At 64.9% G+C, this 57,671-nt stretch carries 38 protein-coding genes and 1 pseudogene (2 of these 39 only partly in view); 19 read left to right on the top strand and 20 right to left on the bottom strand.

Annotation, left to right across the window (positions count from 1 at the left end; genetic code table 11):
• From AC15MQ_RS17340 to AC15MQ_RS17350, 3 genes are all read left to right on the top strand, one after another.
• Positions 1 to 273: the 3' portion of a hypothetical protein gene (locus AC15MQ_RS17340; RefSeq protein WP_287653573.1), read on the top strand. It extends 165 nt beyond the left edge of the window; 273 of the gene's 438 nt are visible here — the last part of the coding sequence; the start codon falls outside the window, past its left edge; the stop codon is at positions 271 to 273.
• Entirely contained in the window at positions 270 to 1,265 is a 996-nt protein-coding gene (locus tag AC15MQ_RS17345) for a CapA family protein (protein ID WP_483080794.1), read from the top strand. The genes AC15MQ_RS17340 and AC15MQ_RS17345 overlap by 4 nt, the downstream gene beginning before the upstream one ends.
• Before the next feature lie 160 nt (positions 1,266 to 1,425).
• A complete protein-coding gene (locus tag AC15MQ_RS17350) occupies positions 1,426 to 2,628 on the top strand; it encodes a patatin-like phospholipase family protein (RefSeq protein ID WP_287669980.1) in 1,203 nt (400 codons plus the stop codon).
• A gap of 57 nt (positions 2,629 to 2,685) precedes the next feature.
• Here AC15MQ_RS17350 and AC15MQ_RS17355 read toward each other — a convergent pair whose 3' ends face one another.
• Entirely contained in the window at positions 2,686 to 5,037 is a 2,352-nt protein-coding gene (locus AC15MQ_RS17355) for a heavy metal translocating P-type ATPase (protein ID WP_287653571.1), read from the bottom strand.
• 82 nt (positions 5,038 to 5,119) lie between these two features.
• On the opposite strand from AC15MQ_RS17355, the gene AC15MQ_RS17360 reads away from it, so the two are divergent.
• Positions 5,120 to 5,557, top strand: a complete 438-nt coding sequence (locus tag AC15MQ_RS17360) for a Cd(II)/Pb(II)-responsive transcriptional regulator (protein WP_287653570.1) — start codon at positions 5,120 to 5,122, stop codon at positions 5,555 to 5,557.
• A 13-nt stretch (positions 5,558 to 5,570) separates the two neighbouring features.
• Positions 5,571 to 5,840: a metal-sensing transcriptional repressor gene (locus tag AC15MQ_RS17365; protein WP_287653569.1), complete on the top strand. Its 270-nt coding sequence runs from the start codon at positions 5,571 to 5,573 to the stop codon at positions 5,838 to 5,840.
• Positions 5,841 to 5,891: 51 nt separating this feature from the next.
• Here AC15MQ_RS17365 and AC15MQ_RS17370 read toward each other — a convergent pair whose 3' ends face one another.
• Both AC15MQ_RS17370 and AC15MQ_RS17375 read right to left on the bottom strand, forming a co-directional pair.
• Positions 5,892 to 6,764 carry a DUF4824 family protein gene (locus AC15MQ_RS17370; protein WP_287653568.1) on the bottom strand — a complete coding sequence of 291 codons (873 nt, stop codon included), beginning with the start codon at positions 6,762 to 6,764 and terminating at the stop codon, positions 5,892 to 5,894.
• A complete protein-coding gene (locus tag AC15MQ_RS17375; RefSeq protein ID WP_483080795.1) occupies positions 6,761 to 7,855 on the bottom strand; it encodes a DUF2157 domain-containing protein in 1,095 nt (364 codons plus the stop codon). The genes AC15MQ_RS17370 and AC15MQ_RS17375 overlap by 4 nt, the downstream gene beginning before the upstream one ends.
• A 283-nt stretch (positions 7,856 to 8,138) precedes the next feature.
• On the opposite strand from AC15MQ_RS17375, the gene AC15MQ_RS17380 reads away from it, so the two are divergent.
• The 4 genes from AC15MQ_RS17380 (at position 8,139) to AC15MQ_RS17395 (ending at position 11,601) form a co-directional block, all read left to right on the top strand.
• Positions 8,139 to 9,266 carry a toxic anion resistance protein gene (locus AC15MQ_RS17380; protein WP_287653565.1) on the top strand — a complete coding sequence of 376 codons (1,128 nt, stop codon included), beginning with the start codon at positions 8,139 to 8,141 and terminating at the stop codon, positions 9,264 to 9,266.
• 12 nt (positions 9,267 to 9,278) lie between these two features.
• Entirely contained in the window at positions 9,279 to 9,986 is a 708-nt protein-coding gene (locus AC15MQ_RS17385; protein WP_332336670.1) for a VWA domain-containing protein, read from the top strand.
• Positions 9,987 to 10,064: 78 nt separating this feature from the next.
• The gene (locus AC15MQ_RS17390) at positions 10,065 to 10,646 is read left to right on the top strand and encodes a TerD family protein (RefSeq protein WP_287653563.1); all 582 of its coding nucleotides are present in this window, start codon (positions 10,065 to 10,067) and stop codon (positions 10,644 to 10,646) included.
• Entirely contained in the window at positions 10,630 to 11,601 is a 972-nt protein-coding gene (locus AC15MQ_RS17395; protein ID WP_483080796.1) for a hypothetical protein, read from the top strand. The genes AC15MQ_RS17390 and AC15MQ_RS17395 overlap by 17 nt, the downstream gene beginning before the upstream one ends.
• Positions 11,602 to 11,633: 32 nt before the next feature.
• Here the strand turns inward: AC15MQ_RS17395 and AC15MQ_RS17400 are convergent, their stop codons facing one another.
• From AC15MQ_RS17400 to AC15MQ_RS17410, 3 genes are all read right to left on the bottom strand, one after another.
• Positions 11,634 to 13,517, bottom strand: coding sequence for a methyl-accepting chemotaxis protein (locus tag AC15MQ_RS17400; RefSeq protein WP_483080797.1), 1,884 nt, complete (start codon positions 13,515 to 13,517; stop codon positions 11,634 to 11,636).
• Between the two features lie 222 nt (positions 13,518 to 13,739).
• Positions 13,740 to 14,351, bottom strand: coding sequence for a putative metalloprotease CJM1_0395 family protein (locus tag AC15MQ_RS17405; protein ID WP_483080798.1), 612 nt, complete (start codon positions 14,349 to 14,351; stop codon positions 13,740 to 13,742).
• Positions 14,352 to 14,436: 85 nt separating this feature from the next.
• Entirely contained in the window at positions 14,437 to 14,841 is a 405-nt protein-coding gene (locus tag AC15MQ_RS17410) for a hypothetical protein (protein ID WP_287653559.1), read from the bottom strand.
• A gap of 274 nt (positions 14,842 to 15,115) precedes the next feature.
• Between AC15MQ_RS17410 and AC15MQ_RS17415 the strand changes: the two genes are divergently transcribed.
• Together AC15MQ_RS17415 and AC15MQ_RS17420 are read left to right on the top strand one after the other, a co-directional pair.
• On the top strand, positions 15,116 to 15,901 hold the full coding sequence (locus tag AC15MQ_RS17415; protein ID WP_287669967.1) for a substrate-binding periplasmic protein: 786 nt from the start codon (positions 15,116 to 15,118) through the stop codon (positions 15,899 to 15,901).
• A gap of 8 nt (positions 15,902 to 15,909) precedes the next feature.
• A complete protein-coding gene (locus AC15MQ_RS17420; protein WP_483080799.1) occupies positions 15,910 to 17,457 on the top strand; it encodes a CHASE domain-containing protein in 1,548 nt (515 codons plus the stop codon).
• Positions 17,458 to 17,527: 70 nt separating this feature from the next.
• On the opposite strand, the gene AC15MQ_RS17425 is transcribed toward AC15MQ_RS17420, so the two are convergent.
• From AC15MQ_RS17425 to AC15MQ_RS17435, 3 genes are all read right to left on the bottom strand, one after another.
• The gene (locus AC15MQ_RS17425) at positions 17,528 to 18,094 is read right to left on the bottom strand and encodes an HXXEE domain-containing protein (protein WP_483080800.1); all 567 of its coding nucleotides are present in this window, start codon (positions 18,092 to 18,094) and stop codon (positions 17,528 to 17,530) included.
• 225 nt (positions 18,095 to 18,319) lie between these two features.
• The gene (locus tag AC15MQ_RS17430) at positions 18,320 to 19,021 is read right to left on the bottom strand and encodes a VIT1/CCC1 transporter family protein (RefSeq protein ID WP_287653555.1); all 702 of its coding nucleotides are present in this window, start codon (positions 19,019 to 19,021) and stop codon (positions 18,320 to 18,322) included.
• Positions 19,022 to 19,051: 30 nt separating this feature from the next.
• Positions 19,052 to 19,600 (bottom strand): cytochrome b, encoded by a 549-nt coding sequence (locus AC15MQ_RS17435; protein ID WP_287653553.1) that lies wholly within the window; start codon positions 19,598 to 19,600, stop codon positions 19,052 to 19,054.
• 219 nt (positions 19,601 to 19,819) lie between these two features.
• On the opposite strand from AC15MQ_RS17435, the gene AC15MQ_RS17440 reads away from it, so the two are divergent.
• The 4 genes from AC15MQ_RS17440 (at position 19,820) to AC15MQ_RS17455 (ending at position 26,115) form a co-directional block, all read left to right on the top strand.
• Positions 19,820 to 21,508 carry an AMP-binding protein gene (locus AC15MQ_RS17440; RefSeq protein ID WP_483080801.1) on the top strand — a complete coding sequence of 563 codons (1,689 nt, stop codon included), beginning with the start codon at positions 19,820 to 19,822 and terminating at the stop codon, positions 21,506 to 21,508.
• Between the two features lie 43 nt (positions 21,509 to 21,551).
• Positions 21,552 to 23,348: a SulP family inorganic anion transporter gene (locus tag AC15MQ_RS17445; protein ID WP_483080802.1), complete on the top strand. Its 1,797-nt coding sequence runs from the start codon at positions 21,552 to 21,554 to the stop codon at positions 23,346 to 23,348.
• A 1,513-nt stretch (positions 23,349 to 24,861) separates the two neighbouring features.
• Positions 24,862 to 25,032, top strand: coding sequence for a hypothetical protein (locus tag AC15MQ_RS17450; protein ID WP_483080837.1), 171 nt, complete (start codon positions 24,862 to 24,864; stop codon positions 25,030 to 25,032).
• 615 nt (positions 25,033 to 25,647) lie between these two features.
• The gene (locus AC15MQ_RS17455) at positions 25,648 to 26,115 is read left to right on the top strand and encodes a hypothetical protein (RefSeq protein ID WP_287653548.1); all 468 of its coding nucleotides are present in this window, start codon (positions 25,648 to 25,650) and stop codon (positions 26,113 to 26,115) included.
• Between the two features lie 432 nt (positions 26,116 to 26,547).
• Here the strand turns inward: AC15MQ_RS17455 and AC15MQ_RS17460 are convergent, their stop codons facing one another.
• The 6 genes from AC15MQ_RS17460 to AC15MQ_RS17485 form a co-directional block, all read right to left on the bottom strand.
• Complete coding sequence (locus AC15MQ_RS17460) at positions 26,548 to 26,682, bottom strand: hypothetical protein (protein WP_287653546.1); 135 nt, start codon at positions 26,680 to 26,682, stop codon at positions 26,548 to 26,550.
• A 115-nt stretch (positions 26,683 to 26,797) separates the two neighbouring features.
• On the bottom strand, positions 26,798 to 27,241 hold the full coding sequence (locus AC15MQ_RS17465; protein ID WP_483080803.1) for an ion channel: 444 nt from the start codon (positions 27,239 to 27,241) through the stop codon (positions 26,798 to 26,800).
• A 14-nt stretch (positions 27,242 to 27,255) separates the two neighbouring features.
• Entirely contained in the window at positions 27,256 to 28,287 is a 1,032-nt protein-coding gene (locus tag AC15MQ_RS17470; RefSeq protein WP_483080804.1) for a DUF2955 domain-containing protein, read from the bottom strand.
• Positions 28,288 to 28,294: 7 nt separating this feature from the next.
• Positions 28,295 to 29,437 (bottom strand): HlyD family secretion protein, encoded by a 1,143-nt coding sequence (locus AC15MQ_RS17475; RefSeq protein WP_483080805.1) that lies wholly within the window; start codon positions 29,435 to 29,437, stop codon positions 28,295 to 28,297.
• Entirely contained in the window at positions 29,430 to 31,001 is a 1,572-nt protein-coding gene (locus AC15MQ_RS17480) for an efflux transporter outer membrane subunit (RefSeq protein ID WP_483080806.1), read from the bottom strand. The genes AC15MQ_RS17475 and AC15MQ_RS17480 overlap by 8 nt, the downstream gene beginning before the upstream one ends.
• A gap of 4 nt (positions 31,002 to 31,005) precedes the next feature.
• Positions 31,006 to 32,139 (bottom strand): AI-2E family transporter, encoded by a 1,134-nt coding sequence (locus tag AC15MQ_RS17485; RefSeq protein ID WP_483080834.1) that lies wholly within the window; start codon positions 32,137 to 32,139, stop codon positions 31,006 to 31,008.
• A gap of 424 nt (positions 32,140 to 32,563) precedes the next feature.
• On the opposite strand from AC15MQ_RS17485, the gene AC15MQ_RS17490 reads away from it, so the two are divergent.
• From AC15MQ_RS17490 to AC15MQ_RS17505, 4 genes and pseudogenes are all read left to right on the top strand, one after another.
• Positions 32,564 to 33,013, top strand: a complete 450-nt coding sequence (locus AC15MQ_RS17490; protein WP_483080807.1) for an ATP-binding protein — start codon at positions 32,564 to 32,566, stop codon at positions 33,011 to 33,013.
• 134 nt (positions 33,014 to 33,147) lie between these two features.
• Complete coding sequence (locus AC15MQ_RS17495) at positions 33,148 to 33,375, top strand: hypothetical protein (protein ID WP_483080808.1); 228 nt, start codon at positions 33,148 to 33,150, stop codon at positions 33,373 to 33,375.
• 56 nt (positions 33,376 to 33,431) lie between these two features.
• A pseudogene (locus AC15MQ_RS17500) lies at positions 33,432 to 33,677 on the top strand (M48 metallopeptidase family protein); the annotation flags it as partial.
• Between the two features lie 63 nt (positions 33,678 to 33,740).
• Entirely contained in the window at positions 33,741 to 36,725 is a 2,985-nt protein-coding gene (locus AC15MQ_RS17505) for a PAS domain S-box protein (RefSeq protein WP_483080809.1), read from the top strand.
• Positions 36,726 to 36,848: 123 nt separating this feature from the next.
• On the opposite strand, the gene AC15MQ_RS17510 is transcribed toward AC15MQ_RS17505, so the two are convergent.
• The 5 genes in view from AC15MQ_RS17510 to AC15MQ_RS17530 are tightly spaced (at most 38 nt apart) and all read right to left on the bottom strand, a layout consistent with a single transcriptional unit that may run on beyond the window.
• Positions 36,849 to 38,939 (bottom strand): site-2 protease family protein, encoded by a 2,091-nt coding sequence (locus AC15MQ_RS17510; RefSeq protein ID WP_483080810.1) that lies wholly within the window; start codon positions 38,937 to 38,939, stop codon positions 36,849 to 36,851.
• Between the two features lie 8 nt (positions 38,940 to 38,947).
• Positions 38,948 to 40,297, bottom strand: coding sequence for an efflux RND transporter periplasmic adaptor subunit (locus AC15MQ_RS17515; protein ID WP_483080811.1), 1,350 nt, complete (start codon positions 40,295 to 40,297; stop codon positions 38,948 to 38,950).
• A 13-nt stretch (positions 40,298 to 40,310) separates the two neighbouring features.
• Positions 40,311 to 41,102: an efflux RND transporter periplasmic adaptor subunit gene (locus AC15MQ_RS17520; RefSeq protein WP_287653534.1), complete on the bottom strand. Its 792-nt coding sequence runs from the start codon at positions 41,100 to 41,102 to the stop codon at positions 40,311 to 40,313.
• A complete protein-coding gene (locus tag AC15MQ_RS17525) occupies positions 41,095 to 42,633 on the bottom strand; it encodes a TolC family protein (protein WP_483080812.1) in 1,539 nt (512 codons plus the stop codon). Before AC15MQ_RS17525 ends, AC15MQ_RS17520 begins: the two co-directional genes overlap by 8 nt.
• A 38-nt stretch (positions 42,634 to 42,671) precedes the next feature.
• On the bottom strand, positions 42,672 to 57,671 hold the 3' portion of the coding sequence (locus tag AC15MQ_RS17530) for an Ig-like domain-containing protein (protein ID WP_483080813.1). 15 nt of this gene lie beyond the right edge of the window; 15,000 of the gene's 15,015 nt are visible here — the last part of the coding sequence; its start codon lies beyond the right edge, outside the window; the stop codon is at positions 42,672 to 42,674.

Below are 57,671 nucleotides of genomic sequence, written 5' to 3' on the forward strand. Positions count from 1 at the left end.
TCGGTGCCGGTACAGGCCGTCGGCTCGTACTTCCTGTTCCGCATGGTTTTTCAGAAGGAACCTGCGGATCTGGCCGCGATCAGGCTCTACGTTTTCGCCGACCGGAGTACCGGGCCGGTGCCGATCCAGCAGGCCACACATCCTTATCCGCCACCGTCGCACGCTGGCGCAACCTACGGCTTCACCGGTCTCAATCGAGTCTATGAGCCGATCCGCGATGGTGAACTGCAGTACTGGTGCGCGTTGTCTTCCGCCAGGGGGCTGCGCCAATGAACCGGGTAGCCGTTTTGCGCTTGTTGCTCAGCGTCGTCGGCATGCTCGGCATGCTTGTGGCGGCCTCCGCCTGCGCCACCGGACCGGCCGCCGTCCACCTGGTTTTTGTCGGGGACATCATGCTCGACGACGGGCCGGGTCGCCTGATCAGTCGCGGCGGTGATCCCCTGGCTCCCTTTGCCGCGCAGTTGCAGAATGCCGACTATCGCATCGGCAACCTGGAATGTCCGATCGCTACCGTGGGGCAGCCCCTTGACAACAAGATTTTCAGCTTTCGCGCCGATCCAGCCGTGCTGCGCGTTCTGCGTGGGCGATTCGATGCGCTCGCGGTAGCCAACAACCACTCCGGCGACTACGGTCAGGCGGCGTTTCTGGGAACTCTGGAGCATCTCGCCGGCCAGGGCATTGCCGCCATCGGCGGGGGGCGCCAGCTTGCCGAGGCGCATCGTCCGCTGTGGATCGAACGTCGCGGCGTGCGCATCGCGGTCCTGGCCTACAACGAATTCAAGCCGCGCTCGTTCGAAGCGGGTGCAGACTGGCCGGGAATCGCCTGGAGCGAGGACAGCGAGGTGATCTCCGACATCCGTGCCGCGCGCGTCGCCGGTGCCGACGTGGTCATCCCCTTCATGCACTGGGGCTGGGAGCGTGAACGCCGAGCCAGCGAACGCCAGCGGCAACTGGCCCACCTGATGATCGACGCCGGGGCCGACCTGGTCGTCGGCGGGCATCCGCACGTGACGCAGGACGTCGAGTATTACCAGGGCAAGCTGATTGTCTACAGTCTCGGCAACTTCGTCTTTGACGGTTTTGATCTCCCGGCTGCCCGAACCGGCTGGCTGCTGCGTCTGACCCTCGACAAGAGCGGCCTCGTGGCCTGGGATATCCTCGCCGCGCAGATCGACGAGGAGGGGACGCCACACCCCCAGCAAGGCACCGCGACACCCTGTGGCCGCGCCGGGGACAGCCTGGTCAGGGAGTGTGTCGGGCCCTGAGGTCTGGCGCGACCGCCGCAAGACTTGCTGTCCCTGCCGTTCGCACGCTTCCCCAAGGCCTCGGATCATGCCCGTGCGGGAGGGCCTCGGCACGGGATGGCTGGTGTTCAAGGGGGTGCAGGCATTGCCATGGCCTGCGGCATCCGTGCACAATGCGTGCATGACCATCGCCACCATCATCCACGCCGGTTTGCGCCACTCGGACCGGTCGACTGTCGCACTGGTATTGATGGGCGGTGGCGCGCGCACGGCCTATCAGGTCGGTGTGCTGCGTACCGTAGCTTCGCTGCTGCAGGAACAGCCCGGTGGATCCCGGCGATTTCCGTTCCGGGTTCTGGTCGGTACCTCGGCCGGAGCGATCAACGCCGCTTTTCTTGCCGCGCGTGCGATGCACGGTTTGCAGGCCTTCGAAGAACTGGAGGAGTTCTGGAGCCGCCTGCGCTCGACCGACGTCTACCGGCTCAACATCCCGTCCTGGGTGCGTTTCAACCGTTGGGTGGCGGCCCTCAGCCTGTCGCGCCATGTGCGCACGCATGGGGCGATCCTCGACAACATGCCCTTGGCGGGGATGCTGCGCCAGGGCATTCCGGCGGCGGGCATCGAAGCGGCACTGCGATCGAGAACCCTCGACGCACTGGCGGTCAGCGCGTCCAGTTATACCAGCGGTGTTCACTGGACCTTCTGCCAGACCGCGAATCGCGACGCCTTTCAGGCCTGGGCGCGTCCCGGGCGCCGCGGCGAATTCCAGCAGATGACGGTCGAGCACTTGATGGCTTCCAGCGCGATCCCGTTCCTGTTCCCGTCGACTGCGTTGCGCGTCGATGGGCGGCAGGAATTCTTCGGCGATGGCTCGATGCGTCAGATCGCGCCGTTGTCGCCGGCGATGCACCTGGGCGCAAAGAAAATCCTGGTGATCGGTGTCGGGCAGCCGGAAAGACCGGGAATGGTCGCCGCTGCGCTGCCCGCGGACAGCCGTGGCCCGACGCTCGGGAGCATGGCCGGACACGTCATGGCCAGCGTATTTCACGATACCCTGCAGGCCGACGTGGAGCAGACCAAGCGGGTAACCGAGACCATCAACCAGCTCGCGAATGCGGCGTCGGCGATGCGTTACCAGGCGGTCGATGTCCTGGCGATTGCGCCAACGGACTCGCTCGACGCGCTGGCGCAGCAATACACCAATGACTTGCCGCCGGCAGTCCGCCAGGCCCTGGCCGCACTGGGCATGCTCAAGGGCAGTGGCGGCGCGCTGGCCAGTTACCTGTTGTTCGAGCCGGCCTTCGTGCGCTCGTTGATTGCGATGGGTGCAAGCGACGCCGTGGCCCGCAAGGAAGAACTGCTGGCCCTGCTCCTGGATGAATGAGCCGCGGCGCACCGGCGGTTTGCATTGAGCCGGTACGGACTGCTGGCTGAGCGCTGCTTACTTCCGTAACAGCCTCAGTCCGTTGCCGACCACCAGCAGGCTTGCTCCCATGTCGGCGAATACCGCCATCCACAGCGTCGCGTGACCGGCCAAAGCCAGCGCGAAGAATACGATCTTTATCCCCAGAGCCAGCGCGATGTTCTGTTTCAGGATCGATCCCACGCGCCGGCTGAGGCGGATGAAATCGGCGATCTTGCGCGGATCGTCATCCATGATCGCCACATCGGCGATTTCCAGCGCCGTGGCGGTGCCGGCGGCGCCCATCGCGAAGCCGATGTCGGCGCGCGCCAACGCCGGTGCATCGTTCACGCCATCGCCGACCATTCCCACCGTACCGTGACGGTCTTTAAGCTCGGCGACGGCGGCCTGTTTGTCTTCCGGCATCAGGTTGCCGCGGGCGTCCTGGATACCCAGTTGATCGGCGATGGCGCGTGCGGTCGCCGGGTTGTCGCCGGTCAGCATCACCGGCTCGACGTGCAGCGCCCTGAGGGCGGTCACGGCGGCAAGGCTCTCCGGCCGCAGCGTGTCGGCGACGGCAAAAACGGCCACCGGTCCGGTGGGTGCGCAGAGGATCACGGTGGTCTTGCCGGCGTTTTCCAGGATCGCCAGGCGTGCCTCGAGTTCCGGCGAGCAGACGCCCAGTTCCTCGACCAGGCGATGATTCCCCAGATGCCACACTTGACCCGCGATGCGGCCCTTGACGCCATGGCCATGGAGGACCGCGAATTCCTCGACCGGCAGCATCGTCGCGTCGGGTTGCTGCCTTCGCCATCCCGCTACCAGCGCCTGCGCCACCGGGTGGGTGCTGTGCTCATCGAGGCTGGCGGCGACCAACAAAGCCTCGGCGAGCGGCAGGTCGCCAAACGGCGCGGCATCAGTCAGGGCGGGCTTGCCCTGGGTCAGCGTGCCGGTCTTGTCGAGCGCGACGGCCTTCAACAGGCGGCCGCCTTCGAGGTGAGCCCCGCCCTTGATCAGGATGCCGTGCCTGGCCGCCGCCGCCAGGCCGCTGACGACGGTGATCGGGGTGGATACCACCAGCGCACAGGGGCAGGCGATGACCAGCAGGACCAGCGCCTGGTAAAGCCATTCCCCCCAGGTGCCAGCGAACAGCACCGGGCCGAGCACGGCCAGGAGAACGGCCAGGGCGACCACGGCCGGGGTGTAGACCTGGGCGAAACGATCGACGAAGCGCTGGGTTGGCGCGCGCTGGGCTTGTGCTTCCTGGATGGCGGCAGCGATGCGCGCCAGGGTGCTGTCACCGGCGACAGCCGTTACGGTCGCCTCCAACACCCCGTCGGTGACGATGCTGCCGGCGTAGAGGACGTCGCCGACCTGTTTGTCCACCGGCAGGCTCTCGCCGGTGATCGGCGCCTGATCGAGGGCGGCGCGGCCGGACTCGACGCGCGCATCGAGCGGTACCCGTGCGCCGGTCCGGATGCGGATGCGGCTGCCGATGGCTACCCTGGCCACCGCTTGTTCCTGCCAGCCATCCGCGACCCTGACCTCGGCGGTGTCCGGTGCCAGTGCCGTCAGCGATCTGATCGCCCGTCGTGCCCGTTCCAGCGACAGCGCTTCGATGGCCTCGGCGACCGCAAACAGAAACACCACCATCGCGGCTTCGGGCCACTTGCCGATGCTGACCGCACCGACGACGGCCAGCGACATCAGGAAGTAGATATTCAGTGTCAGGTTCCTGAGGGCGATCCAGCCTTTCTTGAGTATCGGCAGGCCGGCGCTCAGGATCGACATTACAGCCAGGGCGACAACCAGCCAGGAGCTTTCTTCGCCGCCTGTCCAGGTGCTGACTTCGGCAGCGACCGCTGCCAGGCCGCTGAGGGTCAACAGGATTTTCAGCCTGGTGCTCAACACCGGCGGCACCGGTGCCACCGGCGTACCCGCTTCCAGCAGGCGGGGAGCCATGTCCAGGGCCTGCAGCGCGATGGCGATCGGTTGCGCATCGGCCAAGCGGTGGTGGACCGTCAGCTCCCGATCGAGCAGTCTGAAGTCAAGCCGAACGATCCCCGGCATCGTCTCCAGGCGATTGCGGATCAGCCTTTCCTCGGTGGGGCAGTCCATCTTGTCGATACGGTAGCGCACCTGGCTGGTGCCTGTGGGCGGCGGGTCGTGCCTGGCCGGGGTGCTCCCGCTGGCCTCGCCGGGTGAGCAGCAGGCATCGGCGTGCGCGTGCGCGTGCGCATGCGCATGCGCGTGGTGGCCGTGGTGGTGATCGTCTGCGGCGCTGCTTGCTGGAGACGGCCGGTGCCGATGTTCATGCCCTGACGTGCAGCACGCGTCCTTCTCCTGTACGTGCAGATGAAACACGCGTTTGCGCTGGTTGTGCGGATTCATGGTGGCATATCTCCGGGAACGGTGCCATCATTGAACAGTCTTTAGTTGGTACAGGGTCAAGAACTTTCTGGAGCAGGGAGCAATGAGGATCGGCGAACTGGCACAACGCAGCGACTGCGACGTGGAAACGGTGCGCTTCTACGAGCGTGAAGGACTGCTCGACCTGCCTGCGCGCGAGGCCAACGGCTACCGCCTCTACAACGAAGCGCACCTGGTACAGCTCAAGTTCGTTCGTCACTGCCGCTCGCTCGGGATGGGGCTGCCGGACGTGCGCATCCTGCGCAGCTTCCAGGCCAACCCGGATCTGGCCTGTGAAGAAATCAACCAGTTGATCGACAGCCAGATCGAGCGCATCCACCAGCAGCTGGATTCACTTCACCTGCTCGAACGGCAATTGCACAAACTGCGTGACACTTGCCACGCCAATCGGAAAGCCGGTCAGTGTGGCATCATGCGCAATCTGGCGCGGGCGGCCGAGGGCGGGAATTGCTCGTGCCATCCGCCCGCGGGGACGAACTGAGCAGGAGCAAGGCATGAGTACGCACGCTTCCCATCCGGAAATCATCAAGCGTCTGAAACGGGCCGAAGGCCACCTCAAGAGCATCATCGCCATGCTCGAGGACAGCCGCAATTGCCTGGAGATCGCCCAGCAACTGCAGGCCGTCGAGAGCGCGGTGGGCAACGCCAAGAAAACACTGGTGCACGACCATATCGATCATTGCCTCGAACAAGCGGTGCGCAACGGTTCCCGGGACGCGGACGAGACCATCCGCGAGTTCAAGGCGATCACCAAATACCTGTGATGGACCTGCCGAGGGGCAGGCCCAGGTTGCGGCAGCGGTTGATGGGCGGCCTCAAGGCTTCGCTGCCGGCGTCGTCAGCGTTTCTATCCACGGTTCCAGGCGTTGGCCGACGGTCAATTGCACCTCGTAACGCGGCGTGCTCGCGTCGGGCAGCGGCTGCGGCGCGTTGCGCAGCGGTTCGAGTAGCGGACGCAGCGCGAAGGGCACGTTGATGTGGTCGATGGCGACCCCGCTGATATAGCCGCCGAGCTGGTATTGCCGGTCGTGGCGGCGTAGCGTCGGCCGGATGGTGCCGCGCAGGATCAGGTAGCGGCTGCGGTCCGGGTAGCGGGAACGCAGCGTTGCCGCATCGAGGCCAGCGTCGATCGCGAAGAGCCGGCTGTAGTGGTTTTCCTCGATCGCGACGCGTTCCTGGCCGGCTCTGGCCTGCTTGGCGAACGCCTCGCTGCCGGGATTGGCCGCCGCCGCTGCCGCCTGGCGGGCAGCACCGGCGCGTGCACGCTCCACGGACTGTCGCCACGCCGGGCCGGCGTTCTCGAAAACCACCAGGACCTGCCGCGGCAACTGCCGGGCCAGGCGTTCGCGTGCTTCCTGGGTGGCGTTCCCGGCGCTGGTTTCGAATCCGAGGGTGGCGAGGTGGGCGGCATCCAGCCAGGTCGGCTGTACGCCGTAGTTCGAGGAACCGTAGTCGGAACCTTCTTCGTCCGCATCGAGCACGCGCCAAGTCAGCGTCAGCGCCAGGCCGCTGTTTTCCGCCTGGCGATAGCTGCGGTAGGGCAGGGACAGTTCGCGCTCGCTGAGCATGAGGCGACTCTCGGGTTCGCCTGACCGGTTGATGAAGACGCCGGACAGGGCGACGGCGTTGGTGAGCAGGATCAGTGCCGCCCCGGCTGCCAGGGTGCGTCCGCGGGTCCAGGCGATCATGCGCTGCTGCCCCGGTCGGCGCGACCCACTGCGCCGCGCAAGCGCTTGAGGAGCAGCAGAATCAGCACCGCGGTGAGGCCCAGTACCAGGAAGAACAGATACTTGGGCATCACCTCCCACCACCAGTCATAGAACTTGGTGTACAGGAAGAGGACGAAAAAGGTGATGCCGGTGTTGACCGTTTCGGGCCATTCGCGGCGCGTACCGATCCAGATGGCGACGGCGCTGCCGGCAAAGCCGGCGACCTGATAGCCGCCCTCGATCAGCTTCGGATCCAGGTCGAGGTAACTGATCTGGCCCCAGTGGCCGAGGATCAGCATCGGGACCAGCGCGGTCAGCAGGCCGAAGACCCGGTAGATGGCCTCGAAGCCGGGATAGTGGCGATGCACCGCAAGTCGCGGCATGGCGAGCAGCAGGGCCGCGACGACGAAGAAATTCTCCGGCCGTTCGCCGGCGTGCAGCCAGTAGACCCCGCTCCAGGTCCCGACGCGTGCCGCAACGAAGGCGATCACGCAGGCAATGCCGGCCGCCAGCAAGAGCCGCAGGTCGCAAGCGTAGGCGAGCAGGAAGGCCATTGCCGCCCAGGGCAACAATGCCTTGTCCGACGGTGTGATGTTGAAGATCTGGCCGATCATCGAGACGTTGAGCACGAAGCAGGCAAAGGCCACCAGCGCGGCCAGTCTGGTGAAGTACCCGGTGGCGTCGCGACCCTGTATCCAGACCGTCAGGCCGAGGCTGCCGAGCGCGCTGGTGATCAGGATGGCCACCTGCGCCGCTTCCGAAAAACGCCCCCAGAACTGGTAGAAGAGGAAGAATACGCTCGCTGCCAGCGCCATGGCGCCAAGGAACGAGGCGATGCGCATGCCGAGCGAGAGTTGCTTGGCGCGGCTGTCGCGATCGATGTCGTAGGCGTGCGCATAGTTTGCCAGCAACGACGCGTGGTGGGTGGCAAGCGCCTGCCGCTGCGATTCTTCGAGGGCGAGCACACCTTCCGCTTCCAGGCGCGCCAGTTCGGTCAGGAAGACGCGGATTTCGTCGGCCCGTTGCTGCGCCTGGCGGCGCGCCGGAATATCGTTGGCGGTGTTGCGCATGGTCGTCGGCGATTATGCCCGGTTTGCGCCGATTCGACCACGTTTCGCCCGCACGCGAGCGCTCCGGAACCGGCTCGCCGTTGCCGACCGGCCGCGGGCGGCGTTGGCCGTGGTCGACGCGGGAGGGCCGGCAAGAGCCGGCAGGATCTGCAGCCCTCTTTCCGCGACGCTGACGGCACCTTATACTGCAGCATGCCGGGGGGCTTGACGGCGTCGCAGGGCGGGGCGCGAGACGCTCGGGCAAGCGTCCCTTTCTCTGACACCGCTACTTCCGGGAGTCGCCATGAAACCACTTTTCGCCGATGCCACCCCTGCCCACAAGACCCCTTCGGTCAATGCTCCCGCAGTCGAGGGGGGGGCTGCCGCCGTTGCGCTCGCCGGCCAGGCGTTGGTCGCCGTTCAGGCGCGACCAACGCTGCCCCTTGCGCCGAGCCTGAACGCGCCGACACCGAAGGTGACGGTCAGCGAAACCGACCTCACAACTCTCGGCGACAAGTCCACCAGGCGGGTCGCCGCCATCTCGGAGCAACTGCTCGGGATGGTGCGCGGCAGCGGCAGCGACCAGTTCGGCGTCGCTCTCACCCAGTTGCTCAGCACTGCCCAGCAGCTCGATCCGAAGCTGCTCTTCGACAAGTCACTGATCGGCAAGCTCAAGGGATTTTTCGTGTCCGCCAAGGAACAGGTGAAATCCCAGTTCCGTTCGGTCTCTGGTCAGCTCGACGCGCTCGTCGGCGAACTCGAACGGTCGGCGCGCACCTACGAGCAGCGGATTCGTGAACTCGAAGACATGTACCTTGCCAACGGCGACGAGTACAACGCCCTCGGCGAAGCCGTGCGCAAGGGCCAGGAGCTGCTGGCTGCGCTGAACGATGAGATTGCCCACACGCCGGCAGCGACCGATCCCATGGCCGCGCAGGCGATCGGGGACCGGCGCCAGCTCGCCGTGCGGCTCGAAAAGCGCATCGACGACCTGAAGCGGGCGCAGATGATCGCCATGCAGACGGCTCCGGAGATCCGGCTGCTGCAGAACAACTCGCGGATGCTGATCGGGAAGTTCCAGGACATCGTCGCCGTCACCATTCCCGCCTGGAAAAAGCAGTTCTCGCTGCACATCCTGATGGAGGAACAGGCGAAATCAGCGGAGTTGGTGACGGCTATCGACGATGCGACCAACGCCGCGCTACGCAAGAACGCGGATCTCCTGCGGCAGAACACCACCGCCATCACGCGAGCCAACCAGAGGGCGCTGGTCGAGATGGAAACGCTTGAACACGTCCAGAAGCAGTTGCTCGGTGCTTTCGAGGACATGCAGAAGATCAACGACGAGGCCGCGGCGGCGCGTGCCCAGACCGATACCAAGCTCGCTTTGCTGCGCGACGAGTTGATCGACCGTTTTCAGAAGAACGCCTAGAAAGGAGTCGCCATGGCACTGATCGACCTCAAGAAGAAGACCCGCATCGTCCTTGACAAGCGCGCCCTGCCGCAACCACCACACTGTCGGGTCGGGTTGTGCATCGACATCTCCGGTTCGATGCACAACGAATATCAGGACGGGCTGGTGCAGGAAACCGTGGACCGCCTGCTGGCCATCGCCGGCACTTTCGACGATAACGGCGAGATGGAGGTGTGGACCTTCAACCAGGGCTATTCGACACCGCCGGTGGCCAGAGCCGCCGATTTCGGGAGTTATGTCAAGAAGGAGATCCTCGACAACCCGAAGGTGGACAAGTGGGGGGGGACCAACTACGCGCCGGTGATGAATGCGGTCCTCGACACTTATTTCCGTGGCGCGTCGGTCGTGACCTCGGGCGGCCTGTTCGGGCTGTTCAAGAAGACCGAGCAGCAGGCGCCGAAAGACACGCACATTCCGGCGTTGTGCCTGTTCATCACAGATGGCGACAACAGCGATGCCGCCGAAGCCGAGAGGATTCTCCGCCAGGCCCAGAAGTATCAGATTTACTGGCAGCTCATCGGCATCGGCAACGACACCGACTTCCGTTTCATCAAGAAGATGGCCGACGATCTCCCGAATGCCGGTTTCTGCCACCTCCCGAACCTGCGGGTCAGCGACGACGCGATCTACGAGGCGCTGCTGACCACCGAACTTTGCGACTGGCTGCGCAAGTTCTGATTTGCCGACTGCGGCTACCGCGACACACAAGGTAGCCAGTGATTGTTTACACCATTTTTTCGAGCAAGGGACTACGCCATGGCGATCAATCTCAAGAAGGGGCAGGGGATCAACCTGACCAAAGCCGCCCCAAGACTGCGCATCATCCGCGTCGGCATCGGCTGGGACATTACCAGAGTGGTCGCGCCCTGCGACCTCGACGTCAGTGCCTTTGTCCTCAAGACCGTCGGTGGCAACCCGGTCTGCCTGTCCGACGAGCACTTCGTCTTCTTCAACAACCTGCAGAGTCCCGAGGGCTTCGTGACCCACACCGGCGACAATCGCACCGGTGCCGGCGAGGGGGATGACGAGACTCTGAAGGTCGATCTCGGTGCCGCGCCGCTCGATGCCGTAGAGGTCTCGTTCATCGTCACGATGCACGAAGCGGCGGCGCGTCGTCAGCACTTCGGCATGGTTCAGAACGCCTATCTGAAGGTCTACAACGACGAAACCGGTGAGTTGCTTGCCGACTATGACCTCGACGAGGAATTCGCCGGCCAGACCGCAGTGCAGATCGGTTCCCTGTTCCGCACCGACAACGAATGGCAGTTCCAGGCCGTGGGCGCCGGCTACCAGCGCGAGTTGTTCGACTTCGTGCGGGGTTATGGCCTCGACGCCTGAGTTACAACCCCGGCCACTTTTCGAGGATGCCGCGGCGGCACGCGCGCGTCCTCCTGCCGCCGATACGCAGCCGCATACCGAGCCCGCTGGAGCCTCCCGAACGATTGATCCTGCGCCGCAGCATCGGGTGCGGCCGCTGGATCTGCCAGCGGCGCCGCCCCGGCCGCCGGTGGTGGCACGCATTCACCCGCTGTCGCTGCCCGCCAGCGCCAGCGAGCCGCCTGCAACACCGCCGCCGGTGCAGCCTTTGGTGCTGCCGGTGGCGCCAGCGCCACCGACCGACCGATATGCGCCGGCGTCGCTGCTCTTCGACGAGGGTCAGGGGTCGGCCATCGAACGACTCCGGCGCAGTGCGGTGGAAGCGTTTCCGACGATTGCCGCGCCTCGGCTCGCAGCGCTGGACGAGGCGATTCGCGAACTGCTGCCGATCGAGGTCACGAATCTCGCCGCCTGGGGCAATACGCTGCTACGGCGCACCGAGTCCCTGAGCGGCGAACTGCAGCGACTGACGGCCGCCGTGGCGAGTTGGCAGGCCGGCGAGCTGATAGAGAAGTGCCATCTGTCCATGAACGCCTCCGGAGTGTGGAAGATCTTCCGAAGGAACTCGCCGGCCTCGCTGAAACCGGCCCTCGAACTGATGCTCTCGCAGGCGCCGCAGACGCTCGCCGCCCTTGACGAACTGGCCCGGCGCCTGGTCCCGTGCCGTGAGGCTTTTGCCGCTTCGCTGCTGCTGCTCAAGGTTGCGCCGCAGGTGCTGTCGTTCCGGGATATCGAAGCCGAGGCCCTGGCGCGCCGCGGCCACTTGCTGAGCCTCTCGGCCCAACACTTCGAACTGCTCGAACCGCAGCTCGATCAGTTGCGTCGTCAGGTGCTCACCTGGCAAGGCGAGATCGAGCAACTCGCCCGCGTCAGTATTCCGCTGTGGGAACTCGCCAATCGCAAGGCGCCCGGCTGATCCGGCCATGGCGACCGCCTTGCCGGGTTGCGCTAGACCTGGAAGCGCGCCAGTAGTTGCTGCGTATTGCGCGCGTTGCGAGAGAGTCCGGACAGCGTGTTCCTGGCCTGCTGAATGGCGTCGTCTTCCGCCTGCACACGGTTGTTGATTCGATTGCTGGCCTCGGCCATCGCGTTGGTCGCCGCGCGCTGCTCGCGCGTCGATAGCGCGATGCCACTGACTCGCGCCACGGCCTCGTGCATCCGCTGCTGCATTTCCTGGATGCGGGTTGCCGCGACCTGCGACAGCTCGACGCTGCGGCGGACGGCGCTGACCGACGAGCGGACGGTGGCCCCGGCCAGAGCGGTTTCGCTGCGTACGGCGGCGATCATTTCGGCGATCTCGATGGTCGCTTTTGCCGTACTCTCGGCGAGCTTGCGCACCTCATCGGCGACGACCGCGAAGCCGCGGCCCTGTTCGCCGGCGCGCGCGGCTTCGATCGCCGCGTTCAGTGCCAGCAGATTGGTCTGATCGGCAATACCCTTGATGACGTTGACGATGCCGCTGATTTCCTGCGAACGATTGTCGAGACTGGCCATCACTTCTGCCAGCTTCTCGACGTCGCTGACTGATTGCTCGGCGTCGATGGCGATCGAACCGACGTCGCGCGCGCCCGCTTCCGAGAGATCGCCAGTTTGACGGATCAGCTTGTCGGCCTCGTCCGCATTGTCCGCGATGCGCGACACCGCCGCGGTGATTTCCTCGATCGACGCGGCGTTGGCCGTCGAACTGTCGGACACCTGTATCGCCTGCCGCGCCAGCAGAGCCATCCCGCCGTCGAGGGCGTTCACGCCGTCCGCGAGGCGGGCGGCCTCTTCCTTGAGCGATCCGAACATGGCTTGCAACTGCTCCAGAAACTTGTTGAACGCGGCGGCGGTTGCGCCGATTTCGTCGCTTCCCGACACCTGCAGGCGAGCCGACAGATCGCCGCCGCCGAGCGAGATGTCGATCATCTTGTCGCGCACCTGATGCAGGCGTTTCAACAGCCGCCCGAGCACCGTGCTGGCCACCAGCGCGGCGATGCCGCCCACCGCCAGCAGCACCACCAGCAGGGTGATCAGCAAGGGTTGCAGCGGCGCCAGCACCACTGACTTGGCCAGGGAAATGCCGAGTACCCAGTCGCTGCCCTTGATCGGCGAGAGATACAGGTAGCGGTTGCCGTCCGGTTGCGGCACTTCAAACATCCTGCCTTCGGCGGTGGCCTTCTCGATGCGGTCGCGCGTCAGTTCGGGGAGGCGTTCGCTGATCGGCTTCAACACCGCCTCCTGAAGCGGGTGTGCCAGAACGGTTCCATCCTTGTGCAGCAGGAACGCAAAGCCGTCGCCACCCAGACGGACACCCAGGATCTCCTTGACGATGCGGTCGATCTTGATGTCTGCCGCAGCCACCCCGACGGTTTTTCCGTCCTTGACCATCACCGACGCAAAAGAGATCACCAGCAGTTTCGAGGCCGCGTCTTCGTACGGCTTGGTGACAATGACGCTGGCTTCGCCAGCGGCGAGCGCGTCGTGATACCAGGGGCGAGTTGTCGGGTCATAACCGGGAGGCAGCGACTGCGCTTCGGAGAAAACCGTTCGCTTGTCGGGATAGCCGGCATAGACCAGGTCGAAACCGCCACCCTGGGCCAGCAGTCTGAACTGATGCTCGGCGTCCGCGGCCGCGATTGCCGTTTTCGCGGCGCGGATCATTTGCGATTTGGCGCCGATCCAGTCGGCGATGGCGAAGGCGTAGCCGGTTGCGGCACTGCGCGTCTCGGCAGCCACGGACTCGAGCAACTGGCCGCGCAGTTGCTGGTAAAAGAGCGCTCCCTGGAGAAGGACCGACGTGGCGATCAGGCCGACGACGAAGGCCACGAGTTTTCCTTGCAGGCTGCGCATCCGCGAGCTCCAACAGTCATGGTGGTGAACGAGGCTGCCGCAAAGCGCCGGCAGTCCGCGCCCAGGCGGCAGTCGCGCGGGCCCGTCATCATCGCATACGCGGAAAGGCAGAGCAAAAGCCGCGTGGCTCCAGTGTGTTGCCGGATCTTGCTCGTCAGTCTCGGCTTGTTGTCGTTTTTCGCTCGCCGCCGGTCGGGAAAAACATCGCGCGAGGCCCGGCGCTCAGGCGAAAACGTTGACCTTCGAGCCGCTCGGCGCCTTCGCGGCCGCCGCGCTGCCGGCATAAGCGGCCAGCATGGGCGCGAGTTCCGGGGTGGTGGATGCGGGTGTTCCGTTGCCGGCTACGCCACCGGCGCCGCCGGCCTGGATCGCCTGTTCCATGCTGGCCTGCATCGCCATGCGCGTGGCCAGCGCGGCGACCTGCCGGTCCTGCGCCGACGGGTCCGCCGGCGCCAGCGCGGCGGACTTGACGCGTTCAGCCTTGCTGCGCGTCTCCTCCGGGGTGCGACCCGGAGAACTGTCGATCGAGACCTCACCACCGATGGCATAACGCTGACCGTCCGGGCCGGTTTCGTAGCTGAAGCTGGCGCCGCTCCGAACCAGGCTGCCGCCGGCGGCGACGTGGGCCATTTCGTGGGCGCGTACTTCACGGTCGCGCTGCTGCAGGTCGCGGACCTTCTGCTGGTCGGCCTCGGATAACTGGCTGCCGGTTTGCTGCGCGCGCGCAGCACCGCCGCCGACTTTTGCCGCCGCGTCACCTGTGGCTTGCGCGGCTTCAGGGCGGGCCTGGAATGAGGGAGTGAATGCGCTGGTCGGCGACAGTTGGTCAATCATTTCAGGATGACTGCGCTCGGGTCAGAACCTCCTTCGGCGAGAACAAACAGGCGCCGCCGACGCGGCGCTCGAAAAAAGCAGCCGCTCAGGCCGAAGCGCGCAGCGGCGAGGGTTTGGCCTGCGCGACACCGCTGCCGGCGTTGTCGCTGAACAACTGCAGCGCCTGGCGGACCTGTGCCGACTGGGCGCTGGCGGCGTTGCTGCTGCTGGTGTCCGTCGCGGTATCAGAGCCGGCATCGGCGGCGGCGGGAGGACGCGGCGGCGGGGGCGGGGTCGGCGTGGTGTTATTGTCCTGCGCCGCCGAGGCCCCCTCGCGGGCAGCGACCTCGCGCGCCGCGGAACTGATCTGCACCGTGACACTGGGCGGCGCCTCGGCCTGGCGTTCGGGCGCGCCGGCCGGCTTCGGTGTTTCGACGCGGTTCTGGGGGGAAGTCAGTTCAGCCGGAGTACTGACCCGCGCTGAGGACAAGGCGTTGACGGCTTCCATCATGGTGATCTCCTGGCCGGACACTGCAGGGGTGTCCGGAAAACTCCGAGTCCGACTGGTCATCAGCGATGCTGGTCCGGATTCCCTGCAAGGGGTCTATTTTCCCGCCGGAACCTTGACTATACGCTTCGGAAGCCGAATGCGCGCGCCGACATCATCCCGACCGTGACATATGTCGCTATTCATCGCTCACGCTGGTGTAGCGAGCGTATGCTGTTCACCGAGCCGCGAGAAGCCTGTCCTGAACTTGCGGCACTCCTGTTGCCGGGTCATATCGATGAATCGTCGCTTTTTCATTGCCTTGTTGATCACCCTGGGCACTTTCCGCCCGCTCGACGCGGCTGCCGGCCCCGACTGCTCGCGGCCATTCACGCTGGCACTGCACGAGCATGGACTGCTCTATTCCTCCGACACGGACAGCGGGATCGACAAGGACGTCGCCGACGAGCTGATTCGCCGTAGCGGTTGCAAGGTCACCACCAGCCTGCTCGCCCGTGCCCGGATCTGGCAACTGATTGAATCCGGCGCCCTCGATTTCACCCTCTCCGGGATCAGCAACGCCGAGCGCGACAAATTTGCCGGATTCGCCTGGTACTTCAGCAACAAGTACTACCTGTTGGTACGCAAGGATGCCGGCGTGCGCAATCAGGCCGATTTCGAGCAGAACGACAAGTTGCAGCTCGGTGTGATCCGTGGCTTCCGTTACAGCCCGTCCGCCAATCGGCTGGTGGACAAGTTGCACGCCGCCAGTCGCGTCAGCCAGGCGGGGGGCCTCGCGCCGTTGTACCAGACCCTGCTGCTGGGACACATCCACGGCATGATCATCGAGCCTTTCGACTACCCGACACTCGAAGAAAAGCGGATTCGCGACGTCACCAGCATCATCGAGTTCAGCGACGCGTCGGTTCCGCACGGTCTGGTCATGTCGAAGACGTCGCTGCCGCCGGCCGAGCAGGAGAAGTGGCGCGCGCTGATCAATGGCATGCGCAGCGATGGCAGCATGCGTCGCATTTTCGAAAAATACTTCAAGGTCGACCTGGCGGCCGCGATGGTCGACTTCTAGTCGCCGCCATGACCACCGCAAGCGTCTCGCCGCCGGCATCGCGTCTGCTTTTTCTGCCCTGGCTGATCCTGTTCGCCATGCTCGGAGCGACCTGGTTCGTCTGGGATCACGAACGCCAGAATGCCCGCAAGGAACTGCATACGCAGTTCGACTTCGCGCTGCGCGACACCGTCAGCCGCATTGAACAGCGCGTCGCCGCCTACGAGCAATTGCTGCGCGGTGTGCAGGGCCTGTTCGCCACCACCGGCCTGCGGAATCGCCAAGCCATTCACGACTACGTCGAACCCCTCCGGGGTGATCCCAACCTCTCGGGCATGCAGGTCATCGGGGTGATCGAACGGGTACCGTCGGCCAGGAAAGCCGCGCATGTTCGCGCCATCCGCCGGCTCGGTCCTGCCGACTACAGCATTCATCCGGAAGGGGAGCGCGAGATTTACGCTCCGGTCATCCAGCGCGAGTCGTACAGCGGACGTCACCAGGCTCCCCTGGGTCTCGATACCTGGGCCAACCCGGTGCGCCGGCTGGCGATGGAGACGGCGCGCGATTCCGGCCTCGCGGCGATTACCGGCAAGGTGCAATTGGCCATCGACAACGGTGTCGAAGGCAACCCCGGCTTCATCATGTATCTGCCGGTCTTTGCCCAGGGGCAGCCGCGAGACAGCGTCACGCAGCGTCGTGACAGCCTGATTGGCTGGGTCTATGCCTCGTTCCACATGCGCGACTTCATGGCCAGCCTGTATGGCCGGCAAGCCGAGGGCCTCGCCTTCGCCATTTACGACGGCGCCGTCCCCAGTGATGCCGCACTCATGTACCGGAACCGGGAGGCGGCCGGTGGCGCGTTGAGTGCCAAAGAGTACATGGTCGTTGCCAGTCACACCTGGACGCTCACCCTGGTCACGCAGGAGGAATTCGAAAACCGCTTCGGCCGGGACATCTCGCTGATCATTGCCGTGGCGGGTGTCAGCCTGAGCCTGTCGATGGCGTTGCTGGCGTGGTCGATGATCAGCGGACGCGCGCGTGCCTTGCTGCTGGCCGCCAAGATCACCGAGGAATTGCGGCACATGGCCCAGCATGATTCGCTGACCGGCCTGCCCAACCGAGCGTTGTTCAGTGACCGCGTCCAGAACAAACTGGCCCATGCCAGACGCCAAGACCGCCGCTTCGCACTGATCTTCCTCGACCTCGACAAGTTCAAACCGATCAACGACAAGTATGGCCATTCCGTCGGCGACCTGCTGTTGCGACAGGTGGCAAGACGTCTGCAGGATTCGATTCGGGCCTCCGATACGGTCGGCCGCCTGGGCGGCGACGAGTTCGTCCTGCTGATCGGCGATCTGACTGGAGCGGCGGACGCGCTGGCGCTGGCTGAAAAGATTCGTCAGGAAGTGCGGCGACCGTACACCATCAATGGACACCAGCTGACGATTTCATGCAGCCTCGGGGTTGCCATCTATCCCGACGATGGCACCGATGAACTGGCCCTGACCAAGCGCGCCGACGAGGCCATGTATCGTGCCAAGGATAGTGGCCGCGACAGCGTGCAGTTGGCCAACTGAACCCGCTGCCTGCGGCCAGCGCCGGCCGGCATCGCCAAGCCGCCGACAGCGCCGGCGCGAAGGCCGGACACTACGCGCCGCGGCGCAGCCGGCGATGCACATGCGCCAGTATCGCGGCGTGGATCGCGACCGCAATGCCGGCCCCGAGCGCGTGCCATGCAACGGTGCCGCCGCCAGCCAGCTGGACCGCGCGCAGCGTATAGATCCCGAGAGGCACGAACATCGCCAGGGCCGTCGCCAGACCGGGGTTGTAGCAGCGGAAGATGAACGCGTGCACCAGGTGCACAAAGGCATTGACCAGGACCAGGTACACCGCGATCAGCGACAGTCCGATATGGACTTCCGAAGACAGGTACAGCGAGACGGCGACGACCCCCCACACCCCGGGGACGTTGGTGACAAACACCGCTTCGCGGGAGAGGACCTCCTGGCCCTTGCCGATCGTTTGATTGAAAAACCGCCGGAAGCGGTCGTCATCGTGCTCCTCGTACTGGTGGAGCATGTAGAACGGCAGGTGCAGAAAGGTGGCCGTCAGCGCTGTCGACCACGCGGCGGTGAGCAAGGGCGCGAGGAGCAGCAACAGCACGCCGGCCAGGACGCCGCCATATACCCAATGGTCAATGATGCGCTTGAACATCGCGGCGATTCAGCGCCAGCCGCGACGGCCAACGACCGCCGCCGGCGGGCGCGCGTGCGCACCTGCAAGGTGTGCGCCGTGCTTTGGTGCGACCTGCCCATACGGCAACGCCCGCGGTGATGACCGGCATGAATTCAGCATCGGCAGATGATAACCACTGCGGGTGGCCGAGGGCAAGGCCGCGCATGCTTCTCCCGGCAGCGGAAAATGATTCAGAGCGTGGGTTCAGAGCGTGGCACCGAACAGGGAACCGACGCCGGCGGTGATCGCCATCGCCAGCGCGCCCCAGAAAGTCACCCGCCAGGCGCCGAGCAGGGCGCTGGCGCCACCGGCGCGGGCGGCGGCAGCGCCCAGCAGCGCCAGAAACAGCAGCGAACTGCCCGCGATCCAGTGAATCAGGACGTCCATCGGCGCCAGCGTGGTCACCACCAGCGGCAGCGCCGCGCCGACCGCGAAGCTCGCGGCCGATGCCAACGCGGCCTGCACCGGTCGCGCGCTGAGCGTCACCGAGATGCCGAGTTCGTCGCGGGCGTGCGCGCCGAGGGCGTCGTGCGCCATCAACTGTTCGGCGACCTGGCGCGCCAGGCTTGGATCCAGCCCGCGCTGCACATAGATGCCGCTCAGCTCGCGCTGTTCCGCGGCGGGGTCGCGTTCGAGTTCGCTGCGCTCGCGCGCCAGATCGGCCTGCTCGGTATCGGCCTGCGAATGCACCGACACATACTCGCCGGCGGCCATCGACATCGCCCCGGCCACCAGCCCGGCGACGCCGGTGAGCAGGAGGCTGCCCTGGCTGGCACTCGCCGCCGCGACGCCAACCAGCAGGCTGGCGGTCGAGACGATGCCGTCGTTGGCGCCGAGCACCGCCGCGCGCAGCCAGCCGATGCGCTCGGTCCGGTGACGTTCAGCGTGGCCGCGGGTTTTAGCCAAGGGGTGGCACGTGGTGGGCGGAGAAGGGGCTCAATCGTGGCCCGGCAGCATCCGCCGCAGCGTGTTGTCGCGCACAAAGTAATGGTGGAACAGCGACGCCGCGGCATGCAGGGCGATCAGGAAGTAGCCCAGCGTGCCACCGGTTTCATGGATCTCCTTGATCGTTTCGGCCAGACTCTTGCTCTCGCCGAGCAGTGCCGGCAGGTGCAGGCCGAAGAACGGGATCGGCTTGCCGGCCGCGCTGAGCAGCAGCCATCCGACCAGCGGCAGGCCGATCATCAGCGCGTACAACGCGAGGTGCATCAGCCGCGCGGCGAGCTTTTGCCACCCCGGCGGATCCGGCACGATCGGCGGAACAGTTGACCGCAGGTGTACCAGCACGCGCAGCAAGGCGAGGGCCAGCACGGACAAGCCGAGCATGAAATGCCAGGTCTTCAGCGCCTCGCGCGGATCACTGCCTTTCGGGAAGTAGCCGCGCAACTCGATGCAGGCGTAAACTGCCACGAACAGCAGCAACATCACCCAATGCAGCCCGATCGACAGCGATCCATAACGTTGCGTGCCATTGCGCCCGTTCATTTGCTTGCTCCGCGGAAGTGAAAACCGAATGCTAATGAAAAACGCCGCTGCCGCGGTCATTTTTCGACAAGCCCAGGCCACCATGGTGGCTACTGCGCGGCATCGCTTCCGTGCGCCACCGCGCTTACGCTCGCCCCGGAATTCCGTGGCGTCTGGTGCGCTCGCGTACCGACGGCATCCCCCGCAGCAGCGACCATCAAGAGACACCAGGAGAAGACGATGCCCGACCGAATCTGGCTGAACCATTACCCGGCCGGCGTTCCCGCCGACATCGACGCCGACCGCTACCCGTCGATTCCGGGACTGCTCGACGAAATCGTCCGCAAGTATGGCGGCCGGCCGGCCTTCCACAATCTCGGCCGCACGCTGAGCTACGCCGAGCTCGACAAGCTGTCGCGCGACTTCGCCGCCTTCCTGCAGGGCTTGCCCGGGATGGCCAAGGGCGAGCGCGTGGCGATCATGTCGCCGAACCTGCTGCAATACCCGGTGGCGCTGTTCGGCATCCTGCGGGCGGGCATGATCGTGGTCAACGTCAATCCGCTGTACACCCCGAAGGAACTCGAACACCAGTTGCAGGACTCCGGCGCCAGGGCCATCGTCGTCGTCGAGAACTTCGCGGCGACGCTGCAGCAGGTGTGGAAGAAGACCGCGCTGCAGCATCTGATCACGACGCAAGTCGGCGATCTGTTGCCGATCCCGAAGCGCTGGATCGTCAACTTCGTGGTCAAGACGGTGAAGAAGATGGTCCCCGCCTGGCGACTCGACGGCGCCCTGACGTTCCCTGAGGCGCTCGCCCGCGGCGCTGCGGCGCGTTTCACGCCGGTCGCCATCGCTGCCTCCGATCTCGCCTTCCTGCAATACACCGGCGGCACCACCGGCGTCTCCAAGGGCGCGATGCTCAGCCACCGCAACCTGCTCGCCAACCTCGAACAGACCGGCATATGGATCTCCGGCAGCTTCGAGGCCGGGCGCGAGATCGTCATCGCGCCGCTGCCGATGTACCACATCTTCTGCCTGACCTCGACACTGTCGTTCATGACCTGGGGCAGTCTCAGCGTGCTGATCAGCAACCCGCGCGACCTGCCGGCGCTGGTCGCGGAACTCGGGCGCTGGAAATGGAGCGTCCTGAGCGGAGTGAACACCCTGTTCAACGGCCTGCTGCACACGCCGGGATTCGACGCGCTCGACTTCTCGTCGCTGAAGGTGGTGATCGGTGGCGGCGCGGCGGTGCAAAGAGCGGTCGCCGAGAAGTGGAAGCAGGTCACCGGGTGCTACATCACCGAAGCCTACGGTCTCACCGAAGCCTCGCCGGGGGTCAGCGCGTCGCCACTGGATACGCCGTGGAACGGCATGATCGGCCTGCCGTTTCCGTCCACCGAGGTGACCCTGCGCAACGAAGACTTCGCGGCCCTGCCGCCGTGGACCGGCGATGACGACGTCGAAAAGCACACCGGCGAGATTTGCGTGCGCGGCCCGCAGGTGATGCTCGGCTACTGGGGCAAGCCTGCGGAGACAGCGGCGGTGATGCGCGACGGCTGGCTGACCACCGGCGACATCGGGCACATGAATCAGGACGGCTTCATCACCATCACCGACCGCAAGAAGGACATGATCCTGGTCTCCGGTTTCAACGTCTATCCGAGCGAAATCGAAGGCGTGCTGGCGTCGCACCCGGGTGTTCTCGAATGCGGCGCCATCGGTGTGCCCGACGCGCGTACCGGCGAGGCGGTGAAGGTGGTGATCGTCAGGAAGGATCCGCAACTAAGCAGCGAGGAGGTAATCCGGCACTGCAAGGCGCAGCTTGCCGCCTACAAGACGCCGCGCCAGATCGAGTTCCGCGACGCCCTGCCGAAATCGCCGATCGGCAAGATCCTGCGTCGCGAACTGCGCAGCCCGCCGCAGCCGTAGCGCCCGTCGCCGGCCATTTTTCCTCGTCACCGGAGATCCTGCCATGAGTGCATCCAGCGCATCCCCGCCACCGCCGTCATCGCCGGGCCGCCTCGCCGCCCGCCCCGGAACCGGCCAGCCGACCGGCTGGCTGAAGTGGCTGCCGGGCCTGCAGAGCCTGCGGCAGTACCAGATCGCCTGGCTGCGCCACGACGTCGCCGCCGGCCTGGTGCTGGCCACCATGCTGGTGCCGGTCGGCATCGCCTACGCCGTGGCCTCGGGCGTGCCCGGCATCTACGGCCTGTACGCGACGATCATTCCGCTGCTCGCCTACGCGCTGTTCGGACCAAGCCGGATCATGGTCCTCGGGCCGGATTCCTCGCTGGCCGCCGTGATCCTCGCGGTCATCCTGCCGCTGTCCGGCGGCGACCCGCTGCGCGCCGTCGCGCTGGCCGGGATGATGGCCGTGGTCTCGGGCACGCTGTGCATCCTCGCCGGCGTCGCGCGTCTCGGCTTCGTCACCGAACTGCTCTCCAAGCCGATCCGTTACGGCTACATGAACGGCATCGCGCTGACCGTGCTGATCAGTCAGTTGCCGAAACTCTTCGGTTTTTCGGTGGCTGGCGACGAGCCGCTGCGCAAGCTCTGGGAATTCGCGCAGGCGCTGCTCGCCGGCAAGACCAACGTCGTCGCGCTGCTCGTCGGCGGCGCGACCCTGGCGCTGATCCTGCTGCTCAAGCGCAGCAAGCGCCTGCCGGGGGTCCTGATCGCCGTGATCGGGGCGACCGTCCTGGTGGCGACGCTCGGCCTCGACGCCTACGGGGTGTCGGTCCTCGGCGCGCTGCCGCAGGGCCTGCCAGCCTTCGCCATCCCGTGGATCACGCCCGCCGATATCGTGCCGGTGCTGATGGGCGGTTTCGCCGTGGCCATCGTTTCCTTCGCCGACACCAGTGTGCTCTCGCGGACCTACGCCGAAAAGACGGCAACCCCGGTGGACCCCAACCAGGAAATGGTCGGCCTCGGCGCGGCCAACCTGGCGGCCGGATTCTTCCAGGGCTTCCCGATCAGCAGCAGTTCGTCGCGGACCCCGGTCGCCGAAGCCGCCGGCGCCAGGACGCAACTGACCAGCGTCGTCGGCGCCGTTGCCGTCGCGCTGCTGCTGTTGCTGGCGCCGAACCTGCTGCAATACCTGCCGAACACCGCGCTGGCCGCGGTGGTCATCGCCGCCGCACTGGGCCTGTTCGAGTTTGCCGACCTGCGGCGCATCTACCGCATCCAGCGCTGGGAGTTCTGGCTGTCGATCGGCTGCTGCATCGGCGTGGTGGTGCTCGGCGCCATTCCCGGCATCGGCCTGGCGATCGTGCTGGCGGTGATCGAATTCCTCTGGGACGGCTGGCGCCCGGACTCGGCGGTGCTCGGCCGCGTCAAGGGCATCAACGGCTACCACGACATTTCGCGTTACCCCGACGCCCGCCTGATCCCGGGCCTGGTCCTGTTCCGCTGGGCGGCGCCGCTGTTCTTCGCCAATGCCGAGTGGTTCTACGAGCGCGCCCTCGACGCCGTCGCCGCCTCGCCGACGCCGGTGCGCTGGCTGGTGATCACCGCCGAACCGGTGACCAGCGTCGACGTCACCGCCGCCGACCTCGTCGCCAAGCTCGACGAAACGCTGCAGGCGGCGGGCATCGAACTGTGCTTCGCCGAGATGAAGGATCCGGTCCAGGACAAGCTCAAGCGCTTCGGACTCTTCTCCCACCTCGGCGCCGAGGTTTTCTTCCCGACCATCGGCGAAGCGGTGAACACCTACCTGCGGACCTATCCCGAGGTCGCTGAGACCTGGAAGAACCGCGATAACGCAGCCTGAGCGGCGCGGCGTCCGGTGGGCAGGTGGGCGGGCAGGTGGGCGGGCAGGTGGGCGGGCAGGTGGCGTGCCTCAGGCAGGCCACTGGCTCGATTGCGGAATTGCCCAGTTCCGGTTGGTCGCGACCCTCCCGTCACAACGTGAACTCCGAAGCTGCGGTGGCTTCCCTGATGGTCGATTGCGATTCCTGACTTCCTGGACGATTGGGCGCCGCTGTCGTTCGTGGCGTCGTTCGGCTTCGCAGCGGGAAATTGCTCCAGCAAACGCCGCATGAACTTCCAGGACCTTGATCCAGCGCCGTACGGCCAGTCTGCCTCTACATCGGCGTTCATTGTACGGATCCGCGACGGCATGCCAGGCGATTGACTTTGGGTCGGCTCACCGTACAATCCTCACGAGCACTGCTCTCGCGGCGATTCAGTCCAACAAGGTTTATCTGCCGCGCATCGCCTGCGCTTGAACTAGGCGCATTCTGCTCGGCTGATAAACGCTACTTGAACTCAGGAGGTTCAATGCCAAAACGCTCAGACTTAGAACCGCTGATTCGCCAAGAATGGCTAAATCGCCCTATTGAAGATCGAACTGAAAACAATGTTCTAGCGTTCTATGGGGATCTTCAGCAGCGCCGTCCAGACTTACTTTCTTTCAGAGCTTCCGGCGACAAATACCAAGTATTGAAGTCCGTCCTTCGCAATTTGGTTGAGCGATAACGTATCGCAACAGTCGGTACCAATTTCAAATGGGGTACAAAATGGATTTTCGAGAAGGAATTCCAGGCGCATTTTGCTCAGTCGATGCCAAGTTCGCAATCCATCCTTTCGATGGAGAGAGGGTCATCGATCAACTCAAAGAGTGCTATCAGAGTAGCGTACCGAAGAAAGAACTGTTGCTATCGAGGATTTCTTGCGTAAGCACGGGACTGGTTGCGATCACAAAGAGGAGTAACTCAGCGGAATTAATTGCAAGTTCTCTGGTTGGCTTGAGTGACGCAGAGTTCAACCTTTTGTTCCAATGGCCAGCCGGTATTCTGCGCATGCCGGTTACCCGTCGCCTACGACGCCGGGCCATCCCTTTCATTTATTAGGCCTCGTTAATTCCGTCATGCGAACTTTCATAACCCTCTTCGTCGCAATCGTTTCTATGGCAGCCCACGCGGCTGGGTTTCCAGATCTCATTTGTCGTGAGTCCATGACCCGATTCGTTGACCCCAAAACACTCGAAACCACGGAATTTCCTAGCTCGACCGTCTACCGTACAAAGGACGGGAACTTGTATATTTCTAATCTCGATCGGTCTGAATATTTATATAACTCAATCAGAGAGATAGAGCCCGCCAGATATATATCAGGCCACAAGACTATTCATCTCGTGAACAGTCGCTCTGGAAAGGTCAACGCGCAAATAACTCACTCTTACACAGATGAGGTTCGCGTTTCCATTGCCACTTGTGCATCAAAATAATAATTATATCTGTCGAGGCTTATATAATAAGCAACCGCACTTCAAGTCAAGCGGAGTGAAGAGAATCATCCCAGGATTATCCGCTTTCCCTGGTGTTGAAGATGTTCAGGAGCTTGTGCCTGCAGGCGACGCTGGCCACCTTCTTGGGCTTGCCGGTGGCGACGAAGTGGTCGTGCTCTGCTTGCTGGCGACATTGAAGCTGATGGCTGCCAGCGCTGCAATGTAGAGGTCTCTGCGGTCCTGACCGCACCCGCCGCCATTAGCACGCTTGCCGCGCATCAGACCGGAATCGCGATCGAAGGGCGCCAAACCGATCAGGGCAGAGATTCACCAGCGCGACAGTCTCCCCCGTTCCGGCACTTCGGCGACCAAAGTAGTGACGGTGGTCGGGCCGGTACCGCGCACGCAGGCCAGGCGCTTTCCGAGGTCGGCGTGATGGGCTGCGTGGGCGTGGCTACATCGGCTTCGACCTCGTCGAGTGGGTCGCAAAACCATGGTCGTGCGCGACCACGATCCGAGCCGTTGAGTGTCCGGCATGGGCACGGTCCTTGGGTGAAAGTCCTCCCGTAAGTTGGCCACGGCAAACGAAATGTAGCGCAGTTGCACCAGGGTGACTGCGTGTGGCGAGAAAGCGTGGAGCGAACCGCGAGCCGATGGACAGTAACCAGATACGAGCCGCAGACGAGCAGGGCGAGCGGGCAACGTTCAGCGGAGCTCTCGTGGTCAAGGCTAGTGCGGCGTAAATCTGGCGGTGGAGTTGACACGCCTGCCGGATTTCTCCTTTAATTCCCCTGCTTGCGCGCTGTTTCCCGATCCCTTTGATTCAGAAAGGAGAAAGTCCATGTCCAGCAATCGCATCAACACCCATTTCACCGCCGAACAACGCGAGGAGGCGAAGGCCACCCTGGCTGCTCTGGCCGCCAGTCTGCCTTTCCTGATCGACCTCAGCCCGGAAGAGCGCGCGGCGATGCCGCGTTTTGGCGACAAGAGCCGCGGCTTCATCAGCAAGGCGCTCGACATCGCCGAAAACAACCCGGATATCCTTCCGCGCAGCTTCAGTCTCGACGAATTCCGCGCCGACGTCGAGATCATCGAAAACCTCTACGCCATCCGCAACGGCATCGACACGCTGCTCGGCAGGGTGAACGACACCTGGTTCGCCGCCGGCAGCGAAGCCTACGCCGCCGCCCTGCTGATCTACCAGTACGCCAAGATCCACAACGTCGCCTCCGGTGCGCTCGAAGGCAGCCTCGACGACCTCGGCCGTCGCTTCGCCCGCAAGGTGAACAAGAGCGCGCCCGCCGCCTGACCGACTGGCCGCAGCGCGCCCGTCGGCGCCCCGGCGTGCCTCACGAAGCCAACGGCGCGGCAAACGCGCTGCGACGTTCGTTGCTGGAGCATCGCTCCTCCCGCAACGAAGAACGACGCTTCCACAACGAGAGACGATGCTCCTGCAACAAGGAGCGATGCTCCCATAACGGGGAACGTTCCTCGTTCGGGCAAGACCGGCCTTGCCCGAACGAACATCGATCGATCGAACAACAAAGAACGATCCTTCGCCAACGAAGAACGATGCTTCCGCAACGAGGAACGTTCTTCGTTTCGGCAAGACCTGGCCTTGCCGAAACGAACATTGATCGATCAAGCAACGAAGAGCGATGCCTCCGCAGTGAAGAACGATGCTTCCGCAGCGAGGAACGATCGTCGTTGACGAGGCATCGGCGGTGCCGAAACGAGGGATTCAGGTCGTTTCGTGTGGATCGGTCAACAGACCGGCGAGTCGAGCGGCGGGCAAATCCATGCACGTCTCGGGCAGGCCGATTCTGCCGGGCACGTTGTGCCGGTTCGCCGTGTCCATCCCGGCACGCTTGCTCACCAAGGCCGCCACCACATGCCTCTCCGCCTTGAAACATGCTCCTGTTTGTCGAAAACAAGTGCATTGTTGCCGAATCGACAGTCGGCCGCAGGGGGTGGCTAATCCAGCATGCCACTCAATCCCGATGGCCGTGCAGTTGTTGCTGCCCCTTGACCAGGTGCTGCAGTATGCCCAGCAACGCAGCGCTGGTCAGGCCGAGCATCAGGATGCCGTTGAGTGCCTCGAGTGGACCAAGGAATTTCCGTTCGCTGCTCATCACGATGTCGCCGTAGCCCAGCGAGGTGAAATTGACCGCCGAGTGGTAGACCGCTTCGTAGAACTCGCGGAACTCGCCCAGCCAGAAGAACAGCGTGCCCCAGAGGGCGATCTGCAGGAAATTGCCGAGCATCATGATCACCATCGCCAGCAGCAGCGTTCTGATGCCGGGGAATAGTCCATTGCCCCCGGGCTCGCCTGCCTGGCGCAGCGCGTAGCGGAAGCTCCAGAACGAGAAGCTGACCTGCACGATCAGACAACCCATCATGGTCAATAAACCGATCGCCAGGTTGATCAGGATCATGCCGTTCTCCTTCTTCAGCCGTTGTGGAAGAGCAGGGCCTTGCTTCTCGAGGAGCGCCAGCGTTCGAGCAGCCAGACCGTGGCCCAGGCATAGCAGGCGACGCCGACGAACAGGCCGACCCGGACGGCGGATGCCCCCAGCACGCCCGTGCCGCCGGCGCTGTCCTCGATCGCCGGGCCGAGCAGGATCAGCATGGTCATCAACGCATTGTTCCAGAACACCGGCGGGAAGGCCGTGCGTCTGACCCGGAAGAGTCGCGCGCCGGCCCACAGGGCGGCCGCCATCATCCACAGCAGCAGCATCCAAAGGCAGGGCCAGAGCGACAGGCCGCACCAGACGACCAGGGCCATCGCCGCCCCCATCAGGGTCGATCCCACCAGTTCCCGACCAGCCGAGCGGGTGTCGGTGGAACCCGCCTGCTGCCCAAGAGCGGCGGTCTTGATGATCGCCGCGAGGTAGAACGAGGGGTCGGTCAGCGCCAGGACGAACACCGGCATCACCACGATCATGCCACGCAGCGCAATCCAGCCCGCCGTCTCGCGGCTGGGTGGCGGCGCCCTGGCGGCCTTCGCGGCCGCACCCGGTGCGTCAGGAAAAAAGGTGTGCGACAGGCTGCCGACCAGGCCGCCGACGGCGATCCCGACGGCGATGGTCACGCTGATGACCGTCACCAGCGCCTGCTCGGCCACCCCGGCGACCGGGATCAGCGTGAAAACCACGACCAGGAGCATGGTCAGCGGGTTGCCGGTACGGATGCCGAAGAAGAACAGCGCGTACAGGATCGCGCCGGTCAGCACCACCGCGGCCAGCGCGTAGTTTTCCAGCAATGGGACCATCAACACTCCCGTCACCAGCAGGCCGGCGAGCAGCAGGGCCAGGGCCGCCGCCTTGACCGGCGGGATCGGCGGACCCGGCTTGCACAGTACGATCATGGCCATCAGGCAGACCACGTGCGGCATCTGCAGCGCGAAGCCGTAGGCGACGAGCACGGCCAGGCCGAGGCCGACCGCCAGCCGCAGCACCGCCTTGTCCGCCGGGGTGATCATCGGTCGCTCAATAGAGGTACGAGAGCAGGCTCATCAGCCGGATGTAGCCCGCGCCGAGCAGGTTCATCAGGAAGTTGTCGCCGGTGAACACCATCACCTCGGCCTGGCCACCGGGGCGGGCCCTGCCCAGCCGGCCCGCTTCGGCAGCGTCGAATTCGATCGCCACCGGGAAGCGCTGTGCCTGGCGCAGCCAGTCGCGGCTGTTCTGGATCGTCGGCAGCGTTCCGGCCGGCGCCTGCTGGCCGGAACTGACGCCACCGCCGACACTGCGCACACGGCCTTTGAGTACCTCGCCGGGCAGCACGTCGAGAATGATCGCCACCTCGTCGCCCGGATCGATGTTGCCGAGGTTGTTCTCGGTCAGGTCGGCGTTGATCCACAGGTCGTGGTTGGCGATCAGCGTCATCGCCGCCGCGCCCGCCTGGGCGAAATGGCCGACATCGGTGCGCAGGTCGGTGACGACGCCACGCCCGGGGGCGACCACCTTCGTGCGCGCCAGGTCGAGCTCGGCCTTCTCGATCGCCGAGCCCGCGCTGCGCAGTTGCGCGTTGTTGTCGCCGCTCTCGCCGGCCGCCTCCTGCGCCTTGCGCAGGTCGGCCTCGGCGGCCTTTTCCTGGCTGCGCGCCTGGATCCGGGTGGCCTGCGCGACCTCCAGCCGGCGCACCGAGATGGCGCCGGGGTCCTCCGCATAGAGCGATTCCTGCCGCGTCGCATCCTTGTCGGCCTTGACATGGTTGGCCTGCGCCGCCTGCAGCGAGGCGCGCGCGGCCTCCACCGTCGCCGCCGAAGCATTCACCGATCGCTGCACCGACTCGTAGTCCGAGCGGCTGCGCTGCAAGGCGATCCGGTACTGGCTCGGGTCGATGTTGAACAGCGGCTGCCCCGCCGCAACCGCGTCGTTGTTCCTGACGTGCACCGCCAGCACCTTGCCCGACACTTCGGCCGCCACCGGCACGACGAAGGCCTGGACTCTCGCCTGCGAGCTGTGCGGGGTCAGGCGGTCGGCGGCGAAATACCAGACCAGACTGACGGCGATCAGCGTCAGCACGAGGGTCGCGCCAATCCGCGTGCCCTTGCCCGGCTGCGCCGAAGACGGCTCCGCTGTCGCCCCGGCTGCTCCTTCGTCGTGCCCTGCGGTATCCTCACTCATGGCTCTTCGGTCCCCCCGGTCTGATCAGTTGTGGGCCCGTGTCGGGCGCCGGCAGTGGTTCCTGCAGCAGCTCCCGCCAGTCGCCGCGCTCGCCCATGGTTTCGCGGGTCGCGTCATCGAGCAGCGGGCGGCCCCGCCCCGCCAGCCAGCCGCCGCCCATCGCCTTGTACAAGGCGACCAGACTCTGCGCCACGCTGCCCTGGTTGTTCACCAGACGCTCCTGCTGGCTGAACAGCGTTCGCTGCGAATCGAGCACCCGCTCGAAGTTGGCCAGGCCTTCACGGTACTGGAGGTTGGCAATCGCCAGCGAGCGCTGCGCGGCCTTGACCGCTTCCTCGAGGATGGGGATCTGTTCGCGGTTCGTGGCAAACCCCACCGCCGCGTCATCGACCTCGCGCGCGGCCTGCAACACCGTCCCCTGATACTGCTCGTAGGCTTGCTGGAAGCGGGCGTCCTGCACCAGCACCTGGCCGGTCAGCCGGCCGTGATCGAAGACGTTCCAGACCAGGCTGGGGCCGAGGCCCCAGGCGAAGATCCGCGGCGATCCGGAGAGCGAGGTAGCCGACAGCCCGAGCGAGCCGAGCAGGGCGATCGATGGATAGAGATCGGCCACACTGACCCCGATCAGCGCCGACTGGGCCGCCAGTTGCAACTCGGCCGAGCGTACGTCGGGACGGCGGCGCAGCAGATCGGCCGGCAGGTCGACGATGATTCCGAGTTCGGCTTGCGGGATGGTGTTCCTGCCGCTCGCCATTTCGGGCAGCGGTCCGGGCGGCCGGGCGAGCAGCACGCTCAGCGCATTCCGGGTCTGACGCAGGCTGCCCTCAAGCTGCGGAATCGTCGACAGCGTACCGAGGTACTGCGCCCTGGCCTGCTGCACGTCGAGTTCAGAGTCGTTGCCATGTTTGAACAGCCGCTCGGTAATTTCCAGGCTGCGTTTCTGCAGCGCAACGTTTTCATGGGCGATCTTCAGCCGTAGTTCGATGGTGCGGATGGCGCAGTAGAAATTGGCGACCTGTGCGGCCATCAGCACCTGCAGATCGTCGTACTGCGCGATGCTGGCGAAGTAGCCGGCATCGGCGGCCTCGATACTGCGCCGGAACTTGCCCCAGAAATCGATTTCCCAGCCGACCGCAAGGCCGGCGTTGTACGCGGTCAGGCTGCTGTCGGGCCCGGTCGAACGTTCCTCGCCGGTGCGCAGAACCTTGCCGGTGAGCTGCTGTTGCTGTGGATAGAGCAGGCTGCCGGCAATCATCAGTTGCGCACGTGCTTCCAGGATACGCATCCCGGCGGTGCGCACGTTGGGATTCACGCGCTGGGCCTCGGCGATCAGTTGGTCGAGCACCGGATCGTTGAAGTTGCGCCACCACTCCTCGGTCTGCGCTCGCGCCTTGCCACGTTGTTCGGCGTTCAGCGACACCAGCGAACCGCCCGACCAGCCAGGCAGCCAGGAAACTTCAGGACGCTTGAAGTCGGGCCCGACCGCGGCGCAGCCACCGAGCAGCAGCGCCGCGGCGACGATGGAGAGCGGCAGGCCGGACGCCCCGGCAGGGCGTTTCCTCACCGGTTCAGAGCGTCATGGAAACCGAGTGGCTTGCGGTCGGTTGCCGCGCGCGCTCCGGGTTGTCATCGACCCAGCGCATGAAGATCTGGTAGCCCACCGCGAGTATCGCGGCGCCGACGAACATGCCGAGGATGCCGTCGGTCGCCATGCCGCCGAGCGCGCCGAGCAGGATCACCGGCATCGGCGCATCTACGCCGCGGCCGAGCATCAACGGTTTCAGCACGTTATCTACGGAGCCGGCGATCAGGATCAAGACGCTATAGGCAATGGCCGGCGTCGTCGCGTAATCGCCACTCGTCCACATCCAGCCGATGACGGGCAGCGTGACGATGGCGGCAGGCACCTGCGCGACGCCGAGCATGAGGGTGACCAGTGCCAGCGCGCCGGCGAACGGGACGTTCGCGATGATCAGCGAGATGCCGATCAGCAGCGCCTGGATGCAGGCGATGCCGATGACCCCCGAGGCCACGGCGCGCACCGTCGAGGTTGTGAGCTGGGTAAACTCGGCACCGCGGGCGATGCCGGCGACGCGTTCGAAGATCGCCTGCATGGCGGGTGCGCCCGCTTCAGCGTAGGCCATCATGATGCCGGCGATGATGAAAGAAAACAGGAATTTGAGCAGGCCGCCGCCCAGGCTGGCAACGATGCTCAACGCCTTGCTCGACAGTTCGCTGACCTTGGGCTGCATGCTCCTGACGAATGCCGGCAGGTCGTTGTGCGCCTGCGACCAGGTGGCATGTACCTTCTTGCCGACGATCGGCAGTGCAGCGATGCTTGCCGGCGGTGCAGGGAGACTGAGCGTGTTGTCATTGACCCCGTTGATCAACTCATGAACCGAATCGCCGAACGAACTGCTCAGCATCACTGTCGGCGTGACGATCAGGCCGAGGCCGAGCACGACGATCAGCATCGCCGCGCGCCCCTGCCTGCCGCCGACCCGCTTCGCGAGCTTCTGCTGCAGCGGATAGAGGGTGACCGCGAGGATCAGCGCCCACAGCATCATCGTCAGGAACGGCGCGAAGAAGTGGAAGCACAACCACACGAGGGCAAACACGAGGCCGGCGCGGATCAAGGTATCCAGCAGTCGCCGAGACAGGCGCTCTTCAAGTGCGTGATCAATCTCTTGTGGTGTATTCATTGGCGGGCTCCTGCTTGCAGAAAATGTCGGCGTAATCGGGAAAAGTTCGGAATCTAGCATAAACGGGGCGCTGGCAATGTTCACGCCCGGGAACTGTTGCGTTTTCGCCAATGCGGCTCGGGCGGCAAGGCGCAACCGTTTGACCGCGTGCATCGGCAGTTGGCAGGCCGGGATCTTGATGACCTTGGCCGCCTCGACGGCATCCGCTTCGCAGCATCGCCGGCTCCGTCTCCCCATCAGTTGGAATCCCCCGTTTTTCTCGAAGGACGGTGTTGTAAAGTAACGGGCTTCTGCCGCTGTGCCTCACCACCCCAGGAAGCCCGTTCATGGCCATCAAGAAATCCGACCTCTACTCGTCCCTCTGGGCTTCGTGCGATGAGCTGCGCGGCGGCATGGATGCCAGCCGGAATGGACGGGGGAACGATTGCTGTCCAAGCACCCTTCCGCCCCATTCAATCCGGACATCGCCAACGCCTTTTTCCGCAGCGGCCAGATAGAGGCCTGGGGGCGCGGGATCGAGCGCATGCTGCAAACCTGCCTGGAGGCGGGCCGGCCCTCGCCAGGGTTGCAAGTGGAGTCGATCGGAGTGTGGGTGACGTTCCCGTTTGCACCCGTGCAGGTCACGACGCCACGGAAGCCGGTAGAAATGCCGGTAGAAATGCCGGTAGAAATGCCGGTAGAAACGCGGGTAAAAACACCGGAGAAAATTCTTGCAGCGCTGAAAGCAAGGTCGGATTTGACCCTGGCAGGGCTGGCGTCATCCATCGGCAAGTCATTGAGTGCCGTTGAGCGGGCCACGGCAAGACTGGTGAGAGAAGAGAAACTGCGTTTTGTCGGCCCGAAAAAGGGCGGGCACTGGGAGGTGCTTGAATGAAAGCTCACGGACTCGTCGATGCCTGAATCGCGCTCCAAACGCAGTACGCAGAACCGCGGCATGCTGCAGGAATTGCTCACCGGGAGAATTTGCCTATCATGAATAACCTCAACCCTGGTCGAAAGGAAGCCGCCATGTCTCTATCCGAGCAAAGCATGCAATTTCTGGAAGAACACATTTCCGAACTTGCCCAGTCCGCGGTGACACAGGCTTACTGGCAGGCGCTGGCCGCGGGCAACAGCGTCCTGCAAAGCGACAACGGCGCGATCTATGAGGTATTCCCTGACGGTACGCGCACCCTGGTCAAAACGGTCACCCCACCCACCGCTGTGACGCCGGGTGAAACGCGGGCGCTGCGTTGAGTGCGCACATCCCTCGCCTGCGCATGTTTGCCGGTCCCAATGGGTCGGGAAAAGCACGAGCAAAGCGGAAGTGGGGCGGCTGCAGCCACCGGAGCGGGACCATTCGCCTGAACACCGATCTGGTCAGGAAACCCGGAGGCCTGCTGGAGTACGTCGTCGTACACGAAATGCTGCCTCTCCTTGAGCCGACGCACGGCGAGCGCTTCGTGGCGCTGCTGGAGCAGCACTACCCGAGTTGGCGCGAGGCGCGGGCGGTGTTGAATGAGTTGCCGCTGGCGGCGGAAAGGTGGACGGTGGAATAGCAGGTGCCTAGCCAACTAAGTCGCAAGAGATTTTGAAATTCATACTATGCTGAACCCCAACTCATGCTCATCAACCTGATCAACAACATCGCATTCCTGGTTGCCCTGGTGGCAGCGGGGCAGATTGTCATCAGGAGATTTCACAACCATGCGTTGAACCGCCAGGTCCTGCTCGGGCTCCTGTTTGGCGGGGTGACCCTTCTCGGCATGCTCAATCCGGTGAATTTTGCGCCGGGAATTATTTTCGATGGCCGTTCGATCGTGCTATCGGTCGCCGGTGTCGTCGGCGGCGGAATCACGGCGGCGATTGCGGCCGGCATGGCCGCTTTCTATCGCTATCAACTGGGAGGCAGCGGGGCAAAGGTCGGGGTTCTGGTCGTGGTGGTGTCCGCTTTGCTGGGCGTACTTGCAAGGCAGTGGTGCCAGCGAGGTGATGCCCTCCCGCTTCCATTGAAATATCTGTCGTTGGGCGTGCTGGTGCAACTGGCGCAGATGGTTGCGTTTACCCAGATTCCCAATCACGCGGGCTACATCTTTATCGAGCAGGCGTGGTGGGTACTGCTGCTGTTTTATCCACTCGCCACCATGCTGCTGTGCCTGATCTTTCGTGATCAGGAACTGCGACTGAAGGAGCAGGAGGCCTTGCAAGCCGCTCAGGAGTCCGCCATTCGGGAGCGGACCATGCTGCGCTCAGTGATCGACACCTTGCCTCACCTGATCTGGCTGAAAGACCCTGAAGGTGTTTATCTGGCCTGCAATCAGCGATTCGAGCAATTCTTTGGCGCCAGCGAACGGGAAGTTGTCGGCAAGACCGACTACGACTTCGTCGACCAGGCACTTGCCGATTTCTTTCGGGCCAATGATCGCGCCGCCATGGAAAAGAATGGCCCGTCGATCAATGAAGAAGAAATCGCCTTTGCTTGCGATGGCCATCGCGAATTGCTGGAAACCACCAAGAAGCCAATGCGTACTGCGGCTGGTGACCTGATCGGCGTTCTGGGAATCGCGCACGACATTTCGGAAATACGCAGCAAGGAACAAGCGCTACGCGAAAGCGAAGGCAGGTTTCGCCGGCTCGTGGAAAGCTCTCCCGACATCCTCTACACCTATTCCACGCAGCATGGCGGACAGTATTACTCGCCACAGGTTGAATACATCTTCGGTCGCTCCCGGGAAGAAATGTATGCAGCCCCTCGATGCTGGGTCGAGTCGATCCATCCGGATGACCAATCACTCGTGGCGAAGGCCGTCGATGGCTTGCGGCAGGGCATCAATTACAAGATCGAGTACCGCATCAGGGACGTCCAGGGGAACTGGCATTGGCTGTTCGATCGTTCGATCGGCTGCATGGCCAACGGCGACGAATTGATCATTGAGGGACTCGCCATTGACATCACTGAGCGCAAACGGATAGAGGTTGCCCTGCGCGACAGTGAAATGCGATATCGCATCCTTGCCGAACGGTCACCCCTGGCCATTCAGGTCTTCTCACCCGATGGAACGACCCTGCGCGTCAATTCCGCCTGGGAGCAATTGTGGCAAGCCTCGTTCTCGGACCTGAAGCATTACAACGTACTGGAAGATCAGCAACTGGAGGCGCTGGGTATTCTTCCCCTGTTGAGGAGAGTATTCGGAGGTGAAACCATCGAGTTTCCCGATCACCTGTACGACAAGGGGATTGTGCGGCCGGAGTTCAATGGCCAGGCATGCAAGTTCTGGCTGCGCGCTTATGCCTACCCGCTGACGAATGAAGAGGGGCAAGTTCTCGAGATCGTCGTGATTCAGGAAGATATCAGCGCCAGGAAAGCGGCAGAAGCGGATATTCTTGAATATCAGGCACACCTGCAACACGCTGTGGAGACGCGTACGAAAGAGCTTTCCGTTGCCAAGGAAGTCGCCGAAACCGCGAGCATCGCCAAGAGTGCTTTCCTGGCCAACATGAGCCACGAGATTCGGACACCGCTTAACGCCATCACCGGCATGGCCTACATTCTCCGTCGTTCTGGCCTCACGACTCAGCAAATCGACAATCTCGACAAGATCGAAGCCGCCGGCAACCACCTGCTCGAGATCATCAACGCCGTTCTCGACCTCTCCAAGATCGAAGCCGGCAAATTCACTCTGGAAGCTGTTCCGGTCCACGTCGGTACCTTGCTGGAAAATATCGTCTTCATGATTCCCCAGAAGGCCAGGGAGAAGAACATCGTCTTCCATACGGAAACCGTCGCGATTCCCCACCATCTGCTAGGCGACCCCACACGACTCCAGCAAGCCCTGCTCAACTATGTCGCCAATGCCCTCAAGTTCACCGAGCGAGGCCATATCACCCTCCGAGTAAAGGAAGAGGCACAGAGTGAGGAGACCATCACCCTCCGCTTTGAAGTTGAAGATACCGGTATTGGCATCGCCCCTGAGGCACTTCCGAAACTCTTCGGGGCATTCGAACAGGCCGACAGCACGACCACTCGCCAGTACGGCGGTACCGGACTTGGCCTGGCGATTACCAGGAAGATTGCTGAGCTCATGGGTGGCACGGCCGGGGTGAATAGCATCGAAGGCCAAGGCAGTACCTTCTGGTTTACTGCCATCCTGCGCAAGGTCGAATCTGGTGCCGGAGAATTCGCCAAGGTCGAGGTTGGGGAGGCCGAGCGGACGATCCAGCGGAACCATGTCGGCAAGCGCATCCTGCTGGCGGAAGACGAACCGATCAATCGGGACATTGCCCAGATATTGCTGGACGATGTGGGGCTTTCCATCGATCTTGCCGAGGATGGCCGGGTTGCCGTCGGGAAGGCCAGTGCCGGCCACTACGACCTGATCCTGATGGACATGCAGATGCCGCAAATGGACGGACTGGAGGCTACCCGTCAGATCCGGCAACTGGCTGGCTACTCGGAAATCCCGATCCTGGCGATGACGGCGAATGCCTTCGCCGAGGACAAGGCACGCTGTTTCGACGCAGGAATGAACGACTTCATCAGCAAGCCGGTGACGCCGGATGTTCTTTACGGGACCCTGTTGAAGTGGTTTGAAAATCGACAGGGCTAGGCTGCAGGTGTGTTGGCCGTAACTGTCATTCGGTTTGTGACGGCTCGATAGCCCGCCCGGTGTTGAGATAACACTACCTCTCGGGTAAGCAATTGCGACGGCAGCGGTGACCCGCCTGGCGGTTCAGAAGCCGCTTTCCTGGATGAGCAGGGAGAAGGTTCTGATCAGGAAACTGTAAGCCAGGCTCTGGCCCTTGCCGGTCATCGCGACGCTGCCGCGGACCTCGCGCCAGTTCTGAGGTGGTTCGTGGAGGAGAATGCTCACCCGGTAGAGGGATTCGACGGGTTGCAACTCGTGACCACCGCTGACGGTCGCGATGGCTCCGCCCTGACGCGTGGTGAGCATGGCATGCGGCAGACGCTGGCTGCGTGCCTTGTCGATCTCGACGATCTCTCCGATCAGGGCCGTGTTCTGGTGTTCGGGGAAAAAGCGACAGTTCGCCCCGACCTCAAGACGTTCGATCTCGGCCTGGCCAACGTAGGTGTCCACCACCCACGTCGCCGGATCGATCAGAATGCCGATCGGCTTTTGTGTTCCCGCCCAACTGCCCGTACCGGCCAGCGGGTCGACATCGAGCCAGTGGCCGCCAAACTCGGCGCGGATACGCAGACGGTCGAGTTCCTCATTCACCGACTGGCCCCGGGCAACTTGTTCACCGAGGCGCTCGCGGGTGGTGTTGCGCTGCGCGAGGCCGCCCTCGACAGCTTCGATGCCGCTCAGACGGGCGCCCAGCGCGGCGATGTTGCCGCGCGTCTGGTGCTCCTGATCGTGCAGATCCGGGCTGTCGAGTCGAACCAGTTCCTCGCCGGCGCGGACCGCACCGGCGTCGCGAACGAAAGCGACCTGTGCCGGGAAGGGCGCGAAGACGCGTTGCTGTCGCAAGGGATGGAGCAGGCCCGGGCCGTGGACGTCACGGCGCCACGGGAAGACGACGAGTATGACAAGCACGAGGAAGGCTGCCTGCCAGAGGCGCTGTCGGGGACGCGGCGTTTCCAACCAGCGAACGCGCCACACGCGCGCCTCTGACCACACCGGTCGGGCGATGAACCAGGTAATCTCGACGACCAGGAGCAGGATGCCGAGCAGCTTGAAAAAAAAGAAATAGACCAGCAGGGCGATGGCGAGAAATATCGCCAGCCGGTACACCCAGGTGGCCAGGGCGAAGCCAACCAGGGCACGGCGCTGCCAGGGCGGGAAATACTCCGGGTCGGGTTCGTTCCAGCCGAAGAGGGTGCGCCGCAGGGCGGCGCGGGCGAGTGCGCCGGAACGTTCGTGAAGGTTCGGCAGGTCGAGCAGGTCGGAGAGGATGAAATACCCGTCGAAGCGCATGAACGGGCTGGCGTTGAGCGCCAGGGAGAGGGTCCAACTGGTGGTTGCGAGATAGAAGGCCGCGCTGCGTAACGGTCCTGGCTCGGCCAGGCTCCAGAGCAGCGTGGCCAGGCCCGCCAGAGCCAGTTCGGCGGTGATGCCGGCGGCGGCCACGGCGAGGCGCTGGCTGCGCTTGCGCAGTTTCCACGACTCGCCGGTATCGGTGTAGAGCATTGGCCAGAGCACGACGAAAGCGATCCCCATGTGCGCCACACGGACGCCGAAGCGCGTCGCAACCAGCGCATGGGCGAGTTCGTGGAGTGCCTTGGCGCAGGTCAGGGCGAGCAGGAAGGCGAGCAGTCCTGGTGCGGAGACCGACTCGACCAGGGTGCTGACAAACAACTCCCAGTGGCGCGCAACCAGCAGCAGCCCGGTGACGATCGCCGCCAGCGTGGCCCACGCCGCCCACGGTCGAAACAGTGGCGCGAGCGTTCTGGCCAGGCGTTGCAGGGCGAACTGCGGGCGAATCAACGGGATGCGGAAGAACAGGTAGTGGTGCAGCCACCACTGCCAGCGTCGCCAGGAGCCGGGCTGACGGGCCTGACTCAGCAATTGTGCGAGCCGGTCGCCATCGGGACGGAGCAGGGAGTGTTGCGCGAGAAAGTGCTCGAAGGCCTTAAGCTGGCCGGTGTCCGGCTGCAGCGGCGTGTCGTGCGCGATCGCCGCGGCCACTTGCGGTAATGGCGCGCCCCAGCGCAACAGGCATTCGAACTCCAGCCAACCGATGCGGTAGAAGCGGTTGACCACCGGATCCTCGATCACCCAGGCGGGTGAACCGTCGGCCTCGGCAGCAGCTTCGTGCAGCCGCAGATCTTCGCGCAGTGCGCTGGGTGTTTCGCTTCGCATGCCCTCGTTCAGACGCCCAGGCGCTCGCGCAGCGCCGCGAGCGGGCGACGGATCAGGTGGTAGCCGAGTACCACCCAGCCGCCCGAGACCTTGGCCGTGCCGCGCAGCCCGATGCGGACGTCGCTCGGCGGGCTGCTGAAGCGTCCTCGCAGCCGGTAGCTGGGGATTCCTTCGTCGGAAAGAGTGGCTTGGTAGCTGGTCTGGAAGATCTCCCCGGCGAGTGGCGACAGGGGTTGCGTGGTCAGGAAGAGTTTGACCGGTGCCCCCTCCTCGAGGGCGATGGCATCGGCTACTGGCAGGTGCACCAAGACCCCGAGGTGAGCCGGATCGGCGATCTGCATGATGCGCTCGCCGGTGACCACCGGTTTGCCGATCCAGTCATTGATGTCGCCGAAGACGGCAACGCCGTCGCGCACCGCGAGAACGTCGATACGCGCCAACTGGTTGGTGATCGCCGCCAACTCGGCGCGCTTTTCCTGTGCGCGCCCGTTGAGCAAGGTGATCTCGCTCTTGCTCTGGGCATTGTCGAAGGCCTTTTGTGTGGCCGAGAGCAACTCGGCATCGGCCACCAGGACCGAACGCTGGGCAACTTCCAGGCGGCTGGCGAGGGTCGTGTCATCGAGCGAGAATAGCGCCTGGCCGGTGACAACCGCCTGGTTGGGACGGACATGGAAGGTCTTGATGACGCCTTCGAGCGGTGAGGCGACGGTGATGGCGTCCAGCGAAATCACCTCCGCTGGACCCAGCGCGGTCTGGCGCACCGGCAGCAGACAGAGAACTGCTGCGGCGATCAGGCCAATGCGCTTCTGCCGACGGCTGATGTTCGGTCGCCAGCGCCGGTCGTTGCGGGTCAGCAGATCCCAGTGGTGCGCGTAACTGGCGAACAGGCGCAGCAGATGCGGAACGAGCGCTGCCGCGGGCGGTTCGTCGACAAGAAAGCAGAGATGGCCGAGAGGCGACCCGGACTGCCGGTACAACGGCACATGCCAGAGCACGGCCGACCACCACTCCTGCCAGCCGTCACGCAGATCATCGCGTTCGGCAGGGAGCGCGTCGGCAGTCAGCCAGCGCATGGCGCCTTGGCCACTGACTTCTGAGGACAAAGTGCCTTGCAGCCAGGTGGCCATTCTCCGGAGCCACACGAGATACGGCGAATCTTCAGTCGGTCGGGCGAGACCGGAAACCGCAGCCAGCTCCCATGCCTGTCGTGGCTGGGCGAAAACCAGCGCCTGGCGGAAATGCAGCAGCGGGTAGACGTCATTGGCGATGACCACCATCAATTCCGACGCCGTTGCGACCGCACGGGCTCGTTCTTCGAGCGCAGCGATCGCGCCGTAGAGGGCAACGTCGTTGGTCATTGTCTGGTGTGACTCAGGGTGTCCCGGGGAAACGGGCGACACCACTCATTCCCGGCAGGAGTTCGGCCGGCGTGCCCTGCAGGCGACCCTCGATTTCGACAGTCTGCGACACCGCGTCGACACGCGAATTGATCGCCGTCACCTTGGCCGGGTAGGTTTTTCCGGTTTCCAGGACGGCAACCTCGAACGGGCTGCCCTCCCTGATCTGGCGCAGGTAGGTCGAGGGAATGTTGAGGCGCAGTTTGAGCGGTCCGTTACTCACCAAATCCATCAGTGGAGCACCGGCGCTGACCCCCTGGTAAGGCTTGACGTACAGTTTGGCAACGCGGCCGCTGAAGGGGGCCGAAACGATGCAGTAGGCGGTCTGCGAGCGGGCCAGCGCGACCGCACCGCGTGCCTTGTCGGCGGTGGCCCTGGCGAGCTTGAGTTCCATGTCGCCAGCGGCATCCATCTCCTTGAGCTTGCGTTTGGTGTCAAGTGTTTCCACGGCCGCGGCAAGCTCGGCATCGGCCATCTTGCGGCGGGCGTCGGCCTCTGCGCAGTCCATCTGCAGGACAGGCCGCCCCTTGCTGACGTGAGAGCCCAGCGTGGCGGCAATGGTTTCGATGCGTCCGGGCATCTGGGCAACCAATGTCGTTTCGAGTTCAGGGGTCAGAACAATGCGGATGGCGTCAGGGTCGGTGCTTGCCGCGCGCGCGGGAGTTGCCCTGGTTGTGGCGGTCGTTGCCGGCGGTATGTTGGCGGTCTGTGCCTGAGTCGTGCCGACGGCCAGCGTGATCAGCAGGAGGAGCAGCGATTTATCCACTCTTGGCACTTTCCTTGAGGTCGAAGGCCGGGCCGGTCAGTACGTTTTTCTCCCATTGCCTGAGGGTGGCGTCGATGGCTGCCGCCAGCGCCTTGATGTCGTGGCTTTCAATTGCTTCGGGCATGACGTCGAGACCGACGGAGTTGTAGACACGCCCCCAGGCGGCTTGAGCATTCGAGTAGGTGGCGTGGTGCTGGTAACGCGAAAGGAGCGCCCGTGCCTCGGCCCGGATCACTTCGAGGTCGGAGTCGAAGGTGGTTCTGGCAGCCGCCTGAGCGTAGCGCAAAAGCTCTTCGTCGACGCGCAGGCTCTCTTCGGCGACATTGAACTCGGCACGTGACAGGGCGTAACGCTGAACGCCGACGCGTACCTGGGTCAGTACCGCCATCGACAGGGCCATGCGGCGCATGTCGTCGGTCTTGTTCTGGCTTTCCTGTGCGCGCTCGAGTGCCGGCAACTGGGCGAGCTTCATGATGTTCCACGAAACCCGCAGTCCGGTATCGATCCAGGCCTGATTGTAGAGATAGATGTTCGAATCATGCACGCCGCTGATATCGAAGGAGACATTCGGCCAGACGAGCAACTTGGCTGCCTTGATGTCGTTTTCGGTGACGCGCTTGCGATACCACTCTTCCATGATCTCGGGTCGTTGCCGCAGGGCCAGCGATTCCAGGGCGGTGACATTGCCCGGCGGCAGTGGCAAGGGTTCGATTTTCGTATCGTCGGCAAGGACGATATTGACGCCGGGGGGAACCGACATCAGTGCCGCCAACTCGGCCTTGGCGAGCTCCAGATCCTGGCGCCGCAAGGAGAGCAGGTTGACTGCGTCGAGCAGCGCACGCTGGTAGGCAAGCACCTGGGCGCGCGGCATCAGGCCCTCGCGCTCGACCCTGCGTGCCGTCTGCAGAGCTGTGCGAACGCGTCCAAGCAGACCGTCCACCTGATGCAGCAGCCGTTGTGCTCCGAGCGCCCGCCAGTACGAGTTGCGCACATCCTGGAGGACGTTCTGAACCACTTTGCGACGCCGTTCGTCGGCCATCAGCACCTGGTCGGCCTTCTGCTGCGCGCGATAGTAGGAAACGCCGAAGTCGAGCAGGTTCCAGGAGAGCGAGAGATTGGCCAGCGTCTGGTGGCGCTGCTGCGAAGTCGAGGGACTGAGCGTTTGCTCACCGGTCTCGATGCTCACCGAAGTACCGCCGGAATCGTTGTTGCGAGAGATGTAACCGGCGCCGGCAACCAGACGGGGCAGCATCTCGTACTTCGAGACATCGTAGAGGTTTTTGCTCAGCGAGTTCTCCATCAACTTCAGGCGATAGTCCAGGTTGTACTTGAGCGCGCGCGCGGCAGCTTCCTGGAAAGTGATCGGAGAGGTAATGGGCTCCTGGTCGGCGTACATCGCCTTCTCGTCCTGTACAACGCGCTCCTCGATTTCGTGGCGTGTGAAAGCGGTCGGGTCGATGGTGCCGCAACTGGCGGTGAGCAGCGAGGCCGCCAGCAAGGTGGCGATCCGGGTCAAGCGGTGAGGGTTCATCAGGGCTCCGAATGAAGTGGCAGGGTCGGGTTGCAAACTCAGGTGCTGGACTTGTGCAGGTGTTGCAGGGAACGAATGTCTGCGAGAGGACGCAGCCGGGCGCTGGCGTCGCGCAGTTGTTCCGAGAAAGCGCGGGTCGCCACCGTCCGGCCGATAACCCCGGCGGCAACTGGTGATGCGACGGTCAAAGCGATGGCTGGGGCTGCCTGTTCGCGGATGGCTGCGATACGCTCGTCACCGCTGCTCCGCCGGTCGCGTTGCTCGCGCTCCTCGCGCTCCTCGCGGATTTCCTCGATCGTCTGGCCAAGTGGCGGAGCCTGGAACAGCGAGAAACTGGGCAGGCGCTCGTCGCTGCTGAGCTTGACCACACCCTGGCGGCCACTGACCCGCAAGTCGAGAAAGTGCGCGTCGGCCTGGCTCTGACGCACCGAACTCTGGACGAAGACTGCCGGGACGAAACCCAGTTCCCGGGTTTCTGAAGTCAGTCGGGTCTCGTAGGGGCTGACGGCAGCGATGTCGGTCCCGTTGCCTTCCGGATCGTTGAAGGCTCGTTCAAGTTGCGACGCCTCGACGGCACTGGTGACAAAGGCCGCGGGCTGGAACGGAATCGGTTGGCGCATGGAGTCATTCACGCGGGTTCCTGGCTGGAAGGCCAACGGACCGAGCCTGATCCCGGCAAGCAGCGACTCGGGTTGGTTGAAGTCGGGTGGCAGACCCGTCAATTCGGCTGCCGTGACCGTGATGGTTATCGTCGCGGTGGAGACATCGCCATCGGCATCGGTCAGGGTGTAGGTGAAGCTGTCGGGGCCGTGGTAGTCGGCGTCCGGGGTGTAGGTGAAGCTGCCGTCGGCGTTGACCACGACGGTGCCGTGGCTGGGTCCGGTGGCGAGCGCCCAGGTGTTGCCGCCATCCCCCGAGGGGGTGTCGTTGGGGGCCAGGGTCTGTCCGGTCAGCGCGCTGTCTTCGTCGGTGAGGAAGGTGTCGTCGACGGCGACCGGCAGGTCGTCGATGGGGTTGACGGTCAGGAGGGCGGTGGCGGTGGAGACATCGCCATCGGCATCGGTCAGGGTGTAGGTGAAGCTGTCGGGGCCGTGGTAGTCGGCGTCCGGGGTGTAGGTGAAGCTGCCGTCGGCGTTGACCACGACGCTGCCGTGGCTGGGTCCGGTGGCGAGTGCCCAGGTGTTGCCGCCATCCCCCGAGGGGGTGTCGTTGGGGGCCAGGGTCTGTCCGGTCAGCGCGCTGTCTTCGTCGGTGAGGAAGGTGTCGTCGACGGCGACCGGCAGGTCGTCGATGGGGTTGACGGTCAGGAGGGCGGTGGCGGTGGAGACATCGCCATCGGCATCGGTCAGGGTGTAGGTGAAGCTGTCGGGGCCGTGGTAGTCGGCGTCCGGGGTGTAGGTGAAGCTGCCGTCGGCGTTGACCACGACGGTGCCGTGGCTGGGTCCGGTGGCGAGCGCCCAGGTGTTGCCGCCATCCCCCGAGGGGGTGTCGTTGGGGGCCAGGGTCTGTCCGGTCAGCGCGCTGTCTTCGTCGGTGAGGAAGGTGTCGTCGACGGCGACCGGCAGGTCGTCGATGGGGTTGACGGTCAGGAGGGCGGTGGCGGTGGAGACATCGCCATCGGCATCGGTCAGGGTGTAGGTGAAGCTGTCGGGGCCGTGGTAGTCGGCGTCCGGGGTGTAGGTGAAGCTGCCGTCGGCGTTGACCACGACGCTGCCGTGGCTGGGTCCGGTGGCGAGTGCCCAGGTGTTGCCGCCATCCCCCGAGGGGGTGTCGTTGGGGGCCAGGGTCTGTCCGGTCAGCGCGCTGTCTTCGTCGGTGAGGAAGGTGTCGTCGACGGCGACCGGCAGGTCGTCGATGGGGTTGACGGTCAGGAGGGCGGTGGCGGTGGAGACATCGCCATCGGCATCGGTCAGGGTGTAGGTGAAGCTGTCGGGGCCGTGGTAGTCGGCGTCCGGGGTGTAGGTGAAGCTGCCGTCGGCGTTGACCACGACGCTGCCGTGGCTGGGTCCGGTGGCGAGCGCCCAGGTGTTGCCGCCATCCCCCGAGGGGGTGTCGTTGGGGGCCAGGGTCTGTCCGGTCAGCGCGCTGTCTTCGTCGGTGAGGAAGGTGTCGTCGACGGCGACCGGCAGGTCGTCGATGGGGTTGACGGTCAGGAGGGCGGTGGCGGTGGAGACATCGCCATCGGCATCGGTCAGGGTGTAGGTGAAGCTGTCGGGGCCGTGGTAGTCGGCGTCCGGGGTGTAGGTGAAGCTGCCGTCGGCGTTGACCACGACGCTGCCGTGGCTGGGTCCGGTGGCGAGCGCCCAGGTGTTGCCGCCATCCCCCGAGGGGGTGTCGTTGGGGGCCAGGGTCTGTCCGGTCAGCGCGCTGTCTTCGTCGGTGAGGAAGGTGTCGTCGACGGCGACCGGCAGGTCGTCGATGGGGTTGACGGTCAGGAGGGCGGTGGCGGTGGAGACATCGCCATCGGCATCGGTCAGGGTGTAGGTGAAGCTGTCGGGGCCGTGGTAGTCGGCGTCCGGGGTGTAGGTGAAGCTGCCGTCGGCGTTGACCACGACGGTGCCGTGGCTGGGTCCGGTGGCGAGCGCCCAGGTGTTGCCGCCATCCCCCGAGGGGGTGTCGTTGGGGGCCAGGGTCTGTCCGGTCAGCGCGCTGTCTTCGTCGGTGAGGAAGGTGTCGTCGACGGCGACCGGCAGGTCGTCGATGGGGTTGACGGTCAGGAGGGCGGTGGCGGTGGAGACATCGCCATCGGCATCGGTCAGGGTGTAGGTGAAGCTGTCGGGGCCGTGGTAGTCGGCGTCCGGGGTGTAGGTGAAGCTGCCGTCGGCGTTGACCACGACGCTGCCGTGGCTGGGTCCGGTGGCGAGCGCCCAGGTGTTGCCGCCATCCCCCGAGGGGGTGTCGTTGGGGGCCAGGGTCTGTCCGGTCAGCGCGCTGTCTTCGTCGGTGAGGAAGGTGTCGTCGACGGCGACCGGCAGGTCGTCGATGGGGTTGACGGTCAGGAGGGCGGTGGCGGTGGAGACATCGCCATCGGCATCGGTCAGGGTGTAGGTGAAGCTGTCGGGGCCGTGGTAGTCGGCGTCCGGGGTGTAGGTGAAGCTGCCGTCGGCGTTGACCACGACGGTGCCGTGGCTGGGTCCGGTGGCGAGCGCCCAGGTGTTGCCGCCATCCCCCGAGGGGGTGTCGTTGGGGGCCAGGGTCTGTCCGGTCAGCGCGCTGTCTTCGTCGGTGAGGAAGGTGTCGTCGACGGCGACCGGCAGGTCGTCGATGGGGTTGACGGTCAGGAGGGCGGTGGCGGTGGAGACATCGCCATCGGCATCGGTCAGGGTGTAGGTGAAGCTGTCGGGGCCGTGGTAGTCGGCGTCCGGGGTGTAGGTGAAGCTGCCGTCGGCGTTGACCACGACGGTGCCGTGGCTGGGTCCGGTGGCGAGCGCCCAGGTGTTGCCGCCATCCCCCGAGGGGGTGTCGTTGGGGGCCAGGGTCTGTCCGGTCAGCGCGCTGTCTTCGTCGGTGAGGAAGGTGTCGTCGACGGCGACCGGCAGGTCGTCGATGGGGTTGACGGTCAGGAGGGCGGTGGCGGTGGAGACATCGCCATCGGCATCGGTCAGGGTGTAGGTGAAGCTGTCGGGGCCGTGGTAGTCGGCGTCCGGGGTGTAGGTGAAGCTGCCGTCGGCGTTGACCACGACGGTGCCGTGGCTGGGTCCGGTGGCGAGCGCCCAGGTGTTGCCGCCATCCCCCGAGGGGGTGTCGTTGGGGGCCAGGGTCTGTCCGGTCAGCGCGCTGTCTTCGTTGGTGAGGAAGGTGTCGTCGACGGCGACCGGCAGGTCGTCGATGGGGTTGACGGTCAGGAGGGCGGTGGCGGTGGAGACATCGCCATCGGCATCGGTCAGGGTGTAGGTGAAGCTGTCGGGGCCGTGGTAGTCGGCGTCCGGGGTGTAGGTGAAGCTGCCGTCGGCGTTGACCACGACGCTGCCGTGGCTGGGTCCGGTGGCGAGCGCCCAGGTGTTGCCGCCATCCCCCGAGGGGGTGTCGTTGGGGGCCAGGGTCTGTCCGGTCAGCGCGCTGTCTTCGTCGGTGAGGAAGGTGTCGTCGACGGCGACCGGCAGGTCGTCGATGGGGTTGACGGTCAGGAGGGCGGTGGCGGTGGAGACATCGCCATCGGCATCGGTCAGGGTGTAGGTGAAGCTGTCGGGGCCGTGGTAGTCGGCGTCCGGGGTGTAGGTGAAGCTGCCGTCGGCGTTGACCACGACGGTGCCGTGGCTGGGTCCGGTGGCGAGCGCCCAGGTGTTGCCGCCATCCCCCGAGGGGGTGTCGTTGGGGGCCAGGGTCTGTCCGGTCAGCGCGCTGTCTTCGTCGGTGAGGAAGGTGTCGTCGACGGCGACCGGCAGGTCGTCGATGGGGTTGACGGTCAGGAGGGCGGTGGCGGTGGAGACATCGCCATCGGCATCGGTCAGGGTGTAGGTGAAGCTGTCGGGGCCGTGGTAGTCGGCGTCCGGGGTGTAGGTGAAGCTGCCGTCGGCGTTGACCACGACGGTGCCGTGGCTGGGTCCGGTGGCGAGCGCCCAGGTGTTGCCGCCATCCCCCGAGGGGGTGTCGTTGGGGGCCAGGGTCTGTCCGGTCAGCGCGCTGTCTTCGTCGGTGAGGAAGGTGTCGTCGACGGCGACCGGCAGGTCGTCGATGGGGTTGACGGTCACGTCGACGGTGGTGGTTTCCTCGACGCCACCGGAAGTGACCGTGTAGGTGAAGCTGTCGGAGCCGTGGTAGTCGGCGTCCGGGGTGTAGGTGAGCGTGCCGTCGGCAGCGAAAGCGACGCTGCCGTGGGCGCCCTGGGTCACCGCGCTGACGACGCGGCCGGCGTTCTCGAAGTTGTCGGCACTCGCCCCGTGACTGCCGGTGATCGCGTTGAAACTGATCGGGGTGTCTTCGTCGGTGATGACGGTGTCGGCCACGATGTCCGCGACCGGGGTGACGGCGATGGCCAGCGTATCGGTGTCGGTCAGCACGCCGTCGGTGGTGGCGATCGTGAGGTCGAGACTGCCGGCGCCGGTATTGAAGTCGGCGGTCGGGGTGTACGTGAGCGAAGCCAGGGCCGCGTTGATCTGTGCCGTCGTGCCGGCGATCGTTACCGTGCCGCTGCCGTCGCCGGTGACCGTGGCGCCGCTGCCGCCCGTGACGGTCAGCGTGCCGCTGCCCGCCGGCAGGCTCAGGGTGGTCGAGAGACTGGCGTTGTCGACGTCGGCGACCGCGAGCCCGGTGATCACGAGGGGCGTGTCCTCGAGCGTGCTCTGGGCCAGGGGCAAGGTGTTGACCGGCAGGTCATTGACCGGGTTGACGGTCACGTCGACGGTGGTGGTTTCCTCGACGCCACCGGAAGTGACCGTGTAGGTGAAGCTGTCGGAGCCGTGGTAGTCGGCGTCCGGGGTGTAGGTGAGCGTGCCGTCGGCAGCGAAAGCGACGCTGCCGTGGGCGCCCTGGGTCACCGCGCTGACGACGCGGCCGGCGTTCTCGAAGTTGTCGGCACTCGCCCCGTGACTGCCGGTGATCGCGTTGAAACTGATCGGGGTGTCTTCGTCGGTGATGACGGTGTCGGCCACGATGTCCGCGACCGGGGTGACGGCGATGGCCAGCGTATCGGTGTCGGTCAGCACGCCGTCGGTGGTGGCGATCGTGAGGTCGAGACTGCCGGCGCCGGTATTGAAGTCGGCGGTCGGGGTGTACGTGAGCGAAGCCAGGGCCGCGTTGATCTGTGCCGTCGTGCCGGCGATCGTTACCGTGCCGCTGCCGTCGCCGGTGACCGTGGCGCCGCTGCCGCCCGTGACGGTCAGCGTGCCGCTGCCCGCCGGCAGGCTCAGGGTGGTCGAGAGACTGGCGTTGTCGACGTCGGCGACCGCGAGCCCGGTGATCACGAGGGGCGTGTCCTCGAGCGTGCTCTGGGCCAGGGGCAAGGTGTTGACCGGCAGGTCATTGACCGGGTTGACGGTCACGTCGACGGTGGTGGTTTCCTCGACGCCACCGGAAGTGACCGTGTAGGTGAAGCTGTCGGAGCCGTGGTAGTCGGCGTCCGGGGTGTAGGTGAGCGTGCCGTCGGCAGCGAAAGCGACGCTGCCGTGGGCGCCCTGGGTCACCGCGCTGACGACGCGGCCGGCGTTCTCGAAGTTGTCGGCGCTGGCGCCGTGACTGCCGGTGATCGCGTTGAAACTGATCGGGGTGTCTTCGTCGGTGATGACGGTGTCGGCCACGATGTCCGCGACCGGGGTGACGGCGATGGCCAGCGTATCGGTGTCGGTCAGCACGCCGTCGGTGGTGGCGATCGTGAGGTCGAGACTGCCGGCGCCGGTATTGAAGTCGGCGGTCGGGGTGTACGTGAGCGAAGCCAGGGCCGCGTTGATCTGTGCCGTCGTGCCGGCGATCGTTACCGTGCCGCTGCCGTCGCCGGTGACCGTGGCGCCGCTGCCGCCCGTGACGGTCAGCGTGCCGCTGCCCGCCGGCAGGCTCAGGGTGGTCGAGAGACTGGCGTTGTCGACGTCGGCGACCGCGAGCCCGGTGATCACGAGGGGCGTGTCCTCGAGCGTGCTCTGGGCCAGGGGCAAGGTGTTGACCGGCAGGTCATTGACCGGGTTGACGGTCACGTCGACGGTGGTGGTTTCCTCGACGCCACCGGAAGTGACCGTGTAGGTGAAGCTGTCGGAGCCGTGGTAGTCGGCGTCCGGGGTGTAGGTGAGCGTGCCGTCGGCAGCGAAAGCGACGCTGCCGTGGGCGCCCTGGGTCACCGCGCTGACGACGCGGCCGGCGTTCTCGAAGTTGTCGGCACTCGCCCCGTGACTGCCGGTGATCGCGTTGAAACTGATCGGGGTGTCTTCGTCGGTGATGACGGTGTCGGCCACGATGTCCGCGACCGGGGTGACGGCGATGGCCAGCGTATCGGTGTCGGTCAGCACGCCGTCGGTGGTGGCGATCGTGAGGTCGAGACTGCCGGCGCCGGTATTGAAGTCGGCGGTCGGGGTGTACGTGACCGAAGCCAGGGCCGCGTTGATCTGTGCCGTCGTGCCGGCGATCGTTACCGTGCCGCTGCCGTCGCCGGTGACCGTGGCGCCGCTGCCGCCCGTGACGGTCAGCGTGCCGCTGCCCGCCGGCAGGCTCAGGGTGGTCGAGAGACTGGCGTTGTCGACGTCGGCGACCGCGAGCCCGGTGATCACGAGGGGCGTGTCCTCGAGCGTGCTCTGGGCCAGGGGCAAGGTGTTGACCGGCAGGTCATTGACCGGGTTGACGGTCACGTCGACGGTGGTGGTTTCCTCGACGCCACCGGAAGTGACCGTGTAGGTGAAGCTGTCAGGGCCGTGGTAGTCGGCGTCCGGGGTGTAGGTGAGCGTGCCGTCGGCAGCGAAAGCGACGCTGCCGTGGGCGCCCTGGGTCACCGCGCTGACGACGCGACCGGCGTTCTCGAAGTTGTCGGCACTCGCCCCGTGACTGCCGGTGATCGCGTTGAAACTGATCGGGGTGTCTTCGTCGGTGATGACGGTGTCGGCCACGATGTCCGCGACCGGGGTGACGGCGATGGCCAGCGTATCGGTGTCGGTCAGCACGCCGTCGGTGGTGGCGATCGTGAGGTCGAGACTGCCGGCGCCGGTATTGAAGTCGGCGGTCGGGGTGTACGTGAGCGAAGCCAGGGCCGCGTTGATCTGTGCCGTCGTGCCGGCGATCGTTACCGTGCCGCTGCCGTCGCCGGTGACCGTGGCGCCGCTGCCGCCCGTGACGGTCAGCGTGCCGCTGCCCGCCGGCAGGCTCAGGGTGGTCGAGAGACTGGCGTTGTCGACGTCGGCGACCGCGAGCCCGGTGATCACGAGGGGCGTGTCCTCGAGCGTGCTCTGGGCCAGGGGCAAGGTGTTGACCGGCAGGTCATTGACCGGGTTGATGTTGACGACGATGCTGCCGCTGCCGGCGAGTTGTCCGCCGTTGCCCTGGTCGCGGCCGCCGCCGTCGGTTCCGCCGCCGGTAATGTTGGAATTCCGGTCATTGACTGTATAGGCGAGGGTTACCGAAGCGGGCGGGTCTTCGCTGGTGTTGCTGTATCCCAGGGCACGGATCACCGCATCCGCGGTGGCGGGCGTGGCGGCGACATTGAAGGTGATGGCGAGCGTGCCTGCCGCCTGGGTAAAGGTGCCGACGGTGGTTCCCGAGAGGATGACCAGGCCGCCTCCGGCGAGGGTCAGTGCTCCGGTGCCGGAGAACAGATCTTCGGCGTTTGCACCGCCTAACCGCTGCAGGGTCAGGGTGGCTCGGTCCCAGTTGGCGCCATCGAGCTCGGGGTCGGTCAACTGGACGTTGTTGTCGATCTGGATCGCTGCGCCATTCTCGGTGTAGGGATTGAGCGAGGTCGCGTCGAGACCGCTGAAGCCGGGGGCGTCGTTGACCGGTGTGACGTTGACGGTCGTGGTCGCGACGAGCGAGGTCTGCTGACCGTTGGCGGCGGCCTCGGAATTGACGTCGCGCACGGACCACGAAATCGTCCTCGTCCCGGCTCCGGGATTGTCCGAGCTCGAGTCGAAGCCGATCGATCGTAGCGCGGTCCGGTAGTCGTCGCGGCTCGCGGTGCCGGTGAGCGTCAGAATTCCGGTGCCAGGGGTGAATGTGCCGCTGATCCCGGGTTGGTCGCTGAAGTTGAGCCGGTCGCCAGCGACGAAACCAGCGCTGATCGAGATGACGGCGCGGTCGAGCTGAGTGTCGTCTATGTCGGCCAGGCTGAGCAAGGGTTCCAGCGTCACCGCCGCGGCATTCTCGAGGTAGTCCCGGGTGCTGCCGGCATCGGAAATGGTCGGCACGTCGTTGACCGGACGGACGACGGTGGTGATCGGAATGGTCGCTGCCGACCAGGTGTTGGTGCCGCCCAACTGCGCCGTGATGTCCGCCGAGGCGTTCAGCACCTGCGGCGAATCCGCCAGACGAACCGAGAGGCTGCCCGGTGTGCCGTGGTATTCGGCAACCGGCACGAAGCGCAGTTGCGCCGTGGTCGGCAGGATCAGCGCACTACCATCGGCCAGGCCGGCGGGAACCACAGTCCAGCTGCCGCCGCCATCGGTCGAGTACTCCCAGGCGCCTTGCGTCGCTGGATTCACGGCATTTCCGACGATGGCCATGCCACCCAGCGCCGTCGCCGAAGAACCAGCGGCGACGGTATCGGTGGCATCGGAGTAGTTTGCGCCGGTGATCAGTGCCGAAACGGCGGTGCCCGGCGGGTTGCCGGTGTCTTCGTCGACCGCCGCCAGAGTTGCTGTTCCGCTCGCCACGGGGGCGTCGTTGACGGCCGTGACGGCGGTGCTCAGGCCGACGGCATTGGCCAGGTTCGCGTAGACCGTCGTGCCGCCGGTTGCCCCGCCGGTGAGGTTCGGCCTGCTGCCAGAAGTGACGCCGCCGGCGGAATCGTCAATCAGACGCACGCTGAGCTGTCCCGGCGTGCCGTTCCAGTTGGCGGTCGGCAGAAAACGTAGCGCGTCGGTCGTTTTGAGCAGGAAAGACGAGGTGAGCGATAGTGTCGGCAGGTCAGTCCAGCCGCCGCCGCTGTCGTACTGCCACTTGCCTTGTGCCGGCGTGGCGGCATTGGTGACGATTGCCACACCGGCGAGGCCGTTGGCGGTCGAGCCGCCCGTCTGGGTGTCGGTGGTGTCGGAAAAAACCGGGGTGAACAGGCTGCTGACCGTATTCCCCGGCGGATTGGCCGTATCCTCCAGCACGGCTGTCAGCGTCGTCGTCGCTGCCGTGCGCCTCGGCGCGTCGTTGACCGGACTGATGGTGATCAGGACCGTCTCGCTATCGGATTTCGCGCCGCCGGTGCCGGTATTGCCCTGGTCATCGACGGTGACGGTCAATACCTGCTCGTTGCCACCACCAACAGTGTTGATATTGGCGGTTGGGGTGAAACGCAGGGTCGAAAGGGCGGCGTTGATGGCGGCCTTGGTACCGGTGAAGACCATCTTCGTGTCGGTGGTGCCGTCACCGGTACTGAAGCTCAGGCCGGCAATGCTGGCGAGGCTGATCGTGCCCTTGGGTGAGCCGCCCAGATCGAGGGTAATCTTTTCGACGAGACCAAAATCGTCGCTGTCAATGAAAGAGATTCCGGCCACGGCATTGTTGCTGCTGTCCTCATTGACCGTCAGCGTGGGCGGCACCGTCAGCACGGGCGCTTCATTGACGTTGGAGGAGTGGATGTTGAAGCTGCCGCTGCGCGTGTTGTTGCCGGTCACGCCGACGCCTTCGGCACCGTTGTCAAGGTCATTGACAGTGACGCTGACCAGCACCGTAGCGTCGAGGTTGGGGTCGGCGGGGGTGTAGGTCATCTGGTTGAGCGTCGCCTGCACATCGGCAGTCGAACCCCTCACCACCACCGTCGCGGTGCCGTTGCCGGTCAGCGTCGCGCCACCCTGGGGAACAAACGAGATCGTGCCGTAGGCTGCTCCGATCAGTGTCGAGGCAACCGTCACCTCAACGTCATCGGTGGCGCCCTGAGCGATGTCGACTGCGTCACCTACGGCAAACCCGCTGTTGATCGAGAGGCTGACGCCGCTGCTCAGTGTTTGATCGGTCGGGACGTTCAGCGTCGGCTGGTCGTTGACCGGCACCAGGGTGATGGTGTTATCGACCACTGCGGTCTTCTGGCCGTCTGCGTGCGTGAAATCGGCGATCGTCGTGCGCAGGTAGAGATTGCCGTTGCCAACGCCCGGATCGTTGTAGTTCGCCGCTCCGGCGAACTTGAGATCGTTCAACGCCACCTGCACTTCGGCCAGCGATCCGGTCAGCGTGATCGTGTTGCTGCCGTCGCCGGTGGCCGCGGTCAGCCCGCTGGTCGCGCCGAGGATCAGTCGCCCTTGCGTGCCGGCATTGGCCAGCGTCGTGTGTCCGGCGTCGCTGTAGAGCTCGACGGTTACCGTGACATCCTGGTCGAAACTGTCGGCGTCGGACAGGGCAAAACCGGCAAGCGTCAGCTGCGCATCCTCGTTCACCGCGTAGGCGCTGGCATTGTCAATCGTCGGCGGATCGTTGAAGTTGGATGCCCGCAGTGCGATATCCTTGCTGACGCGATTGTTGGTCGCATCCATGGCGCTGCCGTCGGCGTTGAGCGGAGCCGGGCCGCCGTTGGCGCCGATGGTCAGCGTGCCGGTATTGTCACGCGAGCGATCGTCGGCCGTGACGCGGATCTTGTAATTGCTCACGTCGGCGTCGCCACCAAAGGCGACGGTCAGCGAAGCCAGGACGGCGTCGACCTGGGCCTTGCTACCCTGCACGATCAGTGAATTGCTGGTCTTGCCGGAAAAGAAGGCATTGGCCCCCACCGGGTCGGCAGCAGCGTAGTTCAGTTGTGCGGCAGCGACCGGCGAGTCGGCGTTGTCAAGCACCTGCACTTCGACGCGGACGAAATCCGCTTCGCCGGCGCTGATGCCGTCCGCCAGGTCGACGTCGGCCAACGTCACGCCAGTGATCGCGGTGGTGGACGCGCCTGTGGCAAAGGCATCGAGGCTGGCCGGTGCGCTCAGGGTGGGCACATCGTTGCGTGGGGTGATCTCGATGAGGTAAATGGAAGGCACGGCTGCAGGGGGGGGCTGCTGCGGATAGACGTCGGTGTCGCTGACCCGCCAGTCGCCGTCGCTGACCAGATAGCTGAACGAGTCGGTCGACGTTTCCGTGCCGCCGTGTTTGTAGGTGATCGCGCCGCTGTCGAGGTCGGCCTGGGTGAACGCCGAACCAACGCCGAGCAGCGCGCCGCCACGCAGCAACTGGCCGTGGACCGGCGCAGCCATGACCCGATACTGGCGTTGTATCGATGAGTTGTCGTTGTCGCCAAATACCAGATGCGCCCCGGTTGCCGGCGTTGGTACACCCGAACCCGTGACGCCGCCAATCGTCACATAGCTCGTTGCACCGGCAATCGTTACCGTCGCTCCCTCCTGGATCGCGCCGGCCTCGCCGCTGATCGGTTGCGACTTCGAGAAATAGGTGGGTGCGTCGTTCACCGGAGAGATGGTGATCGGCATGGTCACTTCCGCGCCGGTGCTCAACTGGTTGGTTGCGGTAGCGATGGCGATGCCCTGATCGTCGATCGGTACCAGCTTGAAGGAGTCGGTGAAACTTTCGCTGCCGTTGTGAGTGTACTGAAGTTCTCCCGCCGCAAGCTGCGCCGCGCTGACCACCGTAACGTTGAGGGTCACCAGCACGCTATCCAGCGTCAGGCTGCCGTGCGCGACATTGCCGGTGATGCGGAAGCTGAGGAGGTTATCGATCGCATGGCCGGTTTCCGGAAGCAGGTCTGAAACCGAGTTGTCTGCGTCTGCCAGATGGATGTGCGTATCGGTGACGGAAAAGCTGCCGCCTTCCACGACCAGTTGGCCGCTTGTGGTCGCCTGTGGGGTATCGTTCTGCGGCGTGATGGTGAAATGGAAGGATTGGAGCGGGTTGCTCGTCTTGTCGCCGTCCGAAACCGAATAGCTGAACTCGTCGACGAAATCCTCGCCACCGGCATGGGTGAAGCCGACCCGGCCGTCGATGACATCCTGCTGCGTAAAGGACTGGCCGACGGACAGCGACGTGCCGTTCAGCTTCAGCGACCCGCTGGTCGGCAGAGAAGCCAGGCGATACACCAGTTCGGCGGGGATGTTGTCGGGATCCGTGGCGTGCAGCATCACCGGGGTGAGCGTCTCGTTGCCGCTCTCGAGCAGGCTCGCACTATTGCTTCCGTCGACGACGGGCACCTGGTTTACCGGCAGGTTGGACGGTGGCGACGGCCCGTCACCGGTTTCGGGTGGTGCGGAAACGGGAATGGTGATGTTGAAACTGTTGACGGTCAGGGTGTCCGTCCCCGGATCATAGATGCCGCCATCGCGCAGGGTGGGATAGATCCGCTGGCCACCGTCCTTGACCGTGAAATTGATGCTGTCGGTTCTGGCCGTAGTCGATCGGCTGAAGTAAACCAGGTCGCCGTTGTCGATATTGGCCTGCGTGAAACTGGTGCCGGGGGTCAGCGTCAGCCCGTTGAGAGTGAAATAACCCAGCGAGGGGTCGGGGACGCTGGTCAGCGTGTAGGTCAGCGCAGTATCCGCCGAGTCCGTATCGGTGACCCGCAGCATCGCCGGGGTGATGGTCAGCGCGGCGCTGCCTAGAATCTGGGTGACGTCGGTGGCGAGGACCGGATCATCGTCATTGGGATGAATGACGAGGTCGACCGTTCCCGAAGCGCTGGCCGGGGTCGCGGTGCCGCCACCGCCGTCGACGACCTTGATGTCGAAACCGTCGGCCACGCTCTCGCTGCCGTCGTGACTGTAGGTCAGTTTGCTGATGTCGCTGACGAAGAACGGCACGCCGACGCTGGCGGAGATGATCGGAATGCCATCGTAGGACAGCGTGCCATGGCTGGGCAAACTGGTGATCTGGTAGGTGCTGATCACCTCGCCCTCGGGGTCGCTGACGGTGATCGCGCCCCGCGCCGTGCCGATGGTGGGCAAGAGCCCGTTGTTGTCCAGTCGGACGCCGGATTCGCCTTCAATCACGGTGATCCTGCCGCCGACAACGGGTGCCTGGTTGACCGGCGTGATCATGACGCTCACCGGTTGATTGACGATCAGGCCTCCGGCGCCGTCGTCCACGGTAATCCCGAAGGAATCGCTACTTGGGGCCAGCACCTGCGACCCGTCGTGGGTGTAGGTCAGCGCATGGATCTGCGCCACCGAAAACGTTGCCCCGACTGCCAGTTCGACGCCGCCGATCTTGAGCACGCCGTGTCCCGGGAGCGCGGCGATCTTGACGATTGTCTGCTCCGCACGGGTATCGACATCGCTCAGCCCGAGTTGGGTCTGGGTGAAGCCGTTACCCACCGTGCTTGCCGCATCCATGGTGACCGAGCCCCCTTCGGGGACCGTCGGTACCGTGCCGCCACCGATCGCCGGCGGGTCATTGACCGCCGAGACCCCGAAGTTGGTGACGCTGAGCGTGGTCGGGCCATCGTGGTTTACCAGGTCGTCGATGCTGATGTCGATCTGCGGCGAGTAACCGGCAATGCCCGAGTTCTGATTCGCCGTCGGAGCAAAGCTCATGCCGTTCAAGGCGGCGTTGATCTGCAGGGCGGTGCCGGCAATGGTCACGCTGCTGCTGTGGTCGCCGCTGACCGTGGCTCCGGAACCGGTGGCGACAGTCAGCGTTCCGCCGGTAACCGCCAGCGTTGCCTGCATCGATATTGGATTGTCCGCATCGGCGACACTGATTCCGTTTAGCGTCAGGGCCGTGTCTTCGGGCGTGGCGCGTGTGGTGGTGACGCTGTCGGTGATGGTCGGTGCTGTGGTCAGCAGGTCGCCGAATGCGGACCAGGACAGGGAATGGGTCTCGATGACCCCGACCCCCGCTTCGAGAACCCAGTTGCCGCGCCGCCCCGCTGCGCCGGTGTCATCGAGCGAAGCCGCGACGTCGGCGCCGGTCGCTGCTGCCAGGGCAGCCATGAACTGACGTCCGTTTTCGTCGGCGGCGACCTCGCAGCCATAAAGCAGCAGGTCGGCGTTGCTCGTCAACTGCGCGCCGATTCGCGCCAGTTCGCCAACCGCCGTGCCCAGATGCGCGCCGTCGACCCGCCAGCCGGCGAGGTTGAGTCGCCCGGCAGCGCCGTGCGAAACCAGGTGCACGGCCGAGAAGTCGCCGCCACGCTGTTCGAGTTCGCTGGCGATCCGCGCCAGCGGTGCGCTGGCCGGGTCGAGGTAAACGATTTCCAGTCCAGGCGGCACTTCTGCCACCAGTGACTGCCAGTTGCTGATCGCCTGGTCAACGAAAGCGATTTCCTTCGTCGCCTCTGGCAGTTGCTGCGGCGCCGCGGTCTTTTCCGTCGGGTGTGACGGCGAGCGATCGTTGCCAGGGTGCGCTGGAACAGGCGCATCGTCGGCTGGCTGGGTGTTCTCCGGGGGGCGATACGCTTCGGCAGCCGCGGCGGGTAGCGCCGCGTCGAACAGGATGCGGGGCTCGAGGGCGATGGCCTGCGTGCGCGGTGCGAAGTGATGGGCGCGGCGGGTGGGCGG

The sequence above is a fragment of the Candidatus Accumulibacter propinquus genome, from assembly GCF_056856495.1.

Bases quoted from the DNA above. Each gene is read 5' to 3' on its own strand.
- AC15MQ_RS17345 (WP_483080794.1), top strand. From the start codon at position 270: ATGAACCGGGTAGCCGTTTTGCGCTTGTTGCTCAGCGTCGTCGGCATG.
- AC15MQ_RS17350 (WP_287669980.1), top strand. From the start codon at position 1,426: ATGACCATCGCCACCATCATCCACGCCGGTTTGCGCCACTCGGACCGG.
- AC15MQ_RS17355 (WP_287653571.1), bottom strand. From the start codon at position 5,037: ATGAATCCGCACAACCAGCGCAAACGCGTGTTTCATCTGCACGTACAG.
- AC15MQ_RS17360 (WP_287653570.1), top strand. From the start codon at position 5,120: ATGAGGATCGGCGAACTGGCACAACGCAGCGACTGCGACGTGGAAACG.
- AC15MQ_RS17365 (WP_287653569.1), top strand. From the start codon at position 5,571: ATGAGTACGCACGCTTCCCATCCGGAAATCATCAAGCGTCTGAAACGG.
- AC15MQ_RS17370 (WP_287653568.1), bottom strand. From the start codon at position 6,764: ATGATCGCCTGGACCCGCGGACGCACCCTGGCAGCCGGGGCGGCACTG.
- AC15MQ_RS17375 (WP_483080795.1), bottom strand. From the start codon at position 7,855: ATGCGCAACACCGCCAACGATATTCCGGCGCGCCGCCAGGCGCAGCAA.
- AC15MQ_RS17380 (WP_287653565.1), top strand. From the start codon at position 8,139: ATGAAACCACTTTTCGCCGATGCCACCCCTGCCCACAAGACCCCTTCG.
- AC15MQ_RS17385 (WP_332336670.1), top strand. From the start codon at position 9,279: ATGGCACTGATCGACCTCAAGAAGAAGACCCGCATCGTCCTTGACAAG.
- AC15MQ_RS17390 (WP_287653563.1), top strand. From the start codon at position 10,065: ATGGCGATCAATCTCAAGAAGGGGCAGGGGATCAACCTGACCAAAGCC.
- AC15MQ_RS17395 (WP_483080796.1), top strand. From the start codon at position 10,630: ATGGCCTCGACGCCTGAGTTACAACCCCGGCCACTTTTCGAGGATGCC.
- AC15MQ_RS17400 (WP_483080797.1), bottom strand. From the start codon at position 13,517: ATGCGCAGCCTGCAAGGAAAACTCGTGGCCTTCGTCGTCGGCCTGATC.
- AC15MQ_RS17405 (WP_483080798.1), bottom strand. From the start codon at position 14,351: ATGATTGACCAACTGTCGCCGACCAGCGCATTCACTCCCTCATTCCAG.
- AC15MQ_RS17410 (WP_287653559.1), bottom strand. From the start codon at position 14,841: ATGATGGAAGCCGTCAACGCCTTGTCCTCAGCGCGGGTCAGTACTCCG.
- AC15MQ_RS17415 (WP_287669967.1), top strand. From the start codon at position 15,116: ATGAATCGTCGCTTTTTCATTGCCTTGTTGATCACCCTGGGCACTTTC.
- AC15MQ_RS17420 (WP_483080799.1), top strand. From the start codon at position 15,910: ATGACCACCGCAAGCGTCTCGCCGCCGGCATCGCGTCTGCTTTTTCTG.
- AC15MQ_RS17425 (WP_483080800.1), bottom strand. From the start codon at position 18,094: ATGTTCAAGCGCATCATTGACCATTGGGTATATGGCGGCGTCCTGGCC.
- AC15MQ_RS17435 (WP_287653553.1), bottom strand. From the start codon at position 19,600: ATGAACGGGCGCAATGGCACGCAACGTTATGGATCGCTGTCGATCGGG.
- AC15MQ_RS17440 (WP_483080801.1), top strand. From the start codon at position 19,820: ATGCCCGACCGAATCTGGCTGAACCATTACCCGGCCGGCGTTCCCGCC.
- AC15MQ_RS17445 (WP_483080802.1), top strand. From the start codon at position 21,552: ATGAGTGCATCCAGCGCATCCCCGCCACCGCCGTCATCGCCGGGCCGC.
- AC15MQ_RS17455 (WP_287653548.1), top strand. From the start codon at position 25,648: ATGTCCAGCAATCGCATCAACACCCATTTCACCGCCGAACAACGCGAG.
- AC15MQ_RS17465 (WP_483080803.1), bottom strand. From the start codon at position 27,241: ATGATCCTGATCAACCTGGCGATCGGTTTATTGACCATGATGGGTTGT.
- AC15MQ_RS17470 (WP_483080804.1), bottom strand. From the start codon at position 28,287: ATGATCACCCCGGCGGACAAGGCGGTGCTGCGGCTGGCGGTCGGCCTC.
- AC15MQ_RS17475 (WP_483080805.1), bottom strand. From the start codon at position 29,437: ATGAGTGAGGATACCGCAGGGCACGACGAAGGAGCAGCCGGGGCGACA.
- AC15MQ_RS17485 (WP_483080834.1), bottom strand. From the start codon at position 32,139: ATGAATACACCACAAGAGATTGATCACGCACTTGAAGAGCGCCTGTCT.
- AC15MQ_RS17495 (WP_483080808.1), top strand. From the start codon at position 33,148: ATGTCTCTATCCGAGCAAAGCATGCAATTTCTGGAAGAACACATTTCC.
- AC15MQ_RS17505 (WP_483080809.1), top strand. From the start codon at position 33,741: ATGCTCATCAACCTGATCAACAACATCGCATTCCTGGTTGCCCTGGTG.
- AC15MQ_RS17510 (WP_483080810.1), bottom strand. From the start codon at position 38,939: ATGCGAAGCGAAACACCCAGCGCACTGCGCGAAGATCTGCGGCTGCAC.
- AC15MQ_RS17515 (WP_483080811.1), bottom strand. From the start codon at position 40,297: ATGACCAACGACGTTGCCCTCTACGGCGCGATCGCTGCGCTCGAAGAA.
- AC15MQ_RS17525 (WP_483080812.1), bottom strand. From the start codon at position 42,633: ATGAACCCTCACCGCTTGACCCGGATCGCCACCTTGCTGGCGGCCTCG.